General features: G+C 44.7%; 48 protein-coding genes and 2 tRNA genes (1 of these 50 running past the window's edge). 15 read left to right on the forward strand and 35 right to left on the reverse strand.

The genetic code is table 11. From position 1 onward, the window contains the following. Positions 1-100: 100 nt before the first annotated feature. The 4 genes from istA to Q7J41_RS14575 form a co-directional block, all read right to left on the reverse strand. Complete coding sequence (gene istA / locus Q7J41_RS14560) at positions 101-946, reverse strand: IS21 family transposase (RefSeq protein ID WP_370651021.1); 846 nt, start codon at positions 944-946, stop codon at positions 101-103. Positions 947-1406: 460 nt separating this feature from the next. Next, positions 1407-5537, reverse strand: coding sequence for a hypothetical protein (locus Q7J41_RS14565; RefSeq protein ID WP_304889164.1), 4131 nt, complete (start codon positions 5535-5537; stop codon positions 1407-1409). A 790-nt stretch (positions 5538-6327) separates the two neighbouring features. Then, positions 6328-7452 (reverse strand): hypothetical protein, encoded by a 1125-nt coding sequence (locus Q7J41_RS14570; protein ID WP_304889165.1) that lies wholly within the window; start codon positions 7450-7452, stop codon positions 6328-6330. Continuing rightward, on the reverse strand, positions 7452-8042 hold the full coding sequence (locus Q7J41_RS14575; protein WP_304889166.1) for an RNA polymerase sigma factor: 591 nt from the start codon (positions 8040-8042) through the stop codon (positions 7452-7454). The genes Q7J41_RS14570 and Q7J41_RS14575 overlap by 1 nt, the downstream gene beginning before the upstream one ends. Before the next feature lie 752 nt (positions 8043-8794). On the opposite strand from Q7J41_RS14575, the gene Q7J41_RS14580 reads away from it, so the two are divergent. From Q7J41_RS14580 to Q7J41_RS14605, 6 genes are all read left to right on the forward strand, one after another. Further along, positions 8795-9850, forward strand: a complete 1056-nt coding sequence (locus Q7J41_RS14580; RefSeq protein WP_304889167.1) for a PocR ligand-binding domain-containing protein — start codon at positions 8795-8797, stop codon at positions 9848-9850. Positions 9851-10219: 369 nt separating this feature from the next. Next, positions 10220-10618 (forward strand): holin family protein, encoded by a 399-nt coding sequence (locus Q7J41_RS14585; protein ID WP_304889168.1) that lies wholly within the window; start codon positions 10220-10222, stop codon positions 10616-10618. A gap of 181 nt (positions 10619-10799) precedes the next feature. Further along, the gene (locus tag Q7J41_RS14590; protein WP_304889169.1) at positions 10800-11156 is read left to right on the forward strand and encodes a D-Ala-D-Ala carboxypeptidase family metallohydrolase; all 357 of its coding nucleotides are present in this window, start codon (positions 10800-10802) and stop codon (positions 11154-11156) included. 202 nt (positions 11157-11358) lie between these two features. Next, positions 11359-11583, forward strand: coding sequence for a DUF1659 domain-containing protein (locus Q7J41_RS14595; protein ID WP_304889170.1), 225 nt, complete (start codon positions 11359-11361; stop codon positions 11581-11583). Between the two features lie 38 nt (positions 11584-11621). Beyond that, positions 11622-11846, forward strand: a complete 225-nt coding sequence (locus Q7J41_RS14600; protein WP_304889171.1) for a DUF2922 domain-containing protein — start codon at positions 11622-11624, stop codon at positions 11844-11846. Positions 11847-12095: 249 nt separating this feature from the next. After that, a complete protein-coding gene (locus Q7J41_RS14605; RefSeq protein ID WP_304889172.1) occupies positions 12096-12674 on the forward strand; it encodes a sigma-70 family RNA polymerase sigma factor in 579 nt (192 codons plus the stop codon). Between the two features lie 148 nt (positions 12675-12822). Here Q7J41_RS14605 and whiA read toward each other — a convergent pair whose 3' ends face one another. From whiA to Q7J41_RS14705, 20 genes are all read right to left on the reverse strand, one after another. Continuing rightward, complete coding sequence (gene whiA, locus Q7J41_RS14610; RefSeq protein ID WP_304889173.1) at positions 12823-13839, reverse strand: DNA-binding protein WhiA; 1017 nt, start codon at positions 13837-13839, stop codon at positions 12823-12825. Between the two features lie 101 nt (positions 13840-13940). Further along, the gene (yvcK, locus tag Q7J41_RS14615; RefSeq protein ID WP_304889174.1) at positions 13941-14951 is read right to left on the reverse strand and encodes a gluconeogenesis factor YvcK family protein; all 1011 of its coding nucleotides are present in this window, start codon (positions 14949-14951) and stop codon (positions 13941-13943) included. A gap of 181 nt (positions 14952-15132) precedes the next feature. Further along, positions 15133-16005, reverse strand: a complete 873-nt coding sequence (gene rapZ / locus Q7J41_RS14620; protein WP_304889175.1) for an RNase adapter RapZ — start codon at positions 16003-16005, stop codon at positions 15133-15135. 109 nt (positions 16006-16114) lie between these two features. Then, on the reverse strand, positions 16115-16846 hold the full coding sequence (locus Q7J41_RS14625; RefSeq protein WP_304889176.1) for a PHP domain-containing protein: 732 nt from the start codon (positions 16844-16846) through the stop codon (positions 16115-16117). Between the two features lie 6 nt (positions 16847-16852). Further along, complete coding sequence (gene murB / locus Q7J41_RS14630) at positions 16853-17758, reverse strand: UDP-N-acetylmuramate dehydrogenase (protein WP_304889177.1); 906 nt, start codon at positions 17756-17758, stop codon at positions 16853-16855. Between the two features lie 208 nt (positions 17759-17966). Further along, on the reverse strand, positions 17967-18716 hold the full coding sequence (locus Q7J41_RS14635; protein WP_304889178.1) for a ComF family protein: 750 nt from the start codon (positions 18714-18716) through the stop codon (positions 17967-17969). Between the two features lie 221 nt (positions 18717-18937). Beyond that, positions 18938-21151, reverse strand: a complete 2214-nt coding sequence (locus Q7J41_RS14640) for an ATP-dependent RecD-like DNA helicase (protein WP_304889179.1) — start codon at positions 21149-21151, stop codon at positions 18938-18940. Between the two features lie 104 nt (positions 21152-21255). Beyond that, complete coding sequence (locus Q7J41_RS14645; protein ID WP_304889180.1) at positions 21256-23007, reverse strand: NADH-dependent [FeFe] hydrogenase, group A6; 1752 nt, start codon at positions 23005-23007, stop codon at positions 21256-21258. Positions 23008-23027: 20 nt separating this feature from the next. Beyond that, positions 23028-24827 (reverse strand): NADH-quinone oxidoreductase subunit NuoF, encoded by a 1800-nt coding sequence (nuoF, locus tag Q7J41_RS14650; protein ID WP_304889181.1) that lies wholly within the window; start codon positions 24825-24827, stop codon positions 23028-23030. A gap of 19 nt (positions 24828-24846) precedes the next feature. After that, positions 24847-25245 carry a ferredoxin gene (locus Q7J41_RS14655; RefSeq protein WP_304889182.1) on the reverse strand — a complete coding sequence of 133 codons (399 nt, stop codon included), beginning with the start codon at positions 25243-25245 and terminating at the stop codon, positions 24847-24849. Next, positions 25208-25795 carry an ATP-binding protein gene (locus tag Q7J41_RS14660; protein WP_304889183.1) on the reverse strand — a complete coding sequence of 196 codons (588 nt, stop codon included), beginning with the start codon at positions 25793-25795 and terminating at the stop codon, positions 25208-25210. Before Q7J41_RS14660 ends, Q7J41_RS14655 begins: the two co-directional genes overlap by 38 nt. Positions 25796-25804: 9 nt before the next feature. Next, positions 25805-26275 carry an NAD(P)H-dependent oxidoreductase subunit E gene (locus Q7J41_RS14665; protein WP_304889184.1) on the reverse strand — a complete coding sequence of 157 codons (471 nt, stop codon included), beginning with the start codon at positions 26273-26275 and terminating at the stop codon, positions 25805-25807. Positions 26276-26662: 387 nt separating this feature from the next. Beyond that, positions 26663-27391 carry a PHP domain-containing protein gene (locus tag Q7J41_RS14670; RefSeq protein WP_304889185.1) on the reverse strand — a complete coding sequence of 243 codons (729 nt, stop codon included), beginning with the start codon at positions 27389-27391 and terminating at the stop codon, positions 26663-26665. A gap of 1 nt (position 27392) precedes the next feature. Beyond that, positions 27393-27725: an AraC family transcriptional regulator gene (locus Q7J41_RS14675; protein WP_304889186.1), complete on the reverse strand. Its 333-nt coding sequence runs from the start codon at positions 27723-27725 to the stop codon at positions 27393-27395. A 114-nt stretch (positions 27726-27839) separates the two neighbouring features. Continuing rightward, a complete protein-coding gene (locus Q7J41_RS14680; RefSeq protein ID WP_304889187.1) occupies positions 27840-29183 on the reverse strand; it encodes a [Fe-Fe] hydrogenase large subunit C-terminal domain-containing protein in 1344 nt (447 codons plus the stop codon). Between the two features lie 19 nt (positions 29184-29202). After that, positions 29203-29619, reverse strand: a complete 417-nt coding sequence (locus tag Q7J41_RS14685) for an ATP-binding protein (protein ID WP_304889188.1) — start codon at positions 29617-29619, stop codon at positions 29203-29205. Next, a complete protein-coding gene (locus tag Q7J41_RS14690) occupies positions 29616-29966 on the reverse strand; it encodes a hypothetical protein (RefSeq protein ID WP_304889189.1) in 351 nt (116 codons plus the stop codon). The genes Q7J41_RS14685 and Q7J41_RS14690 overlap by 4 nt, the downstream gene beginning before the upstream one ends. Before the next feature lie 101 nt (positions 29967-30067). Further along, the gene (locus tag Q7J41_RS14695; protein ID WP_304889190.1) at positions 30068-32377 is read right to left on the reverse strand and encodes an ATP-binding protein; all 2310 of its coding nucleotides are present in this window, start codon (positions 32375-32377) and stop codon (positions 30068-30070) included. Next, the gene (locus Q7J41_RS14700) at positions 32374-33492 is read right to left on the reverse strand and encodes a DNA repair exonuclease (protein WP_304889191.1); all 1119 of its coding nucleotides are present in this window, start codon (positions 33490-33492) and stop codon (positions 32374-32376) included. The genes Q7J41_RS14695 and Q7J41_RS14700 overlap by 4 nt, the downstream gene beginning before the upstream one ends. Positions 33493-33702: 210 nt before the next feature. After that, entirely contained in the window at positions 33703-34872 is a 1170-nt protein-coding gene (locus Q7J41_RS14705) for an SAM-dependent methyltransferase (RefSeq protein WP_304889192.1), read from the reverse strand. Positions 34873-35128: 256 nt separating this feature from the next. Here Q7J41_RS14705 and Q7J41_RS14710 point away from each other — a divergent pair, with 256 nt between their 5' ends. Further along, a complete protein-coding gene (locus tag Q7J41_RS14710) occupies positions 35129-35887 on the forward strand; it encodes a ZIP family metal transporter (protein ID WP_304889193.1) in 759 nt (252 codons plus the stop codon). A gap of 184 nt (positions 35888-36071) precedes the next feature. Here the strand turns inward: Q7J41_RS14710 and Q7J41_RS14715 are convergent, their stop codons facing one another. From Q7J41_RS14715 to Q7J41_RS14735, 5 genes are all read right to left on the reverse strand, one after another. Further along, complete coding sequence (locus Q7J41_RS14715) at positions 36072-36233, reverse strand: hypothetical protein (RefSeq protein ID WP_304889194.1); 162 nt, start codon at positions 36231-36233, stop codon at positions 36072-36074. A 223-nt stretch (positions 36234-36456) separates the two neighbouring features. After that, entirely contained in the window at positions 36457-36687 is a 231-nt protein-coding gene (locus tag Q7J41_RS14720; RefSeq protein WP_304889195.1) for a type II toxin-antitoxin system MqsA family antitoxin, read from the reverse strand. Beyond that, positions 36684-37001: a DUF4258 domain-containing protein gene (locus tag Q7J41_RS14725; protein ID WP_304889196.1), complete on the reverse strand. Its 318-nt coding sequence runs from the start codon at positions 36999-37001 to the stop codon at positions 36684-36686. Before Q7J41_RS14725 ends, Q7J41_RS14720 begins: the two co-directional genes overlap by 4 nt. Before the next feature lie 307 nt (positions 37002-37308). After that, a tRNA-Lys gene (locus tag Q7J41_RS14730) sits at positions 37309-37385 on the reverse strand. A gap of 5 nt (positions 37386-37390) precedes the next feature. Continuing rightward, positions 37391-37477, reverse strand: a tRNA-Leu gene (locus Q7J41_RS14735). Positions 37478-37826: 349 nt separating this feature from the next. Between Q7J41_RS14735 and Q7J41_RS14740 the strand changes: the two genes are divergently transcribed. Continuing rightward, the gene (locus tag Q7J41_RS14740) at positions 37827-38075 is read left to right on the forward strand and encodes a hypothetical protein (RefSeq protein WP_070370029.1); all 249 of its coding nucleotides are present in this window, start codon (positions 37827-37829) and stop codon (positions 38073-38075) included. 82 nt (positions 38076-38157) lie between these two features. Here the strand turns inward: Q7J41_RS14740 and Q7J41_RS14745 are convergent, their stop codons facing one another. Both Q7J41_RS14745 and Q7J41_RS14750 read right to left on the reverse strand, forming a co-directional pair. Beyond that, positions 38158-38685 carry a shikimate kinase gene (locus Q7J41_RS14745; protein WP_304889197.1) on the reverse strand — a complete coding sequence of 176 codons (528 nt, stop codon included), beginning with the start codon at positions 38683-38685 and terminating at the stop codon, positions 38158-38160. Further along, positions 38675-39544, reverse strand: a complete 870-nt coding sequence (locus Q7J41_RS14750; protein ID WP_304889198.1) for a shikimate dehydrogenase — start codon at positions 39542-39544, stop codon at positions 38675-38677. The genes Q7J41_RS14745 and Q7J41_RS14750 overlap by 11 nt, the downstream gene beginning before the upstream one ends. A 187-nt stretch (positions 39545-39731) precedes the next feature. Between Q7J41_RS14750 and uraA the strand changes: the two genes are divergently transcribed. From uraA to panD, 7 genes are all read left to right on the forward strand, one after another. Next, positions 39732-41072: a uracil permease gene (uraA, locus tag Q7J41_RS14755; RefSeq protein WP_304889199.1), complete on the forward strand. Its 1341-nt coding sequence runs from the start codon at positions 39732-39734 to the stop codon at positions 41070-41072. Between the two features lie 326 nt (positions 41073-41398). Further along, on the forward strand, positions 41399-42160 hold the full coding sequence (locus tag Q7J41_RS14760; protein ID WP_304889200.1) for an NYN domain-containing protein: 762 nt from the start codon (positions 41399-41401) through the stop codon (positions 42158-42160). A gap of 4 nt (positions 42161-42164) precedes the next feature. Next, the gene (locus Q7J41_RS14765) at positions 42165-43088 is read left to right on the forward strand and encodes a CorA family divalent cation transporter (RefSeq protein ID WP_304889201.1); all 924 of its coding nucleotides are present in this window, start codon (positions 42165-42167) and stop codon (positions 43086-43088) included. 396 nt (positions 43089-43484) lie between these two features. After that, a complete protein-coding gene (locus Q7J41_RS14770) occupies positions 43485-44342 on the forward strand; it encodes a Rossmann-like and DUF2520 domain-containing protein (RefSeq protein ID WP_304889202.1) in 858 nt (285 codons plus the stop codon). Between the two features lie 20 nt (positions 44343-44362). Beyond that, the gene (gene panB / locus Q7J41_RS14775; RefSeq protein WP_304889203.1) at positions 44363-45199 is read left to right on the forward strand and encodes a 3-methyl-2-oxobutanoate hydroxymethyltransferase; all 837 of its coding nucleotides are present in this window, start codon (positions 44363-44365) and stop codon (positions 45197-45199) included. Between the two features lie 4 nt (positions 45200-45203). Further along, complete coding sequence (gene panC / locus Q7J41_RS14780) at positions 45204-46052, forward strand: pantoate--beta-alanine ligase (RefSeq protein WP_304889204.1); 849 nt, start codon at positions 45204-45206, stop codon at positions 46050-46052. Positions 46053-46055: 3 nt separating this feature from the next. Further along, positions 46056-46439: an aspartate 1-decarboxylase gene (gene panD, locus Q7J41_RS14785; RefSeq protein ID WP_304889205.1), complete on the forward strand. Its 384-nt coding sequence runs from the start codon at positions 46056-46058 to the stop codon at positions 46437-46439. Positions 46440-46535: 96 nt separating this feature from the next. Here panD and Q7J41_RS14790 read toward each other — a convergent pair whose 3' ends face one another. From Q7J41_RS14790 to Q7J41_RS14805, 4 genes are all read right to left on the reverse strand, one after another. After that, positions 46536-53072 carry a GH36-type glycosyl hydrolase domain-containing protein gene (locus tag Q7J41_RS14790; RefSeq protein ID WP_304889206.1) on the reverse strand — a complete coding sequence of 2179 codons (6537 nt, stop codon included), beginning with the start codon at positions 53070-53072 and terminating at the stop codon, positions 46536-46538. A gap of 17 nt (positions 53073-53089) precedes the next feature. Continuing rightward, the gene (locus Q7J41_RS14795; protein WP_304889207.1) at positions 53090-55336 is read right to left on the reverse strand and encodes a hypothetical protein; all 2247 of its coding nucleotides are present in this window, start codon (positions 55334-55336) and stop codon (positions 53090-53092) included. Between the two features lie 497 nt (positions 55337-55833). After that, complete coding sequence (gene lpdA, locus Q7J41_RS14800) at positions 55834-57240, reverse strand: dihydrolipoyl dehydrogenase (RefSeq protein WP_304889208.1); 1407 nt, start codon at positions 57238-57240, stop codon at positions 55834-55836. Between the two features lie 10 nt (positions 57241-57250). Next, a protein-coding gene (locus Q7J41_RS14805; RefSeq protein WP_304889209.1) for a dihydrolipoamide acetyltransferase family protein crosses the window boundary here: on the reverse strand, positions 57251-57671 show its 3' end. Its footprint extends 896 nt past the window's final position; 421 of the gene's 1317 nt are visible here — the last part of the coding sequence; the start codon falls outside the window, past its right edge; the stop codon is at positions 57251-57253.

Raw genomic sequence — 57671 nt, forward strand, 5'->3', positions numbered from 1 at the left:
AACCCACACCTGAATGTTGATTTCGAGAGGCCTGCTCTCATCTCTTATAAAGCATGAATTCAGATTTTCTACTTCCCCCCGTTCCACTTTCCTGAATCCTTCAGGACACACTGAATCGCTTACAGAATTTTTCGTTGCGGATGGCCGCTGTAATCCAGTTGGTTACAACATTGACAGAACCTTCGACACCTGGTTTGTCTTTGGGTGCCCTCACTCTTGTCGGTAACACGGCTGTATCATAGTATTCAGCCATTTCATGATAGGTTTTATTGATCTTTGGGGTATACCAGTCGTCGGTTCTATCAACCCCGGTCTTGAGGTTATCAGGTATCAGCATCCGTGTACTGCCACCAAAGTGTTGATACATATGGATATGAGCGGCAATCCAGCTTTCCAGATCCATTTTAAGAAAGGCTTCCACATAGGCATAGAGACTGTAATTCAGAACCCCGACAAATATATGGCAGGGGATCAGTTCCCCAGTATCGGTATCGATGATGTAAGCTGGCTTTCCGGCCCAGTCCACTTCGATCTGTTCGCCGGGCTTGCGAGGAATGTGCATGGTTGCACGTTTCTTGTCGCTGTACTTCTGATAATGGTGACAGAATTGCGTGTACATCAATGGAATATCTTTATTTTGCCGACAACCTTCACAATATTCATTCCAGAGAAGCTTTAACGTTACCCCACTGCGCAGCATTTCCTTATCAATGTAATCATAGTCCGGAAATTTGCGGTCCGATTTTGGGACGGATTTATCAGGAAATAATAATTTTTCCAGATCAGCATCCGTTGTTTCGGCCGCTAACGGCCAGATGATGTTGCAGGCTTTCGCCCGATCAACAACATCCCGAACTGTTTTTCTGGCACAACCGCAGCTACTGGCAATACCAGTCTGGCTGATGCCAAGGTTGAACAGCCTCAGAATTTCACGATATTTGGTCATGAGAATGACCTCCTAAAATGGATTTACATCAGTTAAATGATGCATATATCCCTTATACCCTGATTGGAACCTGACCGGAACGGTTGAAACGAAAACCCGGAAGCGTTGGCACGAAACACCGAAACGACTGGAACGAATATCCGGTTCGGTTGGAAAATTCGAAATACTCATAAAGCATGAATTCAGATTTTCTTCTTTCCTCCTTTCACTTCCTGAATCCTTCTGGACACACTTGGACGCTTACAACAGACAAAAGCTGGAAACCGGACAACCAGCAAAATCTTTTCCAGACAGATTCCTCCAGATTTTCCCGCCACTTCAAAAAACTAAGAAAGACGACCCGAGTCCCGAAGAACCCGAATCGTCTCTATTCTCTGTTTCTAAACCTTCCAGCTCAATAAGTTAAGTTGAATAAGTTAAGGTGACAGGCACCTTGAGTCTCTCCTTGAGTCTCTATTAGTTAGTTAGTTGTCCATAAAGTTCCAGCTGTAGCATATGTGTATACTTTAGCTGCATAAGCATTTCCTGCTGCATCTGTTAATTTGGTTGCGTCTGCATTATGTGTAATTGTGTTAGTATCTAATGCATTTGCAAGTGTAAATGTTACAGTTTGTGCTGTACTATCATACATAGCACTAGTTATTGCTAGAGTACCGCCAGCTGCTGTGAATGATGTTGCTACATCATCACCAGTAGCTAATGCTACACCTGCAATGTATAATGGTTCATCAAATGCTGCAACTACTGTGGTTACATTATTATCTGCACCAGTTAATGCTGGTAATGTAGCTGTTGGTGCTGTTACATCAACTACTAAAGAGAATGCTGTTGATGCTGCACTTACATTACCTGCAGGATCAGTTGCTGTTACTGTTAAAGAATGTGTTGCTTCTGTTAAAGCACTTGTTGTAATTGTAATTGTTGTACCGACTGCTGTGCCTGTACCGACTACAGTAGACCCATCAAGAACTGTAATCAGATCACCTGCTACGACATTTCCGATAACTACGTCTGGTGTTGTGTCATTAGTTACACCTGGTGAACTAGTATCACCTGCTACAGATGTAATTGTTGGAGTAGCAGGAACTGTTGTATCAGCTGTAACTGTATCAGTTGTTAATGTATTAATTTGTGCTGCTGTGTAAGTTGTTGTATTACCAGCGGTATCAGTCAGTACATACAAACCAGTTGCTAATGTAATAGCTCCGTTATCACCACTTGCTACTGTTAAACCAATAGTCTTAGTACTAGCCGCAGTTGTTACAGCGGCATCTGTTACCGTACCAGTTGCATTTGCTGATGTTGCAGCAATCTGTACTGCCACAGTTACATTTTCGCTAAAAGTTAATGTGTATGTTGCAGTTTCTCCAACTTTTGCTAAAGTAGTATCAGCAGAATTGTTAGATACTAATGCAGTGCCAGTAATTGTTGGTGCTGTGATATCAGTTCCTGAAACTGTGAAGTTTACTGTTGCTGTCACACCACCTACATATGTATATGTAGCTGTGAATTTATCACCAGCAGTTGCATTGGCAATAGTTGTAGTTGTAGTACCACTACCAGTAACTGCAAATGTAGAACCGGTTACTTTTGTCAAGTTTGATATAATAATTGTTGGGTTTGAAACAATTGCCACACCATATTGATCTACTACTTTTGTAGCATCAAATACTGCTGTCAATTGTGCAGTTGCGATGCTACCATTTTGAACAAATGCAGCTCCATCAACAACCTTAGTTGTGTCGAATCCTGCAGAAGCTACTTTTGGTGTTGCATGTGATACTTTTAAAGTAGTATTCAGAACTGCAGCAGCTGCTCCAGTTGTACCATCGTAAACCTGAATAACTACAGGTAATTCAAGAACTTTAGAATACGCAGTATCTGATGTGCTTGTCTGGAAGTCTGTAGCTGCATAACCAGTACTAGCTCCAGTTGTATCAGAAATCACATTACTTGTAACGGTTACTTTTCCTGTGATAGTTGTGGTATATTGTGATGCTGGCAGTAGTACTTTTGTACCATCCGCTTCTACACCATATACTTTGAGTGTCTTATCATATTTTGTATCTGTTGTAACACTTGCATCACCATCGTTATACATCGTACCGATATCAGCTACTTCATAGCTTGCATATTCAGATTGAATACCCAATGCAAAAGTAATTGATTTCGAGCTACCTGTAATTGGTGCTGGAGTTGCGGTATTTGATAATGAGAATACTAAATTCTCTGTTGCTTCTAAGCCAGTACCTGATAGTGCTGTTACAGTGAACTTATCAGTTGATACTGAAATTGTATGTCTTGCAGCATCTGAAGAATTAGATGTGCTTGCAATAGTAAATGGTGTTGTTGCAACAATCGAGCTATCCAAAATAATAGCTGAATTTGCTGTCGTGTTCATCCATGTATTAACTTGTGCATCTGTTAGAGTTCGACCATATTGATCTTGAACCACTAAGTCTTTTGCATAAATGTCTTGTGATGAACCTTGTGCGATTGTTGTTTGAACAACAGGAACGGTTGTTGTATCAACTCCTGCAATTGTTGTAGGAACAGCGGTTTCTTTCACATTTACCATCAAGCTTGAGAAATTACCACCATCTGTGACAATAGATGTTAAGTATACTGGTAAATCAGCATTTGTTTCTGCACCAGTGGATGGAGCAGTAAATACTAATCTAGCTGTGCCATCTGCTTTTTGCTGTAATGCCAAGTTTGATGAGAAAGTAACTTTAGTGTTTAAATCTGAATATTTTGTTACAGCAGTTCCAAATTGGTCAACAGCTGCAAAAGGTATTTCAGCTGTTTCACCTTCTGAAATAACAGTTGTTGGAGATGACATTGTAAATGTCTTAACTGCTGCTTTTGCTTCAGATGTAATATCATATGTTACTGATTTTCCGGTGAGGTTAGAAATAGATTGAATGGTAGCAGTACCACCCTTATCTGCATTCGTTCCTCTTACAATTTTAACAGCCTCATATACTACACCATTAATTGTTACATCAGTATCAGTACCTGTTGTAGTTGATGGTGATGCAATAAATAAAGGATTAGTAGAAAGCATTGTTAACTGAGTAACAGTTGGATTGTCAATTTTGTTGCCATATTGATCGGTTACTTCATATAACAGAATATAACGGCTATCAACAAACCCGGCTGGAAGTGTATCAATTAATTTTGCTGTTGTTTTATCATAGATCCCTTTAAATACGGTTGTATCTGCTTTAGATTCTAAACCAACAACTACACTATCATTCACTACAGTACCTGTCGCAGCATGTACGCCTGTTAAATAAACAGTAGCACCTGGAATGAATTGAGCAGTAGTGGAATAATTACCTATGGTCAATTTACCATCAGCAGTTGTTGTTGGAACGGTATCAATTACTGCTCCACCAGTGGATGGTGTCCAAGTAAGTGTCTGTCCAACCATTTTTTCGCCATACTGATTAAGTACTTGGTAATTTGCAAAAATCGTGCAATTAGCAGAATAAGAACCACTTACTGCAGGATTTAATGGTGCTGTTTCAGTGGTAACAACGATCGAAGAAACTTTTTCATCGGCAGCTGTTACAGTTGCTGTTGAAGTATTACCATCAGCTACTAAAGTAATCGTATAATCACCTTTAGTTAAATTACTTGTGGTATCAATCACAGCTGACATCTTATCCTCAGCATAAACAACACCATCAAGGTTTACATTAACAGATGCTTTTTTGACGGTTAATGTATCTGTTGCTGTGTCTACTGCCTGAGTAAATGTAACAGTAATTTTATCTTTTCCTGTTGCTACAGCAGTATCAATTCCAGTAACCATTACCAATGCATCAATCGCATCGTTAATAGCTGCTGTTGCTGCATCAACTTCTGCTTGTGTATTAGCATCAGTTACAACATTATCAGTTAAAGCTGTTTGAAGAGCTGTCCATGATGCTGCTGTATAATCAGCTTCGGTTAAAGCTGCTGCTGCTGCTACTGCTGCGTTGTAAGCAGTTAAGTCAGATTTTTCTGTTACGATTTTAACTTCTAGAGCTTCTAATCGTAAGGAAGAACCAGTAGTACCAAGTTCTTGTCCATCTTCAAACCATGCGGTATCACCGATTTTTTGGATATGGCCTTTGTACATTACTTTGTAACCTTGTACGGCGTTGCCGGCATCGTCTACTAAATTAATTTCAATAGCTTCGATACGTTGGGCTTGACCTTCAGTTCCGGCAAAATTACCGTTTAGAACTGGAGCCATCCAGCCGACGTTTTGAACGTGAACTCGATATTGGATATTTACATTAGCTGGTTTGTTGGTTAATTGAATCCAGAAACCTTCTAATCGTAGGCTTTGGCCTATTGTACCCAATTGATTTGGGCCTTGAATCCATGTACCATCTGTTGGATAGTTACCAACATTTTGGATGTGTCCCCGATATTCAACCCCCGCTGCGTCTGTTGCAGTAGTTGTTGCGTTTCCAGATAATAATCCTACAAACGAATCCCAAGCTGATGGTTGTTCATTAGCTGCGAATACGCTTGACGAGAATACCATGGAGAGCATCATCAATACTGATAAAATGCTTACTGTAATCTTCTTCATACTTTGTTTCCTCCGTTGTTAAATTTTGTTTTTTTTATCCGGAAGTTCCAGCAATAACTGTTACATTAGTCGCCTAGAAATTCCAGAGCTTAATCATGCTCCATATTTAATTGTCTAAATTTACGGTTCGAACTGTCCCTCTTTCCTCCTTCCTAATTTTTAGCTACACAAACCGTTTTCTTTTTTTGAAAAATCCGGTTTGCCAATACAGTTAAACGGTAAACCTAGAAAGAGCGTTCTTGTATGATTCTACACCTTCTTATGATGTTTTGCAATAAATATCGTTGTTTTTTTGAATAAAAAACGTGGTTTTTACATTTCAAAACCGAAACAATGATGGGTTCAGCTCACACATTTGACACATTATTATCTTTTGTATCGACAATATATTAACTGCTTTCATTTTTGACCAAACAAACTGCACTTGATGCGATAAAATCGCTCTCATTATCATTTCTTCGATGGTAGCGATCAGCTCCTTTCGGAATGTAACTTCGAATCGACATTTTTTTCTCTACGACTGGTTAACGCCCGGGGCGGGAGTTTTATTGCATCGGATTTCAGTTTTTTTATTTTTTTTAGCGGGTGCGCAATTTTCGCACAAGGGGACAGTTCTTTTGTGTCCTTTTATTAAAAATATTTGGTTGACACAAGAAGAACCGTCCCCTTTTGCTTTTGTTCTTCTATTTAAACTATTTAGTTGACACAAGAAAAACCGTCCCCTTTTGCTTTTGTTCTTCTATTTAAACTATTTGGTTGACACAAGAAAAACCGTCCCCTTATGCTTTTCCTATTTGCTGTCGATGGGTTCTTCGGGGATTACTTCGGCGGGTTGTTCTTCCGGCTCGGTTGGGGGTTTTTCGCTTAAGGGTTTTTTCTCTTCGTCAACCGCTTCGGTTTCTTTTTCCGGTGGGGTGACAACTGGTTCGGTTGGGGTAGGGGGATCGACAATGGTAACTGCCGGGGTTTCCGGGGTTAAAATCACGACCGGATCACTTGGTGGTGTTTCTTTATTGGCACTGTTTGTGTTGTCACTCGGTGCGCTGGTGGACTCTGGTGGTTTCACCTCGGTGATTTCTTCGGTGGGGGTGGTTGGTGTGCCAAGATCTTTGGTCTCTTTTTCAGGCACATCGACCTTAATGACGTTGGTGAGATCGACTGATTTTTCTTTGGATACTGCCAGCAAATCGGTCAGGGACATTGCGGCCAGGGTTTCCATACTCAGCGAACTGTCGGCGACAATCAATTCTTTCATGACATTGAGTTTGCCGGTGGAAACACTATACTGCTCGGCCTCGGTAACCGCCTGGTTATCAGGAGTGACGGTCTGTCTGACTACCGTGGCGGAGATGTTCTCGGCGGTGGCACTGTCTTTTATCACCTGGTTGAGGGTTGCTGCCAGATCATCGGCTTTGGCGCTGCTCTGATTTTCTACTGACACCATCACAACGCTTTTATTCTCGTCCAGATAACCGTTTTTGATCATGGCGGTGATAATCACCCCGACTGAAGCTTCGAGGTTGGTCTGACCCAGGTTCTCCTCATCAAGCAACGTCTGCACATCCTGATCAAAGGCTTTAACCGAAAGAATCTGTTTGTGCTTGTTGGTAACAATTTCGACACTCTGGTTGGCGTCCAGGGCAATGATGCTCTCGGGCGCTTTAAACTCCGCAAACCAGGTAGTCACGCAGACCAGCATCACCAGAGCGCCGGCAACAGCCATCGAGAGCGGCTTAAAGTAACGCTGCCCCTTCCCCTGCTTTATCGCCGGGGTTTGCTGTTGCCGGGTGACATAGTCATGCTCGGTCATTTTGGTGACGGGCATGGCAGCCAGCTTTTCAAAGTCCAGACCAGGAGCCTGGCTGATGCTTCGGCAAAGCGACGCTTCTATATTCAATTTTTTATGATAGCTCATTATAACACCTCCTGTTCGATGAGATATTTTTTCAATTTTTTCAGTCCCCGATGATACTTGGACAGAACGGTGGATAGGTTCATCTCCAGATTTTTGGCGATTTCGCGGTGGGTAAACCCGGAAATCGCATGTAAAAGAATGATTTCGGTTTCTTCGCTGCTGAGTATTTTCAGTGCGGTCTGGAGAACCAACTGGTCTTCCTGATCACTGATGTAGGAAAAGTTCAGGTCATTTTCGATATCGGCGATTTCAATACTGTCGTTTTTCTGTCTGTTCCTAATTTTGCTGATCGACAGATTCCGGGCGATGGTAAAGACCCAGGCCATTGGTTTGCCCATCGGCTGGTAAAGATGGGCGGCCGCCCTGATCTTTAGATAGGTATCCTGGACGACATCTAGCGTATCATCATGATTCTTTAAGGTCGATAAAACAAACGCATAGACGGATCGTTCCGTCAGGCGATAAAATTCCTCAAATGCGGCCATATCATTTTCGGCAATCCGGATGAATATGGCTTCATCGATATTTAGTTTTTGTTTTTCAGCACTACCGACGTTGTTCAGTACCACCATCGAAAGGAATAGATTCATCAGCGAACCCCCAACATTATATTAACGTTTTGTTAAGACGTTTTATTGCATTGATTTTGACGTTTTTTATTTTTTTGCACAGCGTGGTGGCACAAGGGGACAGTTCTTTTGTGTCCTCATGTAAAAAAATTGGTTGACACAAGAAAATCCGTCCCCTCGTGCTCTCATGTAAAAAAAAAATTGGTTGACACAAGAAAAACCGTCCCCTTTCGCCCGTGACATAGGGACATTTCATCTTTCATCCCGATGGGCTGACAGACGTAACGTCCCCAAGTCATCCCCTATTATCAGCCATAAATAAGAAAAAGACAAGATGTGGCATGTTGTGTGCCAGATATTTTTTTCGTTTTTTTGTTTCGCAAATGCTTACAGGCGTGAAAAGGAGACATCTCCGGTGTCATCCATGATGGGAATGACACCTCGTAACGTCTCCCTTTTATATCTGCTTGTGAAGTCTATTTTATTGTCTCTTTGCTGTAGATACCCATATCGTTTTTTATATACCTTATTATAACATAAAAGGCGTGGTTTATTTTTTTTTAAGGTTTTTTAAAGTTACCAAGTCATACTCTCCCCCTGGCGGGCGAATTTTTATCTCCGGGAAGCCAAGGTTTGTAGGTGACTTTTTTTAATTGACGTGATAGAATGTAACTATTATGGGAATATAATTTTTATCAGGTTTTTTTATGTACACGATATCAGTAACTACTAAAATGATGTCTTAGGATAATTTTTTATGAAGGAGAATTTAAATGGAAAAGAAATTAAACTACACTGTCGATGAGCTCATTGATTTACATGTCTTACAGCAGTTTCAGGATAGTTTTGCCAAGGCTTTGGGGATGGCCAGCGTTTCGGTGGATAATGTCAAAGGGACTATCACCGAGCCTAGTAATTTTACGGACTTTTGTATGAAATACACGCGCGGTTCTGCTGAGGGCAACAAACGCTGCATCGCCTGTGATATCGAAGGCGGCAAGAAATCGGGCAACACTGGTAAACCGGCAGTGTATTCCTGTCATGCCGGGCTGGTCGATTTTGCGGCGCCGATCATCGTCAATGGGCAGCAGATTGGGGCGATTCTTGGCGGTCAGGTACTTGATGCGCCACCGGATGAGGATAAGTTTCGAAGAATTGCCCGGGAAATCGGTGTCGATGAAGAAGAGTATATTGCCGCCCTGCGTAAAATAACCATTGTTCCACGCGAAAAAATCAATGCGGCCGCTGATATGCTTTATGTTTTTGCCAACTCGATTTCAAAAATGGGTCATCACAACCGCTTGCTGGTTGATGAAACCGAAAACTTCCAGAATATTTCTGAAAATATGTTTGAAAATATCCGCGCTGTTACCGATGTCGTCAATAATTTCTCGGTGCAGATTGAAGCGTTAATCAAGGCTTCTGATGAGTTACTGGAGTCTTCGACCATTTCCAAGAACAAGGTTAAAGAAACGGATTCGATTCTTAAGTTTATCCGCGATGTGGCCACCCAGACCAATCTGCTGGGACTCAACGCCGCCATTGAAGCCACCCGGGCCGGAGAATTTGGCCGCGGCTTTAACGTCGTTGCCGACGAGGTTCGTAAACTGGCAGTAATGAGTGTAGATTCGGCTAAGAAGATTGAGAGCATCCTGGACAGCATTGTCGTGAGTATGAACTCGGTGGAATCGCAGGCCGCCAAATCTTACAAGATCATTGGCGAACATCAAGCGGCGATGGGCGATATCACAGAAAAGTTGACGCTGCTCAATGAAATATCCGATAAGTTGAAGGTTGAGATTAGTAATCTTAAAAATAGTCTATACTAGAATTTGCAAGGCGGGGGAACCCGGCTTGAGGTTGTCGATAAACTGCCGTACCGACCAATTGTTAATCTGTTGTTCGCTGCGGAATCGGACAGGCTCTGCCGTGTCCGCTCCGATGCGTACAACATGATGTAACAATTGTCGGTACTGGGTTATCTTTTTGACAGTTTAGGTGGGTTACCCCGCCTTTTTTTTATGCAAAAAAGCGCACAGGGGGACAGTTCTTTTGTGCACCTTTATTAGATTTTTTGGTAAGCACAAGAAGAACCGTCCCCCTTTGATAAGTTCACGCTCTATCTTTAGGCATCTTTTTTGTTTCTTTTCCATTTTAATGGTGTAACACAATTTTGAAAAAGGAGGTTGAGTGATGAGATGCAGATGATTTTAGATAGTTTGCCTAAGGTTTTTGCGGTGCTGGGATCGCTGGTGGGTTTTCTGTTGGGTGGCTTTGACGGGTATTTGTATACCCTGGTGGGCTTTATCCTGATTGATTATCTCACCGGTCTGAGCCTGGCGGTGGCACGGCGGCAGCTATCGAGTGAAATTGGCTTTGTCGGAATTATGAAAAAAATGCTGATTCTGGTGATGGTGGCCATGGGTCACCTGTTGGATGAAAATCTGCTGGGCGGTGGTGCCACGATGCGCACCGCCGTGATTTTCTTTTATGCCGCCAATGAAGGGATCAGTATTACCGAAAATCTTGGGTGCCTGGGATTTCCGATGCCGGCTAAGTTGAAACAGGTCTTGGCGCAGTTAAAAGAGGATGAATGAGGGTGTATGACACAGGGACATTTCGAACATGACGTGGGGGACGTTTCGTTAGCCATATTGAGTTGCAGCGATGCCCGGGGGATGACGTGGGGACACTTCCCTGTCATCCCAATGTGCTAACGGGTATAACGTCCCCGATTTATCCCCTACCCTGTGTCTATTCCCACAATAAAAGGAGGAAATGATGTGTAGAAATGATGAACAGCTTACGGCGCATTTTAATCGGCAAGAGTTTATTTGCTGTTGTGAGGGACGTTACTGTGATGGGTTCCCGGCGGAAATGAACCGCGAACTGGTGGGTCGGATGGAAGCTGTCCGGATGGTGCTGGGATCGCCAATTATTGTGACGTCCGGGGTTCGCTGTCCGATCCGAAATGAGGAAGTTGGGGGGATTCCCGACTCCCGGCACCTGGTTGGCGATGCGGCCGATTGTTATGCCCCGGGGATTGCGGTTTATGACCTGGCCGATGCCGCCATTGCGGCCGGGCTGGGGGTGATTGTTTATGAGGACGAGGGGTTTTGTCATTTGGAGCTTTAGGAATCGCACAAGGGGACGGTTCTTTTGTGTCCATTTTTGGAGAATAATTAGGTTAACACAAGAAAAACCGTCCCCTTTTGCTTACAGCGATGCTCGCATGACAATGGGACATTTTGCTTTTCATGCTCTACCTAATTTTTTATGGCACCTTTTTCCGGGATGTTCCATTTATTAGTATAATCGATGAAAGGAGGTACACAAAATGCCAGTAACAACAGATTTTATTAGTAATAAGCTGCAGGTTCGTTCGAACTATGGGATGGTGGATGGTAAGGAAGTGACTAAGTCTAAGACTTATGCAAATCTTAAAGCAACTGCCGGCAACGATGATATTTATGCTGTGGCTGAAGCACTTGCGGGTTTGCAGGCTCCAACCATGGAAGAAGTATTCAAAATTGAAACCACCCTATTGATTCCCGGTGTCTAGCACACCGCCAAAATATTAAAGAAAGGAGGTAAAAAAATATGGCAGAAATTAAGGCAGCCATGGTCTTTCAACGGGCTGATGGTAAAAACGCAACGATTTCGGTGTCGGATGCTGATCCGGCGGTGACTCAGGCTGAACTGAACACGGCAATGGATAATATCCTGGCCCGGAATGTGTTTGCTCCCGATAACAGTGGACTGGTGAAAAAGGTCAGCGGAAAGCTGATTAGCACCACCACCCAGGATTTTGTGATGACGGTGTAGATGGTGAGGCGGGGGGTAACCCCCGCTTTTTTTTATGCGCAAGGTGGACTTATTCACGCACAGGGGGACAGTTCTTTTGTGCACTTTTATCATATTTTTTTGGTAAGCACATGAAGAACCGTCCCCCTTTGCTCTCACCTGCGCTTACTCTGTTTGAACGTTTGTTCGTAAAATGGTTGATAATTGGATTTGATTGTTGTATAATGAGCATGCGAACTGATGTTCTATTTTATTGAAAGAGGTGACAATATGGAAAATAATGAAATGATTCTTTTGGTTCGGGGTGCCCGGCAGCGGGATCCCCGGTGTCAATTGGCTTTGATTGAAAGCTTCAGGCCTTTGATGCTTTCGATGATTCGCCGTTATGTATATGAAACGGATGCCGTTGATGACTACTTGAGCGAAGCAGCGATTGTCCTGCTCAATGCCGTGGCAGGTTTTAATGAAAATCTCGGGGTTCCCTTTTCCGGCTATTTGAAAAAGGAATTATTTTATTATTTTGTCAATGTCGCCAAGGTTCATCAGAACGTCGCCTCGCTGAACTCAGCAACTGGCGATGGTGACGCTTTTTCACTGCTCGATACTCTGGCGGATGCCGCAGATATTGAAGGTGATTACGTCCGGGCTGAAGACTTGTCGGCTTTGCAGATGTATCTGCCCCAGCTGCGGGAACGACAGCGCTGGATTATTGCCGAACATTATGTCAAGAACCGCAGTTTCCGGGAGATTGCTGACAGTATTGGGGTCAGCTCCAACAGCCTGGTCAAACTGCATCGCCGGGCGATTGCTGACTTGCGCACGTATTTTGGATTGGATCTGGTGAATTAAAAAAAGAGCCAGACAGACGAATTGCATCGGCTGTCTGGCTCTTTTTTGTGCGCACCGCACGAGGGGACGGTTCTTTTGTGTCCTCTTATTGAAACAAATTTGGATGACACAAGAAAAACCGTCCCCTAGTGCTCACGTTTTTCATGCCCTACCGTTGTTTGAGGTCGGCGGCGATCTGGTTGAGTTTTTTGAGGCGGTGATAGACGCCGGACTTTCCGACCGGGGGATCCAGGCGTTCGCCCAGCTCTTTAATGCTAGCATCAGGATAGTTAAGTCGCAATTCGGCAATGTCATAGAGATTTCGGGGCAGATTCTTTAAGCCCAGCTGCTCTTTAATCAGCATAATATCGGCGACCTGATCGTAAGAGGCAACAATGGTTTTGTTGAGATTGGCCGTTTCGCAATTAACCTGACGGTTGACGTCGTTGCGCATTTCTTTGACAATCCGGATGTTTTCCATTTCCAGCAGTCCGCGATGGGCACCAATGACGCTGAGAAAATCGGCGACGCTGCTCCCTTCTTTGAGGTAGAGCACCCAATGGGCTTTTCGGTGAATCAGATTTGATTTGATGTCAAAATCATCGAGAATCGTTTTGATGCTTTGCAGATAAGCACATTGTTCAGAACCTGTCGCCGGACTGCGTTCAATTTTTTTTTCGATTTTTTTATTTGCTAAAGGGGTCTTCTTTCCGACCAATTCTAAATGGTAGGTTTTTTCGGGATTGGATACGGATCCACATCCCAAAAAGGCACCGCGAATATAGGCTTTTGTCTGATTGGCCTGTTTTATGAATTGATCCGGCACCTGGTTGGCAAAAAAAGCCTGACCATTGGTATTATAAGTCAGGATTTGACAGTCTTCCAAGATTATTTTTGCCGTCCACGGTTCTTCAACCACCACCCGGTAGGCCCGGTGTTCTTTGAATTTTCTGGTTTTTTCTATTTTTATTTTTGGTTTAATATTGTACAGCGTTTTCAAGAGCTGATAGCATCTGGCCGCCACCGCGGGGTTTTCGGTTTTGATGCTGATCGCCATGGCACCTTTTTCATCGACGGAGATGGTCGCCACGGATCCGATCATCCCGGACAGTTCGGCCCGCTGACAGGCTTTGGAACCGAAGGGAAGCTTGGAAAGATCTTTTTTTAAAATAGCTGAAAATGTCATGGCGGCTCCTTTCTTTTCAGGTGTCGCACAAGGGGACAGTTCTTTTGTGCACTTTTGTTGAAATATTCAGGAAAGCACAAGAAAAACCGTCCCCTTGTGCTTTATTTCATATAGGTTTCGAAGATGCGGCGCGCCAGGAGATCGGCGTCGTGACGGACAAAACCGTTTTCCATGACGACATAGTCGTCCAGGATGTACTCATATTGTTCGATGGGGCTTTTTGTTTCAACCACGGTGGACTCGCATTTTTGATATTTTTCTTCGATACTTTTAGGCAGATTGCCGATATTGGCCACCACATAATCGAAGATTCGGCCTTCTGCCTGATCGAGGTGGCCTTCAATCGCCCGGATATGATCCTCCTGGGAATAGCCGTCGGTTTCTCCAGGTTGCGTCATGATGTTGCAGATGTAGAAACGACTGGCGCGACTGTCAAAAATAGCTCTGGCCACATCCTTCACCAACAGGTTGGGAATCACACTGGTATAGAGGCTACCGGGGCCGAGAACAATCATATCGGCATTTTTGATCGCTTCGATGGTTTCCGGCAGCGGTTTGGTGTCATCCTGTTTTAAAAATATCTGGGTGATCGGGCTTTTTTGTGCCAAAGCCGCCAGGGGAATGGATGATTCGCCTTCAATGATTTCGCCATTTTTCAGGGTTGCCATCAGCACCATCGGGGACAGGGTGACGGGCAGCACTTCCCCTTTAATTTGGAGTACGTCAGAAGTCCGTCGGACAGCGTCATAAAAATCATGGCTGATGCCGTTCATGGCCGCCAGAAAGAGATTCCCAAAGCTCTGGCCTGCCATGGGGCCGCCGGGAAAACGATAATTAAAGAGCTCCTGCATAACATTCTCGTCGTCAGCCAGAGCTAGTATACAGCTTCTGATATCGCCTGGGGGGAGGATGCCCAGTTCTTCTCGCAGTTTGCCAGAGCCGCCGCCGTCATCACCGACGGTGACGATGGCGGTGAGATTATCGGTATATTTTTTTAAACCCCGAAGGATGACCGATAAACCGGTGCCGCCGCCAATGGCAACGACCTTTGGGTTTCTCACTTTTACGATATCTTTCAAAGTAAACTCCCTTATATATTCTTTCATATCCATGGAATCACATCCTTTATCTATGTTCTTTGGTTTATTAAGTGCCGTCGCACATGGGGACGGCGCACATGGGGACGGTTCTTTTGTGCTCTTTTATTGAAATATTTTAGAAAGCACAAGAAAAACCGTCCCCTTGTGCTTTGTTCTATGCCCTACAAGAAAAACCGTCCCCTTGTGCTCTACCTTAGTGGTCGAGGCGGTTTTTTTTGATGTCCCGGTGTTTGAGGGCGGTTTCATAGCCTTTTTCTTTGAGGGCTTTGTTTAAAAGACAGGCATAGGTGACCGAGCGATGCTGGCCACCGGTGCAGCCGATGGCAATTTCAATGGTATTTTTGGACACCTTGGCAAATTGGGGAATCACAAATTCCACCAAATCCAGCAGTTTGTCATAAAAGATCCGGGCTTCCTGAAAGGACATCACGTAGTCTCTGACCGGCTGATCTTCGCCGGTTAAATTTCTCAGTTCCTGTTTATAAAAGGGATTGGGCAGAAAACGGACGTCAAAAACAAAATCGGCGCCCATCGGGCTGGCATATTTAAAACCAAAGGAATATATTTTTACTTTTGGTTTGCTATGATCCCGGTCGACTTTAAGTATTTTTTCCAACTGTTGTTTAAGTTCTCTGACTTTTATTTCGGAGGTGTCGATCACTTCATCGGCTATTTCTCTGTAGTGTTCCAGGCTTTTTCGTTCCTGCTGGATCGCTTCGAGCAGATTGCCGGAGGAATGCGTCAACGGATGATCTCGTCGGGTCTCCTGATACCGGGATACTAGCACCTCGTCGCGGGCATCTAAAAAGATCAGTTTGATATCATCCTTGGCGGCCTTGTATTCGGTCAGGGGCGTATCTTTGCCATCCAGAAACACATCGCCGCGGACATCGGTTACCAGGGCTATTTTTTCTATTTCAGTAGCGGATTGCTGACAGAGATTGATGAACGTCACAATCAGTTGCGGCGGGATGTTATCGACGCAAAAATAACCCAGATCTTCGAGGATTTGGATCGCCTGGGATTTTCCTGCTCCGGACATGCCGGTGATGATGATGATTTTCATGGGGATCTCCTTTGCTTCTATGCGATGGGACGCACAAGGGGACGGTTCTTTTGTGCTCTTTTATTGAAATACCTTAGAAAGCACAAGAAAAACCGTCCCCCTGTGCTCCTTATTCTGTTATGTTGACGATGCGGGTGATGGGGATGCCGGCGGCTTTGATGGTTTCCGGGGCGTTGCCCATATCGCCGAGGGCAGCAATGCTGTGGGCGTCGCTATTGATGGCGAAATCGACTGGATATTTCATGGCGATTTTAATTTCTTCGGCGTTTAAATGATCGTGTCTGGGGTTGATTTCCAGAATCACGCCGTGTTCGGCGGCGGCTTTGGCTACTGCTTCGATATTAATGGGCATTTTATCCCCGGGATGGGTGATCAGTTTGATGTCATGTTGCTCCATCATTTTAATGTAGGTACGGGTATTCATATCGACCACCGCTTTTCTCAGAAATGGCAGCACCCGAGCGGCATAATTGGGAATCGCAAAGACAAATAAATCTTTAATGCTGGCAGGAAAATAGCCGTAGTGATAGCCGGCTGAAATCCAGTCGCAATATTTCTTTTCTTCGGCGCCGATATCGATATTGCCCTCGGCTCCGGTAATGTTGGATTCGACGGAGAGATAGATTGCAATATCGTCGTATTTTTGATTAAGGGCATCAATTTCGGCCCGCATTTTCGCAAAATTCTTTTTTCGGACCCCAAACATCGGATGGCTCCGGCCATGATCGGAAATGATAATGGCTTCCAGACCGATTTCGCGGGCCTGGTCCACCATTTCCGCAATGGTATTTTTGCCATGGCTATAGATTGTATGGGTATGCATATCATGTGTTATTTTCATGGTTGATTAGTCGTTTCCGATGACAATGACTTCGGTTTTGAGGTCGACGTCAAATTTTTCTTTCACGGCTGACTGGATGGCAGCGATGAGATTTAATATGTCAGCAGCGGTGGCGCCGCCTTTATTGATGACAAAGCCGCTGTGTTTTTCGGATACCTGGGCGCCGCCGATGGAATAGCCTTTAAAGCCAGCATCTTGAACCAGTTTTCCGGCGTAATAGCCCACTGGTCGGCGGAAGGTGCTACCGGCGCTGGGGTATTCCAGCGGTTGTTTGGTCTGTCTTTGGGTATTCAGATCCAGCATTTTTGCGGCGATTACCTGGTAATCGCCGTTTTTAAGAACCAGTTCGACACTGACCAGCACCCAATGGTGTTGTTGCAGGATACTGGATCGGTAACCAAAATTGCACAAATCGGCGGGAATTGTTTTCAGACTGCCGTCTTCGGTGATCACCGTGATGCTTTTAATGACCCCCTTCATTTCGCCATCGTAAGCGCCAGCATTCATGGTGACGGCTCCACCGAGGCTGCCGGGAATGCCGGAAGCAAATTCCAGGCCAGTGAGTTTTTCTTCTAGCGCCACGTTGGCCAGATCTTTCAGGCTGATCCCCGGTTCGGCAATCAGGGTTTCTCCCACTGTTTTAACCTGATTGAGGGCTTTAGTATTGATGATGATGCCGCTATAACCGTTATCCCGGACGATCAGATTGCTGCCGTTACCCATAATATAGAGGGATTTTTCTGATTGTTTGCAGATTTCCAGTACCGCCTGCAGTTCTTCCCGGGTCTGGGGCATTAAAAAAAGGTCTGCCGGCCCCCCTACCTTAAAGGATGTATGGTTTTTCATCGGTTCATTTTCTTTTATATTTTCTATCGCCATGACGGCTTGCAGTTTTTTGATGGTATTATTCATATGATTATTCCTAACTTTTTTACAGTGTGTCGCACAGGAGGACGGTTCTTTTGTGCACTTTTTATCGAATAATTAGGAAAGCACAAGAAAAACCGTCCCCCAGTGCTTATCCCAATTTTTTTACTTAGATTAGGTTCATCATACCATTATTTATTAAGATTCGCCACAAAAAAAGACCCCTGACGGGTCTTTTTAAGAATCTTTAATCCTATTCTGCGACGGCGCAGAGGGTGGCGATGCAGACCTGGGCGGCTCCGGCTTCCAGGAGGGTGGCGCTGGTTTCGGCCAGAGTGGCACCAGTGGTGAGGACGTCATCAACCAACAGGATGGTTTTATTTTGGATGGCCTCGATGGTTTCAACATTAAAAGCACCGGTGAGATTGCGCAGTCGTTCTTCCCGTCCCTGGCCGATCTGATGGGGGGTGTTGCGGCTACGGATGAGGATTTGCGTGGCCAATTCCGGCACTTTGGACATTTTCTGACATAGACCGTCATGAATACCCCGGGCAATCTTTTCGCTCTGGTTATAGCCCCGTTCTGACTGGCGGTTGCGATGCAGGGGGACAGGGATGATCAAATCCACGTCGTTGATCCACTGGCACTTTGCGATCGCCTCCCCCATTTGGGTACCAACCCAGATGCCCAGGTGGGGGCGATCTTTGAATTTGATGGCATGAACCAGTTTTTTGCCAGAGTTTTGATAATTAAGATGGGCATAACCACCGGCAAAGGGCAGCTTGAGTTTGGCGCAGGGGGTACACACATCACGATTGGCGGTAAAAACAGGTCGTCCGCACTGGACACAGGTGGGTGTGTTGATGATTGGAAGATCATCTTCGCAGTGATGGCATAAAAACCGGTCAGTTACAAAAAGCACCTTACCGCAGATGGGGCAGGTGCCGTTTTTAAGGAAGAGATTGTTCTCGAGGAAAGTCAGGAAGGTTTGTTTCAGGTTCATGGTTACCTCACTTTATGGCGATTGCTTCGCAAAAAACCGTTTCGCACAAGAGGACAGTTCTTTTGTGCACTATTTATTGAAATAATGAGGAAAGCACAAGAAAAACCGTCCCCTAGTGCTCAACTTTTCGTCCTTACTGAATTGCCCGGGCATGACATGGGGACATTTCGCCTATCATCCCGACGGGCTGACAGGTGTAACATCCCCATGTCACGCCCTGCTTATAGCATTGGGTGGTTGATGTAGGCGATGATGCGGTTGCGCAGGGCGGTTTGACGGTTTTGGGATTCGGTGGACTTGATCATTTGGCGGAAGACGTACTGGTTGCCCATCAGGATCAGGAGTCTTTTTGCCCGGGTGACGGCGGTATACAGCAGTTTCCGGTTGAGAAAGAGCGGTGGGCCGCCGACGATCGGCATGACGACCACGGGAAACTCACTGCCCTGGCTTTTGTGGACGGTCATGGCATAGGCGTGGGTGATTTCGTCCATCTGGTCAAAGTCGTAAGTCACCCGCTTGCCGTCGTTAAAGAGAATCGCAAAAGATTTATCGCGGCTGCTGATCTTTTCGAGGATGCCGATATCACCGTTGTAGATTCCTTCGCCCTGTTCTAGCGACAGGGTATCATCCCACTTGATCCGGTAATTGTTTTTGATCTGCATGACCTTGTCGCCCTCCCGGTAAATGACCATCCCAAATTCCCGCTGAGCATGGTCTTCCCGGGGCGGATTGAGGACAGCCTGGAGTTCCCGGTTGAGGTTGATGACTCCGACCTTGCCGTTTTTCATCGGGGAGATCACCTGGATGTCATGGATACTGTCAAACCCTTTTGCGATCGGCAGTCGATTGGTAACCAGTTCCAGGATATCTCGCAGCAGCTTGTCACCGTCGTTTTTATTGAGGAATAAAAAATCCGAGTCGTTGTTGATATCCGGGATCCGACCGTGGTTGATTTCATAAGCATTGACGGAAATCATACTTTCTTCTGATTGGCGGTAGATCCGATCGAGACTGAGCACCTTAATGGCACCGCTTTCGATGATGTCTTTTAAGACATTTCCCGGGCCGACGGAGGGTAGCTGGTCGGCATCCCCCACCATAATCAGCCGGGTGCCGGGCTGGAGAGCCATCAGCAGACTGTCCATCAGCAGGATATCAATCATCGAGGATTCATCGACGATGATGGCGTCAACATCCAGGGGGTTGGTTTCGTCCTTGCTGAAGCTGGGAAAGTCATCGTCCTGGCTGTATTCATATTCCAGCAGACGATGGATGGTTTTGGCTTCATTGCCGGTGGTTTCGGTGATGCGCTTGGCCGCCCGGCCGGTGGGAGCTGCCAGGACGGTTTTCAGACCGAGATCTGTAAAAATTCGAACGATGCCGTTGATAATCGTGGTTTTACCGGTTCCCGGTCCGCCGGTGATGATAATAACCCCATTGTCCATTGCCGCTGCGATGGCTTCACGCTGTTTATTATCCAGGGTGATTGCAACATCCCGTTCGTAGTCTTTGACCTTGGCGTCGATGTTGATGTCGGCAATTTTATAGGTCATCTGGCTGATTCTGGCCATCGCCAGGGCGGCATTATCTTCAGCTTCGTAGAGATTTCGGGGATAGTATACCCGCTGGTCGGCCACGTCTTCGCAGATGATCCGTCCCATTAAAACCAGTTCGCCCAATTGGGCGGTGATCTCGTCCTCGGCTACCCCTAAAATCCGCGAGCTGGTCTGGATCAGCTCGGCTTCGGTCATATAGGTATTGCCGCGATTATAGCATTCTCCCAGTGAATAGTTGATCCCGGCCAGAATCCGACCGGGACTGTTCTCTTCAAAGCCCAGGTGGTTGGCAATCTGGTCGGCGATTTTAAAACCGATGCCGCGGATATCGTCAATCATCTGATATGGGTTATTAAGCAACACCGAAATCGTGTCGAATTTATAGGTCTTGTAGAGCTTCATTGCCCAGTTGGCAGAGATACCATAGTCCTGGATCTGGATCATGATCTGCCGGACTTCCCGCTGTTCGTGATAGACTTCTTTGATGCCATCGAGGGTTTTCTTGCCGATGCCTTTGATTTCGGATAAGCGCTCGGGATTATTATCCAGGATATCCAGGGTTTCTTCACCAAAACGGGCAACGATGGCTTTGGCAGTTTTTTCACCGATACCGGGCAGAATACCGGATGACAGATAGCGGATAATGCCCTCGCTGGAGGTGGGGATTTCCATGGCATAGGTTTCCATAGTGAACTGATCGCCGTAGTTTTTATGTTCGGTCCAGTAGCCGCTGAGTTTTAAGTATTCCCCGTGATTCAGTTCGTCGAAATTGCCAACCACGGTGACCAGATCGCCGTCGATATCAAAATGAGCGACGGTGTAGCCGTTGCTTGTGTTTCTAAAGACGATGTGCTCCACCGTTCCCTTAATGCTTTCCATGTTTTGCTCCTGTTATTGTAGAATTATGCCTTATTATAACACAAAAAAAGACCCATTATTGGGTCTTTTTTGTTTATACTATTATCTCTTATTAAACTTAGCGATTAAACCAATTTTGGTTTTTTGCTGTAAGTTGTGTGTAATAAGTGATGCGATTTATGACCATTCGGTTCTCCCAAATATTCATCATAAATACGGATAACCGCTGGACTTTGGTGTGATTTACGATATTTTGTGATTTTTGCATCTGACACATAAAGAGCTTTAGCTCTTTCAGCGCGGATATCAACATCCATTTTGTCTTTTGCCGACACAATGGATTGGCCACCACCGTTAACACAGCCGCCTGGGCATCCCATTAATTCAATGAAATGGGTATCAGCTAATTCGCCAGCTTTTAATTGTTTCATAACTTTATCAATGTTGCTTCCGCCACTGGCAACTACTAATTTAACTGCCAGATCAGGGGTTACATCAACAGTTGCTGTTTTGATTCCTTGAACACCACGAACCATTTCGTAGTCAATTTCCTGAATATCTTTTTTGTTTAAGATATCAGCTAGTGTTCTTACTGCAGCTTCCATTACACCACCGGTAGCACCAAAAATAACGGCTGCTCCAGTGTATTCACCATAGTAATCGTCAAAATCTTCTTTAGGAAGTTTATCAAACATAATTCTGGCTTCTTTAATCATCCGAGCTAATTCACGAGTTGTGATGGAAATATCAACATCAGGAATTCCATCGACTTTTAATTCTTCTCGTTTAAGTTCGTATTTTTTTGCTGTACATGGCATAACTGAAACAACTACCATGTCTTTAGGATCAATGCCATTTGTTTCGGCATAATGGCTTTTTAGTAATGCACCAGTAATCTGCTGTGGTGATTTACAGCTTGACAAATGAGGTAAAAATTCTGGGTAGTAGGTTTCGATGTATGTAATCCAACCTGGTGAACATGATGTGATCATTGGTAGAACACCGCCGTTGGTAACACGACCAAGAAGCTCTGTTCCTTCTTCCATAATGGTAACATCGGCACCGAAGCCGGTATCAAATACTTTATCAAATCCAAGTCGTCTCAGGGCTGCCGCCATTTGATCGGTAACAGGAGTTCCCATTGGGTATCCAAATTCTTCGCCCAGTGATGCTCGAACTGCAGGTGCTGTTTCGACGATAACAGTTTTTGTTGGATCGGCAATTGCATCCCAAACTTCCTGAATGCTTGATTTTTCTTTTAAAGCCCCAACAGGACAGTTGACGATACATTGTCCGCATCGGATGCATCCAACATCTGCTAAAGATTTTCCAAAGACAGGCTGAACCTGAGATGTAAAGCCTCGGCCAACAGTTCCCAGAACAGAAACATTTTGGACATTTCCACAAACAGAAACACACCGTTTACAAAGAATACATTTGCTTTCATCTCTGACAATTGAGTCTGATTTATCATCAACTAATTTTCCTGATTTTTCGCCTTCGAAGGGAACTTCGGAAACACCCAAATCAGTTGCTAATGTTTGTAATTCACAGTTTTCACTACGAACACAGGTTGTACATTCGCGATTATGGTTTGAGAGGATCAGTTCAAGATTCACACGTCTTGCTCTTCTGGCTGATGGAGAGTTTGTCAGTACTTCGATGCCATTGGCAACTGGGTAAACACAAGCTGCCTGTAAGGCTCTAGCTCCGGCAATCTCAACAACACACATCCGACAGGCACCAATCTCGTTAACATCTTTGAGGTAACAGAGGGTGGGAATATCGATGTTGTTCATTCTGGCAGCTTCTAAAATGGTTGTTCCTTCTGGAACAGTCATTTCCTGACCGTTTATTTTAAATGTTACTTCTTTCATTATTCTAATGACCTCCTAAATTAACCCTTGGAAATGGAGCCAAATGGACAGGCTTCAATACAGGCACCACATTTAATACATTTTTCGGCATCAAGAATGTATGGTTTTTTCTTTTCACCAGTAATTGCGTCTGCAGGACATTTTTTAGCACAGATTCCGCAACCTTTACAGGTATCGGGATCGATTGTGAAGTCTAACAGATGTTTACATACGCCGGCTGGACATTTTTTATCATTGATATGTGCTTCATATTCATCTCTGAAATAACGAATGGTTGAAAGAACAGGGTTAGGAGCTGTTTGTCCCAATCCACAAAGAGCTGAAGCTTTGATACCGACTGCCAGTTCTTCTAATCGTTCGATATCGCCTTCAATCCCTTTACCGTCACAGATTCGTTCCAGAATTTCTAACATTCTTTTGGTTCCAATACGGCAAGGAGGACACTTACCACAGGATTCGTCCTGGGTAAAGTCAAGGAAGAAACGGGCAACGTCAACCATACAGTTGTCTTCATCCATGACGATGAGTCCACCAGAACCCATCATTGAGCCGATGGCAATCAGGTTGTCATAATCAATTTTTGTATCTAATAAAGAAGCAGGGATACATCCGCCTGATGGTCCACCGGTTTGAGCTGCTTTGAAAGCTTTACCGTTGGGAATACCACCACCGATTTCAAATACGATTTCTCTCAGGGTTGTGCCCATTGGGATTTCTAATAGACCGGTGTTATTGATTTTTCCACCCAGTGCGAATACTTTTGTTCCTTTAGATTTTTCGGTTCCTACTGCTGCAAACCATTCGGCGCCTTTTAAGATAATGGCAGGAATATTTGCATAGGTTTCTACGTTATTTAAAACGGTTGGTTTTCCAAATAAACCTTTGTTGGCTGGGAATGGCGGACGTGGACGCGGTTCACCACGTTTACCTTCGATAGAGTTCATTAATGCTGTTTCTTCACCACATACGAAAGCTCCAGCACCTAAACGAATTTCAAGGTCAAAGGAGAAATCAGTATCAAAGATGTTTTCGCCTAATAAACCATATTCTTTTGCCTGGTCAATCGCAATTTGGAGACGGTTAACAGCGATTGGGTACTCAGCCCGAACATATACATAACCTTTAGAAGCGCCAACTGCAAAACCAGCAATCGCCATCGCTTCGATTAAGGCATGGGGATCGCCTTCTAAGACCGATCGATCCATGAATGCGCCGGGGTCACCCTCATCAGCGTTACAGGCGACGTATTTGATACCATCTTCTGATACTGCATCATGGGCAAACTGCCATTTAAGACCAGTTGGGAAACCTCCGCCCCCACGACCACGAAGACCGGAAGCTTTAACTTCATTAATAACGTCAACTGGGGTCATGGTTAACAGTACTTTTTCAAGTGCCATGTAACCATCAAAGCCAATGTATTCATCAATGTTTTCGGGATTAATAACGCCACAATTTGCTAATGCAATACGTTTTTGTTTTTTGAAGAATCCTAATTCATTAATTGACAGTGGGTGATGTCCATCACCTTTTTCGGTGTAAATCAGTCGATCTAATGGACGACCTTTGACAAGGTGTTCTTCGACCATTTCGGGGATATCTGCTGCTTCAACGCGGCTGTAGAATGTACCTTCTGGGTAAATAATAACAACTGGTCCCAGTTCACACAAACCAAAACAACCGGTTGCAACAACTTCAACTTCATCAAGTATATCGTGTTTTACGAGTTCTTTTTTTAATTCTTTTACTAATATCATGGATCCTGAGGACGTACATCCTGTACCACCACAAATCAGTATCTGCGAACGTTTATATGCCATCTGCTCTTCTCCTCCTCAATTAACCCTTAACCGTTGGATCAATGACTTTACCATCAACCACAGTCATGGTATATTCACTGACCACTTTGCCTTGAGCCAAGTGTTCATCTACAACTCGTGCAACCTTTTCGGCTGTCATGTGTACATAGGTTACTTTTTCATTGTTGGCATCGTAAACTTCTACAATTGGTTCCAATCGACATGATCCGATACATCCAGTTTGAGCAACAGTAACGTCGACTAAACCTTTTGCATCCACTTCTTCCATCAATTTAACCATTACTGGTCGGGCGCCGGCAGCGATACCACATGTTGCCATTCCTACTACAACACGGTAACCATTTTTGCCGTGTCGTAAATTGATTTCGTTTAATTTTTTATCACGAATCGCTTTTAGTTCTGCTAAGGACTTTGCCATAAATTTTTTCCTCCATAATTTCTTCAAGACCCTCCGAAACGAATTCCCGAATCCAATTAAGAATTTCCGGTTCGTTTAAAGATTCAACTTCCAGGGTCTCTTTAATTTCTCGTGTATTAAAAACAAATAATCGGTTATTACAGTCGTGTTGGTAGTTAAGATCTGTCTCTCCAAAAGACATTACCATGGTGAGGATCGTATCGGCCATATTCCCCAGGGGGGCACGATCGATATGATCTCGCATGAAGTTTCCAACCACCTTTGTTCCGACACCGGGAGTTGAGCTTATCTCAAAATATCCGCCGCATGCTTCCGCTGCTGCTTTGAATAGCGATAAACCCAGACCAACTTTACGGGTTGTTCGGGTCGTCACAAATGGATCGGTGATATTATGAAGCCTATCGGCCGGTATTCCGCACCCGTCATCTTCGATAATGATGGTGAGTTCATTGTTTGCCAAGGATTCAACAATCACTAATTTAACAAGCTTTGCCTGTGCTCTGATGGAATTCTGAGTAATATCTAATATATGAAGGGACAATTCTTTCATAACTGTTGACTAGTATTTTTCTAGGATTCCTGGAATTTCATCTACGGTCAAACGCCCAAATACTTCTTCGTTAATCATCATTACTGGAGCTAAACCACAAGCGCCAACACATCGTGTTGCATCAACTGACCATTTTCCATCTTCAGTTGTATCGCCAAGCTGTGTTCCCAGAAAGCTGTTAACTTTGTCAATAATTGGTTGGGCGCCTCTAACATAACAAGCGGTTCCCAAACAGATCCCAATTTTGAATTTTCCTTTTGGTTTAAGTGTAAATTGTGAATAAAATGTTGCCACACCGTAGACTTCAGTTAAGGGAATCCCTAACTCGTCTGCAATGGTTCCTTGTAGTTCAAGAGGTAAATAGCCGTACTTAAGCTGTGTTTCCTGCAGAATCTGCATTAAACAACCTGGTACTTCTCTGTGCTCAGCGACTATTGCCTTTACTACGTCCAAATTTTCAACTGGTATTAATTCAGCCAATTTTCAAACCTCCTAATTAAATCATGCAAACCTTTACGCTTTTGATTGCATATTTTCTAACGAAGTCATTATAACATATAACGTTACATTTCGTTATATTTATAACAGATAAATTTTTTACTCTATTTACCCCGAATTTTAATGAAAACCTTTAACTTTGTCGATTTTAGAGGTAAAATTTCTACTCATTTATTTTTTTTGGAAATTAAGTGTAATAATTTTACGCAAAAAAAGTAGGTATTTAGAAAAATACCTATAAAGTTCACGGCTAACTACCGTACCGACCAATTGTTAATCTGTTGTTCGCTGCGGGTTCGGACAGGCTTCGCCGTGTTCGCCCCGATGCGTACAACATGATGTAACAATTGTCGGTACTACTTATTCAATTTAACCCAGATAATGAATCAGCGTTTGCCGCCTCATATCCGGGAGTTCCAGAAAAAATTCTCGCTCGGCCATGTCTTCTAACTGATGGGCGTCGGAGCCATGGATAAACTGATAGTCTTTAAAGAAGCGGAAGTTTTTTTTGACGTTTTCGAAGGTCTCTTTTTTTGAAACTTCACAGGTTTTTACATCCAATTCCAGGGGGATAAAACCCAGCGATGAAATGAGACTATAAGATTTTCGGTCGATATGGGCAGGAACCAGAATCCCGCCGAGATCGGTGACGATTTTAAAGAGTTGATCAACGCCGATGTCGGTGGCTGAAATCAGGAGCTTATCGACTTCGCCGATGATCTGATCATTTTCATCCATAATCGTCTGAGGCCCGAATAATGCTTTTTCATTCATCACATCGGGCAGATGCTGATAAATGATCTGATCCAGTTCCATAGCGGCTTCCAGGGTTGGCAGATAAGCCAGAATGTGGGCTTCTTCTTTGGTAGTCACTTCGATCCCAGGGAGAATACAAAGACCTTTTTCCGTTTCTTTGGCCATTTCTTTGGCTACTGCCATAACTGCGGGTAAATTTTTGGCGGTATTATGATCGGTTACGGCAATAAAATCCAGTTCTTTGATGAGAGCCATATTCACAATGTTATTGGGGGTCATCTCTTCTTCACCACAAGGAGATAAGAGGGAGTGAATATGCAGATCTATGGCTACTTTATCCATTTTAGATGCCGGCGTTTCCTAAAATTTTACAGACTTCATAGGCGTTAAGACCGGTCGTGATAATCGGGATATCTTCGATGATGGCCCGTTCCAGGGTGCTTTCTTCCACTTCGGCACCTTCGGGAATAATGACACAGGTCATTTCCAGGAGCGTTGCCACGGCGATGATATTAACATGGGTCTGGATGGTCGCCCAGGCGCAGCCATTGCCAGCATTGGCCATAACCCAGCTTAATAAGTCGCCGACGTAGCCACTTTGAATCACCCCTTCGATTCCAACCTGGGGATTGAGACACTTGAATTCCTTGTTTTCTAATAATTCACTAACCTTCATTCCTATTCTCCTTTGGTTTGTTATCATTAATCAGTTGTTGCGGGCGAGAGTCTGACCCCGTGGTCATCACTGATCGCCCCTACGAACAGAAAATATAGAGATATTTCTTATTTTTTATTCTCTTTTGATCAGGGGTTTTTCGGTAGGGTGTTCCACTTGCAAGAGTTCATTGGTTAAGACGGAGAGGTCTCTAACCCGGTCTTTTAAGATGAAAACACAATCGATTTCTTTGGCTTTTCCAGCGACAATATCTTCGGCCAGCGCCCGACAACCAGGCGAGCCGCAGGAACCACAGTCCAGACCGGGAAGTTTATCTTCCAGTATTTCAATTTGCCGCATCTTTTCAATCGCTTTATTAATATCCTGATCCAGGGGTTCGGGACTCCTGGGTAGAATCCGCTCTTTGATGTGCATCATCCCGGAATTATAAATACTTTTGACGTATTCATCTGGCATGTGCACAATCGAGGTCTGTTTCATTGTTTTGGTTCGATCCTGGATGTACATTTTGGCCACATAATTATTTTCGACGGTCAGACAGCCACCGACGCAGCCACCGATACAGGCCAGCCCTTCGAAAAACTCGATCGTATCAAGTTTGCCACATTCGATTTCTTCCAGAACGTTGATGACATTTTGAATGCCATCAACATGGAGTACGTTTTTGTTTTTCAGGTAGTCACTTTCTCCGCCGGACAAGGCCCAGGTACAGGATTCGGGGGTGGTATTATGAATCCCTTCCTGGATCGGACAGGTGCTGATCTGACTGGAAATATCGCTGTAAATGTCTTTGATGGCAATGGCGCCATCAATCTGGTCGTACTTGTCATACTCGCTGGAAGACGGGTTATTAACCATGGTGGCTTTTGCTGCGCAGGGGGTGATGAAAAAAACCCCGACATCGCCGTTTTTATAGTTCCCCTCTTCTCGGATCCGTTTTCTGACCAGTCTGGCCGTCATCGCCATCGGCGATTTTAAGCGGCAGATATTATCGGTAAGCTCGGGAAAGCGCACCTGAATCAGCTTGACCACCGCTGGACAGGCTGATGAAATCAGCGGGCGTGGATAACGTTTGGCGTGATACTCGTATTTTAGCGCCTGGCCAACAACCTCGGCGCCATAGGCCACTTCCACGACCTCATCAAAGCCCAGGGCTTTGACTGCCGAGAGAATCTGATCGATGGAATACTTAGGTTTGAACTGGCCAATAATGGCCGGAGCCACCATCGCAACGGTATATTTAAAGTTATCCTTTTTTGACAGCGGATCTGTTTTTGCCAGCTTGGCGTGATGCGGACAGATCCGAATACACTCGCCGCAGTCAATGCATTTGGACTCATTGATAATCGCCTTCCCACCACGAACCCGGATGGCTCCGGTGGGACAGCTTCTGAGACAGGTGGTACAGCCCAGACATTTTTCCTCATCAAGGTATACAGAATGAAGTAAATTTTCCATATGTCCCCCTTCTTCCTGTTTATACTAAAAATTTCATGACAATTTTTGTACCCTCTCCAACTTTTGATGAGATTTGAAAATTGTCAGCGTTGTTCTTCATATTAGGCAAGCCCATTCCGGCACCAAAACCCATTTGCCGGACTTCATCACCGGCGGTCGACCAGCCGGCGGTCATCGCCAGATCGATATTGGCAATCCCCGGCCCGGAGTCTTCAATGGTCAGAACCAGTTCTTCTTCGCCCACTTCCAGTAGGATTTTTCCGCCCGATGAATGGATGGCTAAATTCATTTCACCTTCATAACCAGCAATTGACACCTTCCGGATCACCTTATTGGAAACCCCTAATTGCTGGAGCGTTCGTTTGATTTTTCTTGAGGCTTCACCGGCGGTGTCAAAATCGCCACGTTTAACATCAAAGATGAGTTCGTAACTCATCTAAGGTGAGCTCCTTTAAGACCATTTTTATAGAGAATGCCGCAGCATTCAAATAAAATGTACTTGGTCGACATAACCAGAAGATTGCGTTCTTTGGCCATGTCGATCATTTCCTGACTTGGCATTTTATTTCTGACAAAGATAACACTGTTCATATTTGCCATATCGGCAGTGTTCAGCACTTGTTTGTTGACCAGACCGGTGAGCAGAATGGCATCTTCTTTGGCAAAACACAGGACATCACTCATGAGATCACAGCCAAACCCAGACTGAACATCTTCTTCAAGATGGCTCTCTCCGGATAAAACAACCGCTTCGAGAAGGTCTCTAACTCGTTTTAATTTCATCGAACACGCTCCTTATTTATACTTGCTACTATTATTGTAAAGGATTTCTTGCCCTATTAGCAAGGTCTTTGGTCATTATTTTTAAATTATTTACGCAGTTTTTATAGACTTATTTTATGATAAGGGGCTCCCGAGGCTTTTAACAGGTTTTCTTCATCACCGTCACAAGTAAAAAGGATGACCTGACGTTTGCTGCTGAGTTCCGAGAGCAGTTTAAGCGCCTGGGTTTTTCGCTGCTTATCATACCGCGCAAAGGGTTCGTCCAAAATAAAGGGCATCTCCTGACTGATGCATTCTCCGATTCCAAAACGGAAGGCAAAATGAACCTGATCCATGGTACCGGCACTTAATTGTTCGGCATCTTTAAAATCACCGCCACTGGGATCCACCACCTTAAGTTTCATGGCTTCATCAATTTTTACCCCTTTATAATGCTGCGTGATGGTCTCCAGAATTTTTCCGATATTTTTGTTCAGCTCCGGTGCTGACTCCAGATGGCTGTCGATCTGAATGCCTTCCAGCACTTCCAGGGCGGCATTACAGGCTTTGATTTCGGTATCAAAGGCCTGAATCTGAGCATCCAGCGATTTTATGGTCTCCTGAATTTCCACCGGCAGACCGATACCATCGGTGAGGGCACTGTTTTCCCCTTCCAGCCGGGCGATTTCTTTTCCCAGCATTAACAGCTCTTCGGATTTTGGTGAGGCTTTCTGCCAAACTGACTGTCCATCATCTGTTTTTCCGCCATTGACGGTTTCCAGAAGATTCTCCAACAGCCGCAGGTTCCCGTTGAAACGGATTTTCAGTTCTTCCAGCTGCTGGCCTTTTTCGCACCGTTCTTCATAATCGGCGATGTTTTTGACATCATATCCGGCCAGTTTTTTCTCGAGCTCGCGCATAATTCCGCGGCGCTGTTCGAACAGCACTTCATACCCGGCCTGATGACGGGAATGCTGAACAATAACTAATTCGCATTCGTTTTGCATCTGTTCCAGTTCTTTCTGATTTCTGACGGCTTTTTTGTAGAAGCTATCAAAACTGGGACCATCCTTTACGTTATACTTGGCCAGGATCTCTTCCTGAATTGGGATTAATTGTTTTTCTCTTAAAATTCTCCGCTTTTTAAGGGTTGCCGAGATGCCGAAGCTCAAACCGACGACACCCACAATGGCCAGGGTCACGCCGACCGTTAATGACAGGTTCTCAATTCCCTGACTGCTACCCATCAGACCCATATTGGCCAGTCCGACCAGTCCCATCCCCAGCAACGTTACCAGCGTCGCAATGATATTAATGATAATATTAGATTTCGTATCGACTGCTGCCACTTCAGTTTGATCTTTTTTGAAGTTTTCGTAATCTTCGGCAATATTTTCTAACACATGTCCCGCCAGTGAACTGCGTTTGGAGTCTTCTTTCTGGCGGATGGCTTTTAAATGTTCCGTGGCGTCGGCCATTTCCTTTTCGATGTAGTCCATCTGATCGCTGAGCCGTCCGATCTGATTCGAAGTCGCTTTTAAGCCTTCCAGGTTCTTGTAGTTATAGCCTTCAAAGATCTGGTCTTCTCTGATTATTTTTGACAGGCGATTGTTTTCTTTTTCCAGTTTGTTTATTTTTTCATAGGATTGTAGCAATTCTTTTTTTCGCTTGACGACGGATTCCTGACTCAGATAGTCATTTTCAGTTTCGATGCGTTTCATTTTCTTTTGATTTTGGGTGATCTTTTCCTGGTTTTCGGCCACCTTAGCATAGGCCGCCTCGGCTTCTTTTAACAGTTCCTGGAGTTCATCCCGCTCTCGGATGGCCGTGCCGATTCTCGACTTGCTCTGACCGGAACGACCGATATTGTTCTTTTTTTCTTCCAGTCGTCTGGCAATACCCTTGAAATTAATCTCGATGCCGCTGGAATTCTGCATTTCGATATAGGAATCGCGGACTTCATCCTGGCTGCCGGACTCGTTATCAAAGGCGGTCTGGCGCATATTGACGGTGTTATTGTAAATAACCGAGGTCATCCCCTGGTTTCCCAGGGGCAGATGCTGACGAACGACCCCATCATATTTGAATTGATCGTTGATTATTTTCCCGGTGGTGTTATCGTAAATGAACAACGAATCTTTGGCTCTTAGAAAATTCCGTTCCAGCCGGATTTCCCGGCCGTCGATCTCATAAACCAACGAACCACTGTAGTCAAATTGACTCCACGGCATATATTTTTCGTATTCTTCACTGTAGGTTTTCTTTTTTCGATAGGGTTTGTAAAACCCGAAAAACATCCCTTGAATAAAGGTCTGAACCGTTGTTTTACCAGCTTCATTTCGGCCGTAAATCAGATTAAGACCCGGTTTCAGTTCAATCGTCTGGTCTTTAAATTTTCCAAAAGCTTTGATTGTTAAGGTTTTAATGATCATTTTAAAACCCCCTCGCTGATCATTGCTTCGATGCTGTAAATGATCGCTTTCTTCCGGACTTCCGGTTCTGCTATTTTTTCCAGTTCGCTCAGAATCTGACCGATGGGATTGTTTTGATTCTCGCGAATCAGCAGTTCCAGATCGATATCCGGTTCCAGTTTAGCCATGTCTGTCTCGATATAATAAAAAGATTCCTCCAGATCATCGTTGATCCAATCCATTTGAATTTCCGGATTAATATAGCCGGTAAAACGAATGCGATAGTAATTCTGCTGGCGGTTTGTTTCGGTATCGCAGCTGATCGCTTTTTTGATGATATCATGATACGCATCTTCCGGAGTAATCTGAATTTCGATGGTTTCATATTTTCTTGACTCGATCGGATTAAACCCACTGCTGGTCATAAAGGTCTGGTTTTCATAATCGATTTTGACCTGCGAAATTAAAAATCCCCGTTCGCCCGTTTCGCCAAAATTAAGGGGCACCGGTGATCCGCAATAAGCGGCACCCCCGGGGGTCAGTCCGGGTTTGTGGATGTGTCCCAGGGCAATAAAATCAAACCCTTTCTTTTCGATCAATCTTAAATCAATGGGCAGATAGAGACTTTGATTCGTCACTTCGCCGTGAACCATTAAGATGTTATAGCGGGTGTCGTCCAGCTTGATGCTGTTAAAGGAGCGCTCCGGAAAAGCCCGGTACTCGTTTTTTACCCAGGACATGCCAAAAATTTCGGTATTGAGTTCTTTGATATAAACGGATCGGAACACATCTTCTTTAAAGATGTAGACATTGCTGGACCACTCAACTTTTTTGTAGGGCGAGCTGTCGCCATGATAATCGTGGTTTCCGGTAATGATGACCACCCAGGTTTTATCGAGACTGGCCAATCCTTCGGCCGCTCTTTTAATATCCATGGTGAGTACATTGACGCTATCAAACAAATCTCCGGCAATGAGCAAAAGCGGAACTTCTTCTTCTTTGACGTATGCGATCATCTCATCAAAGGCTTTCCATAATTCTTTTCTTTTATTTTTGCCGTAATAGTTTCCTTGCTGCAAAAAGGTAAAGGGGCGACCTAAATGAAAATCACCTGTATGTATAAAGGTTGTCAGCATCCACTTTGCCTCCTGATCTATAAATTTTTTCTTAATTATCTGGTTTTTTGATCATTATCGTACCGAACCGGTTAATAAGTGGTTGTTTGCTCCGAAGCGAACAACAAGATGTAACACTTGTCGGTACTGCGTTAGTTTATAATAATTGTAAGATTTCTTTCTGTCTTCTAACTGATTTTTTATTATATCATCTTTTGACCGATGTTACATTTAATTTTTATTAGAATTGATGAGTTTATCTGTTTCAAGGAGCTGAAAGAGGGTAGGCTTTAAGGAAAATGCCTGCATCGTGGTTTTTACTTCGGCTAGCGCCTGGGCTTTTCTTTTTTCTGTTGATGGGGTCTTTTTGGCACGGATCAGGATGTTTTTGGGGGTGTGGGCAAGATCGACGAATTCCAGGAGCTGAACCTTATAGCCACAGGCTTCAAGGAGACCGCTGCGGATGGCGTCGGTGATCAGGGCGGCGGTTCGTTCTTTGATGATGCCATATTTTGTCAGCAAACTCAGTTCTGCGGTTTCCATCTGGGCGTTTAGCTCGTGCTGACAGCAGGGCACCGAAAAAATCAGCTTGGCATTCCATTTAATGGCATTGTACAGGGCAAAATCGGTGGCGGTATCACAAGCATGAAGGGTGATGATCATATCTACCGGAAAGCTGGTTTGATAGGCATCGATATTCCCCAATTCAAAAGTCAGATTATCGTAGCCGTATTTTTGGGCACTGGCATTGCATTGGTCAATGACATCGCTTTTTAAATCCAGTCCTACCATCCGAACCTTGATGTTTTTTATTTCAGTCAGGTAATAATATAGAATAAAGGTTAGATAAGACTTGCCGCAACCAAAGTCGATGACATTAAGCTCGGCTTCGGGGGCAAGATTTTTTATTTCGTCGTCGATGATTTCCACAAAGCGGTTGATCTGGCGGAATTTATCATACATCGTCTTCACCACCTTGCCTTCTTTGGTGAAGATTCCCATATCCACCAGTGGGGCGATAACGACGCCTTCCTGGAGGATGTAGTTTTTTTTGCGGTTGTGGGTGTTAGCTTTTGCGGGGGCTTCCTTGACCGCTTTTCTAGTCATTGAAGGCTTCCCTTTTTTGCTGATCTGAATGATATATTCGAATTGATCATCCCAGGCGTTATATTGCAAAAAATCATGTTTCAGTGATTGGTTGAGGAATTCGCTTAGCTGCCCGGTAGACAGATTCTCATTAAACACCTGGGTGGCGGTAAATTTTTCCAGATGGTAGGCTTCTTTTATGTGACTGATGACTATTTTTTTGTAGTCGCTTGTTTTTGATCTTGGTTTACTTAGGATGATTTTGTATATTTTTTGATTAAAACAGGCTTCAACTGTTGTTATTAAATCGTTCATTTGTGCACCTCGTGGTTTTTTATATGAATTATGAATATGGTAACATTCATTGGGATAAAATAAAAGGATTAGGTTTTTTTGATCGGATCTCCGTTTATTTTACTTGTTTCAGGAACCCTCATATGCTTCATTGACTTCTTCATTGACAACTCTGATTAATCGGTGTTAAACTCAATTAAACGACAACTGTTTACTGCAATTCTTTATCATCTTTTCCCTGATTCGCAAATAACAGTCAATAAGGAGGTTCTTTCCGATGGCTATGGCAGCGTTCTATGGCTTAGTAAGCGGCTCCACCCTCTTCATTGGGGCGCTTATTGGTATTTATCTCAACATTCCAACCCGTTTGCTGGGCGCAATTTTAGCCTTCAGCTCCGGGGTCATGATTTCTTCATTAACCTTCGATCTGATGGAAAACGCTTTTTTATCTGGGGGTTTTGCCTCGGTTTCGATTGGTTTCCTGAGCGGAACCCTGCTTTTTGTGCTGGGCGACTATTTAATCGATCGTGCCGATGCTTATTTTCGCCGTGACTCAGAACAAGCGCCTGACCCGCTCCGTCAAACCGGAACCCTCCGCCGCGACTCTGGTTCCACCGTCCTGCTTGGTTTTGTTTTAGACGGAATTCCGGAATCCCTGGCTATCGGAATTGGTTTAGCGGCTGAAGAAAGTATTGGTCTTTCAATGATGATTGCGGTTTTACTGAGCAATCTACCTGAAGGTATTTCTGGCACTATTGATATGAAAAACTCCGGCCGCTCTAATTTTTATATCCTATCGATCTGGGGCGTCACTATTTTCGCCGCAATACTTGCGGCAGCTGCCGGCTATGGGCTTTTAGGCGGAGCCTCGCCGCATGTCATCGCCATCAATCTGTCCATCGCCGCCGGGGCTATTTTAGCGATGCTATCAAATAAGGAGCTGCCAGAAGCGTTTGAAATAAGCGGACGTTTCACTGCGATTGTGACGGCGCTGGGTTTCTTTATCACTTTTTGTATTATCCATTTAGCTGATTAGTTAATAATCCACTACTAAAAAAGCGAATTACCTAACAATTATTTTAAATCAATTGGTATCACTACCTCGTTTGTATGTTCCTATTAGATCCAGGGTTAGGGTTTATAGCCGTTGCAAATGCAACGGCTATGATTTTTTTAATCTGTCCTACGACGAAAAAAAAACACCTTTCGGTGTTTTCTTTTTACTCGCTTTTTTTATCATCTGTATGAATATTCTTATTTTTGTAGTAAATACAGCCGGTTTCTTTATAGGGATTTTTTAATACATCCATGTCTGGACATTGTCCACAGATATTAAAACCACAGTTTAAATAAGAACACGCATTTTTCTCTGTTGATTCCATTTGCTCTGCTCCTCAAGTTTTTGACACCTTAGGGTGTCTTTAGATTTTTAGTTAATAATTTTAACTGCGTGTAATTATATCAGTTAAACAACCAATACTCAAGAGCCCACTACGCCTTAATTATTGCCAATGGTTAATTAAACCATCGATTAAGTAAACCACTCTTTCTGGAAATAGATTGAATCTGTTCGGCTATTGTGAGCACCTGGATGGTATTTCTTATTTATGCGATTTTGTCATACTCCATAATTGTCAATTCGCTTGCCAGAGCTTCAGCCTTATCCATCAGAACATCCAGCTTTTCAGCAACAGAAGTTGAAAATAAAATTTCTCCACATTGTTCACATTTGTGGCAAGGGACTTTTTTGATGATGATGATGCAGTTCTTCAGATCTGCAAAGTAAGTCGTGGTAGAAGCTTCCATATTTCCGTTTTTACAGCTTAAACACTTCATTTCAAGCACTCCTTTCTTGTTATCATATCCGATTCCCATTTATCTTTATCTGGATAATAGGCAGTTACAATTTTTGCGGATTCCCGGTTACTGGCAATTACAACATGGAGGGGAATGCCAGGCGAAATATAACCAAGTATTAAACAACTTGGTGTCGGATAATCATCTGGATAGTCTTCGACTATTTTACCAGTCATTACTGCAATTCGTATATGCTTTGGGCGTATATCGCGCTGCTTACACCGCTCAATCACATGTTGGGTTAAAAATACAACATCTTTTTCGTAGAACGCTTTTAAATCTTCTATTTTCATTTATATCTCCTACCTTACCTCACTTTGGATGAAAATAGCTTTGCCGAACACAAGCATTTCATTTTTATATAAAATTGGCTCTCTATATATGATAAGTTTATTATACGTCAAATTGAAATAATGTAAATCTTAAAATTTCATAACTTTGATATGCGATAGGTTTTGCAACCAATATATTGACTGAAAACTCATTTTTATAGTTACTAACGTACACTTAACCACCATAATGCACCATAAATAACTTGAATTTTAAAAATTGAGCAATAAAAAAACAGAGTCGCTAAACGGCTCTGTTATGCGCTATTGTTGGTGCTCCCTCAGAGACTCGAACTCTGGACACCCTGATTAAGAGTCAGGTGCTCTAGCCAACTGAGCTAAGGGAGCAATAGTGGTGCCGAAGGCGGGACTCGAACCCGCACGTGATCACTCACAACGGATTTTGAGTCCGTCACGTCTGCCAATTCCATCACTTCGGCGTAAAAAATAGTTTGTTAATTGTGGAAATTGTACTCCTAATACAATAGAGATAACTAAGCGATTCACTCCAAATCAAAGATTTGGGTTCTCTGCTTATGCCAATTCCATCACTTCGGCGTAAATTCCATTAGCGCCTCACAGGACACTGTCATAAATAATAACACAGCTTAAAAAGAATTTCAATCATTTTTTTTAATTTTAAATTATTTTCTAAAATTTAAAACACGACAAAATATTATCTTGTTTTTTTGAATTTATGGGGTACTATATGTTAATAACGGATTGGTTATTAACAAAGAATCTAATAGCCCTTCCGATAATCTTATTTCCAGAAAGCAAGGTGAAGTGATGAGCATGTTTGAAAACCATAAAACAATCGCCTATAAGGAATTCAGAGAATTCGTAAATGAGTCAGTTCTTGAGTTGATTAAAAAAACAAAAGATAAAAAATGTAATGGCTGTATTGATTTTGTTTTTGATGAAGAAACCTCCACGGGGCATTGTGAGGCACTGGAAACCACCTGGCCTGTTAAAAACCCCGATGCGGTCCAACGACTGACCGATTGCTATATTTGCGATCTGAAAGCCATGAAATAATAAATTGTAGCACCGATCCTCTGATCGGTGTATTTTTTTGTCCGGATTCCCCACTTTTTTTTGTTTTTTTATTATTTTGGGCTTATTTAAAACTGAAGGCTTCTCTAATTTTCTGACAGCACGCTTCGGCGGTCCAGGTTTCCGTGGAAATTTTAAAATCACAGATATCGTAATACTCCTGTCGTTCAGCTAATATTTGTCTGATCCGTTGTAGCGGATCTTCACACTTGAGCAAGGGCCTGGTATCATCATCTTTGACTCGTCCATAGATGGTTTCCGGCTGGGCTGACAAACTGACCACAAAAGCTTTCTCTGCCAATAATTTTCGATTCCTTTTAAATAGAATAATCCCACCGCCGGTAGATAGGACAATCTTTTCCATGGTCAACGCCTTTTTTAAGGCTTCATGTTCGGCATCCCGGAAGACGTCTTCCCCCAGTTGGGTAAAAATGTCCGCTACCTTCATACCCAGGTCGGCTTCGACCATAGCATCGGTGTCAATAAAATCATATTCCAGTTCCCGGGCCAGCAGCGGACCGATCGTGGATTTTCCGGTTGCCATAAAACCAATCAAGGCTATGCATTTTGTTTTATTTTTTTCACTTTTCATTTGTGTTCATTCCTTCCTCCAGTAATTTTTTCCCAACCGCCGGATCTGGAAAAATCCCGCTCCATAATTCAAAGGCCAGCAGTCCCTGATACAAGAGCATGTCCAAACCATTTTGGGTTTGGGCACCAATTTCGTTGGCATCTTTCATCATTTGCGTCACCGCCGGACTGTAGATCATATCATAAACCAACAACTCTTTTTTCATCAATTCTTTGGGCAGTGGTGATCCTGCGGTATCAGCCATCCCCAGGCTGGTTCCATTGACTACCACCATTGCCTCAGCCACAGCTTTTTTCAAAGCATCGGGTGTCATACCGCTGGCCTGCGCTTTCCCTGGCCAGCTTTCGTTAATCTGGTTTGCCAGTTCTTCAGCTTTTTCGGCGGTGCGATTGGCAATAATAACTTTTTTGATTCCCCAATCAGCCAAAGCCATCGCCACCGATTTAACCGCGCCGCCGCACCCTAATATCAGAATGGTTAATGCCTCTTTGGGGATTTTTGCAATTTTCGATTCAATTGATTTAATAAAGCCAAACCCGTCGGTATTATAGCCGACCATTTCGCCATCATGACAAACCACCGTATTAACCGCCCCAATTTTTTCGGCCAGGGGATCCACCCGATCAAGGTATTTCATGATCTCTATTTTATGGGGTTTGGTGATGTTGAATCCGCCAAAATTCATCAGTCTGAATCCCTCAACCAGTTTTTCCAAATCCTCAGATTTAACTGCAATCGGCAGGTAAAGAGCATCCACACCGATTTCTTTAAATAAGCCATTGTGTAATTGGGGGGATAAGCTTTGAGCTATGGGGTCGCCGATGACGGCATATATCTTCGTATCAACTGAAATTCTCATTCGCACACTCCTTAAAATTTTATCGCTTTATCTGCATTGTAACACAGGTTTGATAGCTGGTAAATATTCACCAACAGCCTTCTTCTTATTTTTTTATTATTATGCATTTATATTGTATAAAGTCTTTGCGCCTCATCATTCCTGTGTTATAATTTCAAAGGAAAATGAAAAGAACGGAGGAATTTTTTTGGACAGTCGAAGAATTATACAAGTGGAGGAAAAGGTGCCATTGAAGAAGCTGGTGCCGTTAAGCTTACAGCATATGTTTGCGATGTTTGGCGCATCTGTTTTAGTGCCCTTCCTCTTTGGAATCAACCCGGCCATCGTACTCTTTATGAATGGTGTGGGGACGCTATTATTTATGTTCATCACCAAAGGCAAGGCTCCGGCTTATCTGGGTTCCAGTTTTGCCTTTTTGGCTCCGGCCGGCATTGTTATAGCCACCTGGGGCTATTCTTATGCGCTCGGCGGTTTTGTGGTCGTTGGTTTATGCGGCTGTATCCTGGCCGGGATTATTTATAAGTTCGGGATTGAATGGATCAACGTGGTGCTCCCTCCTGCGGCCATGGGCCCGGTAGTGGCGCTAATCGGTCTGGAGTTGGCCGGCACGGCTGCCAGCACCGCTGGTATTATCAGCAGCACCAGCTATGTCCTTGACGATGCTTCCGGGCTATATGAACAGGTGGTCACCGCCATCGTTCCTGAAAATGTCATTGTTTTTCTGGTTACCCTGGCCTTTGCGGTTTTTGGATCGGTTATGTTCCGGAAATTTCTGGCCGTTATTCCCATTCTGATCGCCATTGTGGCTGGCTACATCACTGCCCTGATTACCGGTGTGGTGGGTCCGGCGACCTTTGCCGCCGTGGCTGAGGCGCCCTGGTTTTCATTGCCGAACTTCCAGTTCCCGCAATTTAATTTAGAAGCGATTATTATCATTTTGCCGGTGCTCCTGGTTATTGCTTCTGAACATATTGGTCACCAGATTGTCACCAGTAAGGTTGTCGGACGGGATCTTTTAAAAGATCCGGGTTTACACCGCTCTTTGTTTGCGGATAATTTTTCCACCATGTTATCGGGTTTTATCGGTTCCGTACCAACCACCACCTATGGTGAAAATATTGGTGTAATGGCTGTGACCAAAGTCTATAGTGTTCAGGTTATTGCCGGAGCTGCGATTATCTCGATTATTTGTTCCTTTGTTGGTAAATTATCGATGCTGATCTCCACCATTCCCGGACCGGTCATCGGTGGAATTTCCTTCCTTTTATATGGGATGATCGGTGCCGCTGGTATCCGTATTCTAGTTGATGCCCAGGTCGATTATGGCAAATCCCGTAATCTGGCTCTGACTTCAGTGGTATTTGTGGTCGGATTATCCGGCATCGCCGTTACCTTTGGCAGTATTCAGCTCAAAGGCATGGTTCTGGCCGCCGTGGTCGGGATGATTTTAAGCCTGATCTTCTTTATCCTGGATAAACTGAAGCTGACCAATGACCGGGAAGAAGAACATCTTTACGACCAACCCTAAATATTTGTTTTAACTGCTTCGTAGGGGCGGCTTACCCGCCCCTACGAAGCTCACAAAAAAAAGAATAACATAACCTAGTACCGACAATTGTTACATCATGTTGTTTGCATCGGGGCGGACACGGCAAAGCCTGTCCGATCCCGCAGCAAACAACAGATTAACAATTGGTCGGTACGGTAGTATACCGCCAACCTGAAATAGCTGATCGATTATGATCAGTTTTTTTTATGGTAGCTGTTGGTTGTAAAAAAGTGCGATTTCTATTATACTGAGACTAACAAACTGATCGAAAACAACTAATCGCTATAGAAATAGAAGGGTGACCGATGAAAAATGATATGAAAATTGCCGTCTTAATCGATGCCGATAATGTCTCAGACAAATATATTAAGTATATTTTTGATGAAATCTCCAACCTTGGCATGCCGACATTTAAGCGCATCTACGGTGACTGGACCAAACCCCAGCTGGGATCCTGGAAAACTGTATTACTTAACTATTCCATTACTCCGATTCAGCAATACAGTTACACCACCGGAAAAAATGCCACCGATGCCGCACTGATTATCGATGCTATGGATATTCTTTATTCCAATAACGTGGACGGATTTTGTATTGTCTCCAGTGACAGCGACTTCACCCGGCTGGCGACCCGACTCCGGGAAGCCGGGATGTATGTAGTAGGCATGGGCGAAAAGAAAACCCCCACCCCTTTTATCTCGGCCTGTGAAAAGTTCAAATATCTGGAAGTTCTGGCCAGCGATCCGGAAGCTGCGGCAGAGCAATCTGAAAACGTTCAAAACGGAAAACAGGGCACTCAAAAAGAAGGCATGGCCAGCAAAAAAGAACTGATTCAATCACTTAAAACCATTATCACTGAAAGTTCTGATGAAGATGGTTGGGCGAACCTGGGCGAGGTCGGTTCCCGGCTCAATAATCGCTATCCGGATTTTGATACCCGGAATTATGGTCACTCAAAACTGCGGCCGCTGATTTTATCCTTGAATCAATTTGAAATTGAAGCTCGCCGAACCAGCAAAAATCAGAATTCGCATTATGTTGTCCGCAATAAAGCCAAGCAAAGGTAGTCAGATGCAGATTTATCGTCTTGAAAATGACGCCTTCACAACGGATTCCCTTGAACAGATTGATCCAAACAACAATCAAATCCATCTTTGTCTCCTTGACTTCCCAGCGCTGGCGACAGTCAGTGGCAAACTGGGAATCAGCGACCGACTGGTTGACGAATGTCTGAACAGCCGCTCATCAAAATTTGACAGCTATGATGGCTTTGATTTTATAACGATCATTCTTCCCGAAGCGATCTGTCAGGATCTCAAACCGCAGCGGATCGGTATCTATTTCCGGGCCGATTTACTGGTTTTTGTGTCGGATCGCAGCGATTTTATCAACGGTATTGTTATCAACACCCAGACCGAAGGTATCAAGGTTCACAGTCTGGGAAAGTTTTTCCATTTGTTTTTTGATAAACTCACCATTGATGACCGGGAGGTGCTGGCTTCGATTGAAGAGGAAATAACCGATTTGGAAGAAGAATTTATTGTCTCGGTTAAAAACGATCTGGTCGATTATCTGATCACCTTCCGCAAGCGTCTGCTGAGTCTTAAGCAATATTATGAACAGCTTTTTGAAATTTCCGAGGCCATCGAAGAAAATGAAAATAACCTGATCGATAAAAAAGAACTGCGCTATTTTAAAATTCTCACCAATCGGATCAACCGCCTCTTTACCAATGTGCTGAACCTCCGGGATTATGGCACCCAGGTTCGGGAAGCCTACCAGGCCCAACTGGACATAAATCTAAATAATGTCATGAAAATTTTCACTGTCGTTACTTCCATTTTTCTGCCGTTGACTCTGATTGTTGGCTGGTACGGGATGAACATCATGATGCCAGAGTTTCATTGGGTATACGGTTATCCGTTTGTGATTGTTTTATGTATCGTAGTTGCTGCCGGAACGCTGATCTATTTCAAAAAAAACAAGTGGTTTTAAAATCACTTGTTTTTTTAAAATTAAAACCTCAAAATAAACGCTTGCATTATAATTCGGCATGTTGTATCATACCCACATGGTGGCATCGTTAAGAGCTGCACATGATTAACGCACAAAAACTTTTATAAGAATATAAAAATCTGCTCTAATCCCTGGTGATAGAGACTGAATAAAACCTTACTGTTTTGCATTTTTATAATGTCATGATAGGTCTTTTTGCAGTTGTTTATTTTCAGTGCAGAGGACCTTTTTTCTTTGCGCAAATTTAAACTACTGCCATCCAGTTTTGTCGAACAGAGTACCGACAACCAGATTTTCAACAGCCACAGGTTTGCGTGCCATGTGTTTCGCTGCTCTTTGCGGTCATAACCAAATACTACTAACAGGTGTAAATGCATGAAAATCGGATTTATTGGCGCCGGCAAAGTCGGCACCGCCATGGGCATTTTTTTCAAACAAAATAGTCTGACCCTATCAGGTTACCTAAGCCGTAGTGAAACCTCTTCTCAAGGCGCTGCTGACGCAACTGACGCCACAATTTTTAGCGACCTTCCCAGCCTTGTTACCGCAAGTGAAGTGATTTTTATCACCACCGGGGATGATCAGATTTCTGCGGTTATCAATCAACTCGTCCAAACCTCCTGCTTAACCGAGCAACATACTCTTGTCCATACCAGCGGCGCTCTGTCCACCGATCTTTTTGATCCGCTTTTAACTTCAGGGTGTGGTTTGTGTTCGCTTCACCCGATCATGAGTTTTTCTGATCCCTTCACTGCCGCTCAAAACTTAAAGCAAACGGTTTTTACCCTCGAAGGCAATGAAAAGGGGCTGGCCGAGGTACAAAGAATCCTTCAGATCACCGGCAATCCCTATTCCGTGATCGACAAGGGTGATAAGGTGCTTTACCACGCCGCTGCCTGTATCCTCTCCAATTATCTGGTGACTCTGATTGATTCGGGTTTTGAGCTACTTAAAAGCACCGGAATTGCCACAGATGAAATCGTCCGGGCATTTATGCCGCTGATCTCCGCCACCCTGAGTAACATCGAAAGATCAGGAACGGTAAACGCCCTCACCGGCCCCCTGGTTCGGGGAGATGAAAACACCATCAGTAAACACATCGAAGCCTTAAAAACCCAAGCCCCGGAATTCCTGGCACTCTACCAGACCATGGGCTTAGCCACCATTGAGATGATCAAAGACAAACGGATTGATGCAGAAACCTATGATCATTTAAAAAATCAACTAAAATAAAAAAATAAAGGAAGAAACGAATGAAAAGTAAATTTACTGTCAGTTCTTTTTTACAAGCCAAAGCAAACAAGGAAAAAATCACCATGCTAACGGCGTATGATTATTCAATGGCCAAAATCGTCAACGATGCCGGCATCGATGCGATTCTGGTGGGCGATTCTCTGGGGATGGTTGTCCAGGGCTATGAATCCACCCTGGAAGTGACTATGGACGATATGGTTTACCATTGTAAAGCCGTCGCCCGGGGCGCCGAAAACGCCCTGATCGTCGGCGACATGCCCTTTTTATCCTATCATATTTCGGTGGCAGACGCTGTTCGCAATGCCGGCCGGTTGATTCAGGAAGGTAAGGCCCATGCTGTCAAGCTTGAAGGCGGCGTGGATCAGGTTGCCAATGTCAAAGCCATTGTCAAGGCTCAGATTCCCGTCATGGGGCATATCGGTCTGACGCCCCAGTCGGTTAACCTGTTCGGTGGATTTAAGGTTCAGGGTAAAGACACTGCTCAGGCCCAGAAAGTCATTGATGATGCCCTGGCGCTGGAAGCGGCGGGAGTCTTTGCTATTGTCCTGGAAGGGATTCCTGAAAAACTGGCAACTCTGATTACGCAAAAATTATCCGTACCCACCATCGGTATCGGTGCCGGTCGCTACTGCGACGGTCAGGTGCTGGTCATTCATGATCTGCTGGGCATGTACTCTGGTCAATCGCCCAAGTTTTCCAAGCGTTATGCGGCGCTGAATGAGACCATTAAGGATTCTGTCACGGCCTATGTCTCCGAGGTAAAGACTGCGCAGTTCCCGGAAGAAAAGCATACCTTCACCATTGATGATGCGGTTATTGCCGAATTGCAGCAATAAGACCATGAAGATTGCCAAAACCATAGCGGAACTAAAGAGCTGTCTTGAAGACTTTGGTCGGGATAAAACCATTGGCTTTGTCCCGACTATGGGCTATCTCCACGATGGTCATCTTGCATTAATTAATGAAGCACAAAGTCAAAATGATGTGACCGTCGTGAGTATCTTTGTTAATCCCACCCAATTTGCCCCGGGTGAGGATCTGGACGCCTACCCCCGGGATTTTGACCGGGATTCACAACTTGCCGAAGCTGCTGGAACCGATCTGCTGTTCTTTCCTGATCCGGCCGAAATCTACCCGACGGGTGCCTCAACCTTTGTGGAAGTGGAAGGCGACATCACCAAAAAACTCTGCGGCCAGTCCCGACCCACTCATTTTAAAGGCGTGACCACAGTGATCAACCTGTTGTTCAATCTGATCCAGCCAACTAGAGCCTATTTTGGCCAGAAAGATGCCCAACAGGTGGCGGTGATTAAAAAAATGATCCGGGATTTGCATATGTCTGTTGAGATTATAGTCTGCCCGATTGTCCGGGAAGCCGATGGTTTGGCCCTGAGTTCCCGGAATGTGTTTCTGAATCTAGCGGCCCGAGACCAGGCTCTGGTTCTCAGCCAGTCGCTGGCTTCCGCCAAAGCCCTTTATGGATCTGGTGAACGCTCGGTCAAAATCATAAAAGCTGCGATTATTAACCAGATTACCACCATGCCACTGGCTGCTATTGATTACGTTGATATCCTTGATTTTGAAACCCTGGCAGACATCGAAACCATCACCTCGCCGGCTCTGGCGGCGGTAGCGGTTCGCTTCGGGAACACCCGGCTGATTGATAATATCATTTTGATTAAGAGGTAAATTATGTATATCACCCTATTTAAGTCAAAGCTCCATCGGGCAACCGTCACCGAGGCTGACCTCAATTATGTGGGCAGCATCACCATCGATGAGGAGCTGCTGGAACAGGCGGATATTCTTCCCGGTGAAAAGGTTCAGGTAGTGGATGTGAATAACGGCCAGCGTTTTGAAACCTATACGATTGTGGGAAAACGAGGCAGCGGCGTGATCTGTGTCAATGGCGCTGCGGCGCGACTGGTTCACAAAGGCGATAAGGTGATCATCATCACCTATGCCATGATCGATCGGAAAGAGGCGCTGGATTTTAAGCCCCGGGTGCTGATACTCGATGATGACAATCATGTGATCGCTCTTAAGGATCATGAGGTTCATGGTCAGAGTCATTAATTCTTTAACATTAATAATTTAATAAATAATATCAACAACAAAGCCAGGTATGAAAAATCATACCTGGCTTTGAGTTTGTACTGTAACGCCTGTGGTTTACAATCCCATCAATACTTCAACCTGATGATTTACTTTATCATTGACCAGGTTGATAATATTTCTGGTTGAGATGATCCCATCCACCGAAATGGTTTTGACACCTTTATTGACACCGTCGGGATTTTTTACTTTTATTTGATAGTCTGTTTCCAGATAGCGATAGCTGATCTGATATTCTTTCATTCTTCCGGGAATACATGGGTCCATGACAATGGTCTCGCCGTTTTTCTGAAAGCCTAGAATATATTCCAGACCAGCCCGGTACATCCAACCGGCGGCACCGGTATACCAGGTCCAGCCACCTCTGCCGGTATGCGGATAAGTGGAATAGACATCGGCCGCAAACACATAGGGCTCGACCTTGTAACGGGTATAGTCGCGCATGTTGGTGGTGTGGTTAATCGGGTTAATCAGCTCAAACAGATCCCAGGCTTTATCGCCATCACCCAGTTTGGCAAAAGCAATGATCGCCCAGGCTGCGGCATGGGTGTATTGTCCGCCATTTTCCCGGACTCCCGGAATATAACCCTTGATGTATCCCGGTTCCAGCTCGGACTTGTCAAAAGGTGGCGTCAGTAGCTTAATCAGACCATCTTCACGGCTGACCAGATAGTCTTCCAGTGAATTCATGGCCGTAAGCGAACGCTCGCTTTCCCCAGCGCCGGAAATAACTGACCAACTTTGGGCAATGGAGTCGATTTTACACTCGCTGTTCCCAGCCGACCCCAAGACATCGCCGTTGTCGAAATAAGCCCGACGATACCAGCTACCATCCCAGGCCGTTTTTTCGATGGCCGCCATGATCTCGGCTTTGACGCTTTGATATTTTATGGCTCGTTCCAGGTCGCCCTTTTCTTTGCAAATGGGAATAAACAGGTCCAGATTGGCAATCAGGAACCAGCCTAACCAGACGCTTTCGCCCCGCCCCTTATTACCGACGGTGTTCATTCCATCATTCCAGTCCCCGGAACCCATCAGCGGCAGTCCATGTTTTCCGAATTTCAGGGAAACTTCAAAGGCTCGCAGACAATGGTCATACAAGGAAGCGGAGGTTTCGATTTTCCAGGGGCTACCGCATTTTTCATCTTCAAATTCGCCTAATTCCGGTTCTTCGATAAAGTTAACCGCTTCTTCCAGAATTTGGCGGTCACCGGTAATGCGGATATATTCGGCGGTGACATAGGGCAGCCATAATCGATCATCGGAAAAATGGGTTCGGGTTCCCAAACCCATTGGTTCATGCCACCAATGCTGAACATCGCCCTGAATATACTGGTGACCGGCATGGAGCAGAATTTGTGCTCGAGCTATTTCCGGCCATATGTTGGTAATTGATAAGGCATCCTGGAGCTGATCTCTAAACCCAAATGCTCCACCGGCTTGATAGAATCCTGATCTTCCCCATAGTCGACAGGAAATAACCTGGTACTGAAGCCATCCATTAACCATCAGATTGATGGAATCCGTTGGGGTATCCACCTGGATCACTCCCAGCTTGCTTTTCCAGAAACTGATGACTTCAGATAATGCTTCCTGGACATTTCGTAGCTCACGATACTTCTGGCTCAGCATCGTTACCTCATCTTGATTATTTGCTGCGCCCAACAGGAAGGCAATATCCTTCCGCTCATTGGGTCCCAGGGTAACCTTCACCTGAATCGCTCCGCAGGGATCAATCCCAGCGCCTATAGCCCCATCAAGACTTATATCGGCCAGGCTTTCCGGACAGGTCATATCGCCATTACCGAAAAAGGCTTTGCGGTCACTGGTAACCGACCGCTGTGGAATTGATGCATCGATGAATAATATTTCTCCGGGAAACCCTTCGTTATAAGGGTTTCTCATTAACAATGCACCACCTTCATCCTGTTCACTATTAATATGCATGGCCGTTGCCTGATCACTGACCCCCAATACCGGGCGGATGTAACAGGTCAGGGTGAGATGACGTTCCTGATTCGATTCATTTTTTAAATTAATCAGACTTATTTTTACCGGGTCTGTTGTCGGTACAAACTGAATCATCCGTTGTTTGATGCCGTGACTGGCATGTTCAAAATTGGTATAGCCAAAACCGTGCTTGATGGTATAATCTTCCGCTTCCCGAATTGGTAACGGAGTGATTGTCCAGATTTCTCCGGTATCCTGATCACCGAGATAAATCACTTCTCCTGACGGATCGGAAACCACATCATTTGACCAGGGGGTGAGCTTGTTTTCCCGGCTGTTTTGATACCAACTATACCCGGAGCCTGATTCTGAAACCATAAAACCGAAGCTGGGGTTGGCAATTACATTCACCCAGGGTGCTGGGGTATTCTCACCGTTTTTCAGATGAATGACATACTCGCTGCCATCTTCTTTAAATCCGCCAATGCCATTATTGTACAGGCGTTCCGGCTCATCGCTTGGTGATACGGGGTAATTGACGGGCTTGTTGATCACTACTATTTTTGCCGGAAGCAATTTGCTGGTTGCGGTTTCACGAACACATTCAATCTGTTCCCGCATCGTTCCCATGCCGCCTTGTAAAATCACCCGGGCAACGGCATAGAGCAGTGGAATGTCGGCCGCTGCTATTTTATTTTTTTCCAGAATAAAGACATCCTCACTCGTTTTTAAAATGTCATGGGTTTGTTTGGATAATACCATATCAGAAATCAGATTATACAGGGGCAAGGAATAGGCGTATTCCTCTTCGCTTAAGATCACCAGATCCACGTTTAAACCCATCAGCCGCCAGTATTCGTGGGCTTTTAAAACCTCAACCAATAGCTTGACCTGGTCGATTTTACTTAAATCCACCAGCACAATGGGGTTGTCGCCGGAAATTCCATATTTCCACAAGGCCGACTGACCCTGGGTATTTTTGCGGATTATTTCCTGACTCATCATCTTTATGGGGCTGATAAAAACAAGATGTGAGATCATATCCTGATATAGTTCAGTTTCGTCAGCATCCAGATTGAGATATCGGGTTTCCACCTGACTTCTAGTTAAGGCCAGTTTGAACGCACCTTCCACAGCACTCGGGTTATCATATTTATCGATCAGATCCAGAATCGATTCCTTGCTTTCGCAGAAAGCGGTGACAAAGGAAAATTGGGCAGTTTTACCGGCCTCGATGGTCACCTGAATCCGCATACTCATGACCGGATCCAGCACCGGTCCGCTGCTGCCTGACAGCGGCTTTTCCTGGTTTATGACGAGCGGATTTTTGGGGTTGTTACCCCGACCGATTAACTGCATCCGATCGGTTTCGTACTGAATCTCGCCCTGAACATTACCTTTAGTCACAACAGCGTTGGCCAGCCACAAACTTTTATCGCTGTCTGAGCGGGGTCGCCGGTTGGCAATCAGGCATTTCCTCTGATGATTAATTTCTGTTTCAACAAAAAGATTGCCAAAGGCCGGATGAGCAATATCCCCAGCCAGGGCTGCCATGACCACTTCAAAATAACTGGTCAATTCCAGGGTACAGGATTTTTTGCTATTGTTCTTCAGGGTGATTCGTCTGATTTCGACGTTGTCCCCGGATGCCACAACCACCTCAGTTTTCGTCTCAATGTCGCCATCGGTGCGCTTGAATGTGGCTTTGTCGGCGGTGAAAACCACCTCATATTGATCCGGTTTTTTATTCAGCGGCGCATAGGCCGCCGACCAGACAACTTTGCTCGCACTGTTTTTCACATAGAAAAACATGCCGTATTGATCCAGGGTGCTGTCTTCGCGCCAGCGGGTTACGGCGGCCATTTTACTTTGGCTGTAGCCTGTTCCCCGCTCGGTAATCATCACCGAATAATTACCATTGGAAAGGATATGCGCTTTGGGCAGAACGGTATTGGGTTTTGTATAACGTCGCACAGCGCTTTTCTCTTTGGTGATCTTGCCCTTGTAAGGTACCAGCTTTTCCTTGGTTCCCTTAGTAAAGATCAGATCGGAAGAAACTTTTTCCTGAAGCAGCAATCGGGCCGCATGGATTTCCGGGTCGGTATGAAAACGAGTTTGCATGATATTCTGATTGACACAGTTATTCAATGCCATTAAACTCATACCCTGATGATGAGCCATAAAACTTTTTACAACCGCTCGCTTTGTCTCAAAGCCCAGTCGTTCCGGGGTATAATCGGCAGCTTCATAAAAACCGTAGGGTCCTTCCAGACCGTCGGCCTTAAGCCGTTTAATATTCTTAATCGCCGCTTCGGGATCAACCATCAGTGCCAGGAAGGTGGCGTAGGGTGCGGTCACCGCATCTTCGATTAAGCCCCGTTTAAGTCCCAACCAGGGCACCCCAATGGCCTTGTATTTGTAATCGTGGTGTTTATCCATCGCGTTATAGCCGGACTCGGATGTACCCCAGGGCATCTCCCGCTGATTTCCGTATTTCTTCTGACTCTTGATAACAAAGGAATAGGTTTCGTCCAGCAACGTATTTTGATAGCTTTTCATAATCAAAAGCGGCATTAAATATTCGAACATCGTGCCGGTCCAGGAAATCAGGCCTTTGTAACGATCCACGGTAGTCAGTGCCCGACCCAGTTTAAACCAGTGGGAAGCCGGGATCTTACCTTTAGCAATGCAGATATAGCTGGTTTGACGGGCTTCTGAGGCCAGCAGGTCATAGAAGGAATTGGTGAGCTTGTTGTCTTCCAGATTAAAACCGATACTGAATAGTTCCTTTTTCTTGTCATACAGAGGCAGAAATTCCATGGCCACGATGAGGGACTCAATCCGTTTAAGCAGTCGGGTGTATTGGTCGACAAAATTCTGACTCGCTGCAGCGGCCGTGTTCAGAGCTCCGCTGGTTTCAGCCAGCCAGGCTAATTCCTCACGATAATCGTCCTGATCCCATTTTTTGACAGTCTCTGCCAGTCGTTCGGCAATAGCGGCGGTTTCCTGATGAGCCTGCGGTAAATCAATCAAATTATCATTACTGATTAAACGTTTTTTGAGATTTTTAAGATCCTCAAACACGTCATCATCAGCCGCTTCTTTTCTGGCTGCGGCCATATCAGTCAAGCGATCCGGCATTTTTTTAAACAAGCGAATTCCTGGCAGGAAGCTTGTCATTTCGGCTTTGAACCGGGTAACCATTGCGGCTATTTTTGTTTTCCAGACCCCTTCATCGATATCCGCCATTGCGTCTTCCCGCATCAGCGTTTCCAGGGTCTGATTCCAAGCCATTAAATCTGCCGCTTTTTTGTAAACGGCGGCATCGACTGGAAGAATTATGCCATAAGCAGCGTAGTCGGTTTTCCCGACACAATTGAGGGTATCCCCGATGCCACTTGAAAACCGGGGATCAATCAGGGGACTGTGGAGGTAATCCTTAAGTCCTTGTTTCAGAGTGACCAGGTAACAGAGAAAATTTCCGCTGTCCACCGTTGAAATATAGGCCGGACGCAGGGGTTTTAAGGTCAGGGTATCGTACCAGTTAAGCAGATGACCCTGCCATTTTTCCAGGTCTTCAATGGTTCCAACCGTTTTGTCGATGAGCTCTATCATCTGCCCGGTGCCGATATAACCAAAGTCTCTGGCCGAGAGTGGTGCCAGCAGACCCAACCCGATATTGGTAGGCGATGTCCGCTGCGCCAGACCTCTAGGTGGGTCGGCCTGATAATTATCGGGAATTAGATAATGGCTTTTGGCATTGGCAAAATCCTCAAAATAGCGCCAGGTTTTGCGGCTGATCCGACCCAGTTCAAAGGATTCACTTTGCGATAGTTCGAGCACCTTTTCCGGCTGATCCCTACTGATAAACCAGGCAATAAAAGGACTACTGATCCACAGCGCAAAGAAAAACAGACTGAGTATCAGTGTTTCCGGTTTTAAAAACAGGGCCAGGCAAACAACCAGAGGCGCCTGGATCAGCGCCGCCTTCATGGTGAAAAGATAAGCGCCTAGCGAATTTTTCTGGAATTTTTCGGTATCATCAGCAGTCACCCATTCCAGCAGATTTTTTCGGGTAATGAAAACCCGGGTCAGGGTCACAAGGATAGCATGACTCATCAGCCAGGCCTGGTAGGGCAAAAAGATCAACACCAGCAAAAACTGCATCAGCACTGCTTTGAGGCCGAACATCACCGGCATATAGCGCTTGATGCGGTCGTTGCCAAACCGCGCCGAAACAAGATAACCGATGATCCCCATCAGCAGCGGAAACATCTGCGGCAGCAGGAAAAAACCCAGCCAGAACAAAATACTTCCTGGCAGAATTGAAAAACTCAAAAAGACAAGTAGCATCAGTGCTGGCGGCACCAGACTTCTTCTTAAATTATCAATCATCTTCCATTTGGACAGGCGGGACAAGGGGTTGAATATTTTATCGTGACGGCGGTCGAAAATTTTTCGAAATAGAATCGGTACCAATTGCCAGTCGCCACGGACCCAGCGGTGAAGTCGGGCCGAAAAAGAATTATATTTTGACGGGTAGGAATCCACCAGCTTAAGATCAGTGACCAGGCCGGTTCGCACATAAGAGCCTTCCAGCAGATCATGACTGAGAATGGTGTTGTCCGGGATGGCATCCCGCATGATGCTCTGGAAGACCGCTAAATCATAAATGCCTTTGCCGACAAAATCCCTTCGCCAAAAAGATCCTGATAAACGTCAGAAATAGCGGTGGCATAAGGATCAATTCCTTCCTGACCGGTGAAAATCCGGGAAAAAAAGGATTTGTTAGAACTTTCGTTTTCCACTTCGATTCGTGGTTGCATCAAACCATAGCCTTCAACCACCACCCCGCGTTCACTGTCGACAACCGGTCGGTTAAGCGGATGAGCCATGGTCGCAATCATTTTTTTAGCCATCCCCATCGGTAAAATGGTATCGCTATCCAGAGTGATCACATATTTGATATGGTCAAAGGGTGGTTTTTTAGCCGAAGCATAGACAAAGCTGGTATCGGTGGCGCCCATAATCAGGTCGTTGAATTCCATCAAAGCGCCTCTTTTTCGTTCCCATCCAAACCACTTGTCATTCTTTTCATTATATTGACTGTCCCGGTGGAAAAAATAAAACTTATCACTGCCGGCGCCTGCGGCATATTTCTGATTAAGATCGCTGATGCCGGCGAGAGCAGTTTCGATAATCCCAGGGTCATCTTTCATAGCTGATTTGTCGGCATCGCTGAATGCTCCGACCAGGGCAAAGTAAAGATGTTCTTCGCGGTTGGAAAGATAATGACTTTCCAGACCTGCCAGCAATTCCGTTACCCGCTGCTTGTCAGAAAGTAGGGTTGGCACCGCAACAATGGTACTCATACTTTCGGGAATCCCCTCTCTTAATTGAAGTCTTGGGAAAAAAGCCGGTTTCAGGGCATGACAAACAATCCAGTTTACCGCATCCACGGCAATTTCTGATGCCGGGATCAGCACGGCCAAGATGGCTAAAACAGAAAACAGCACCAGATGTGAGGATGCCGTAAAATTGGAGTAACGGACTGCGACAAATAAAAAAAGCAGGGTGATCAGTCCCATGGAACCCAAATACAGGACGCCAGGATTTTTTATACCCATGCTTTCTGCTTTTGGTCTAAAGCTGTTAATCTTTTTTTCTTTGTTTTCCAGGCTTTTAAGACCCTTACCAATCAGATAATAGCCGACATGCCAGGTTTTCTGGACAGCGGCATCCGTCAACTGGGATTCATCCCGACCGGTATAGGCTGCTGCGGCAAACTGAATCGCCTCTTTGGCCAGATAAATTTCTGATACCCCAAACCCCAAGGCCAGTTCTTCCACTCTGGTTCGGTAATGACTCCGGGTGGCAATATCCATCAGGGGATAGGTTCCATCGGGATCCTGTTTTAAAATCTGTTCGACCATACTCACCGATTCAAAGAGTTCGGACCAATCCAGAGCTGAGAAAAAATGAATACTGGTAATGGTATTTCCCATCGAAATGGTATTGACGGATTGAGACCCATGTTCTTTCTGGGTGATTTCCTCGGTGGTGGCGCCCAGTTTATTTAAGTTTTCATCCATGGTCCTTAGCACTTCCACATAACTCCGACCGGAACGTCGGAGCCGATAGAACAAATGCTCAACAAAGGAGGGGTTGGCTTCGTCCAGGGTTTGCAGACTGTCTTCAAATAGTTTGATGGTTTTTTTACTATCGTAGCCTTCGTTTTCCAGCCATTTATCAAAGATCTTATCAGCCTTATGCCACTGACCCTGGGTTTTTTTTATTTCTTCACAGAGAACCCGAATATTTTCAATCAAGGCAAGGGTGATCATCATTGGTAAAGCGACAATTTCCCGGTCAAAAAGAACGGCATGAGATTGGTAGGCCTTTAAATAGTCGGTCAATATTTTTTCATTGATTTGGCCGTCGGTATGAGCGACAAGCTCTACCGCCACCGCAAATATCCGGATTTGTCCCTTGAGGGGGCCGGACTTGAGAATCGGCAAGCGGTTGTAATCGGATTTTTTTAAGTCCCGACGCATTCCTTTGACCTGTTTTTCAATAATATAGAAGTTATCCAGTAGCCACTCTGAAGCTGGTGGTACCGCAGCTTTTTTCTGGAGATCTTCATTGAGATCCTGATAGACATTCAAAATGAATTTATAGTTTTCATTCATCCTGACAATTGGCGATTTGATCGCTCTTTTCTTGATCGATACGGCATGCTCGATGGCAATTCTTTTGGCATGTCCTTCCAGTTCTTCGCTTGAGAGGGATGCATCGCGCATATTAAGTCGGGGTGATTTCCCGGCTTTCATCAAAAAAATCCACAATATAAGCAGGGTACAGCCAATCAGCACTGTGCCCTCGATTACTAATCTTAAATAAGCGTCCATTGATTCACAAATCCTTTCGTGATTTAGGCCTATAATAAAGCATGAAGCCAGACCGTGTCACTAAACTACCGTACCGACCAATTGTTAATCTGTTGTTCGCCGCGCCATGCGAAATCCGCTACGCTCCTTTCGCTTTGGTCGCGGGCAGTCGCCAACTACAAGCAAACTTGTGATTGGCTCGTTGCCTTCGCGCAGAATCGGACAGGCGATGCCGTGTCCGCTCCGATGCGTACAACATGATGTAACAATTGTCGGTACTACGTTATTCGTTTAAAACAATCTCACTAAGCTAATTTATATAATAGGAAAAAATCTTTACACTTAAGTATATACCTCTTATATCGCTTATTAACCTTAATGTTATAAAGAAACGACAAAATATGTTGAAACAAAAGTAAATTAATGAGATTTTTTTCATATTTGACTTTTGTTTAAAAAAATAAGAAGCTGATCGCACTCGTTTTCGAGCGGGATCAACCTCTTTTTTCTGTTGGCACTTATCTCATTAAATGGATCGCTTCGCCGTTGACAGCGTGGGCGGCTTCCATCAAGGATTCGCCGACGGTAGGGTGGGCATGGATGGTAGACATCAGTTCTGCCACCGTTGCCTCCAGGCGAATAGCCAAGGCTCCTTCAACAATCAGATCGGTGGCTCGGGGACCGGCCATGTGCAGCCCCAGGATTTCTCCGGTGGCGGCATCGGTAACGTATTTGACCACACCGGTGGTTTCACCCATGATCATCGCTTTACCATTGACAGCCATGGGAAAATTCCCGACTTTCACTTCATAGCCCTGATCCCTGGCCTGGGCCTCGGTCAACCCGACGCTGGCCAGTTCCGGTTTGGTATAGACACAATAGGGAATGGTTCTAAAATCAATTTGCGACCGCTTCCCCATGATCGTTTCAACCGCAACTATTCCTTCGGCCGACGCTACGTGGGCAAGCATTACCCCGCCGTTACAATCACCGACCGCATAGATATTTCGCTTGTTGGTCTGCATTCTTTGATTGACTTTGATCGCTCCTCTTTCCGTTTCAATGCCAGCTTTATCAAGTTCCAGGGTATCCAGCTCTGGTTTTCGGCCAACTGAAAGCAGCACTTTTTGAGCGGCAATGACTTTTTCTCCAGCTTCGGAGCTTGTCATAACCGCTAAACTAGCGGATCCTTCCTGGATTGATTCGACCTTTGTTCTGGTAAAAATTTCAATCCCCTCTTTAAGCAGTTTTGCTTTCAGGGGTTTAACAATATCCTGATCCATATTAGCCACAATTTCCGGCAACATTTCAATGATGGTGACCTTGCAACCAAAGGCATTGTAGACGCTGGCAAATTCACAACCAATGACACCACCACCAATGATGCACATGCTATCGGGAACAGTTTCCAAGGACAGGGCTTCGTTACTGGTGATCACATCCGGATGATTAGACCCAGGGATCGGTGGAATCACCGGTTTTGAACCAGTGGCAATAATGGCAAAATCAAAGTCGATGACGGTTGCTTCGTTACTCGAATCGTCCTGATTTTCAGCAATGACTTTAACTTGATGGTCATTAACAAAAACAGCAGTTCCCATTATTTTAGTAACGGTGTTATTCTTCAATAAGCCATTAACCCCGCCAACCAATTTTTTGACAATTTTCGTTTTTCTGGCCTGTAGTGTTGTCCAGTCAGCTTTATAGCCAGAAATCGTGATTCCCATTTCTTTGGCGTCGTTTTCCAGGGCATCCATCAGTTCAGTGGTATGCAGCAGCACCTTTGTCGGAATACAACCGACATTGAGACAGGTTCCGCCCAAGTACTTGTTTTCAATCAACGTTACTTCAGCGCCTAACTGAGCTGCCCGGATAGCTGCCACATATCCGCCCGGACCTCCTCCTAAAATTACAATCTTCATCATTCCGCCTCCATTACAGCAGCAATAATCCGGGTTTTTCAATGAGCTCTTTGAGTCTGGCGACAAACTGCGCTGCCACTGAGCCATCAACTACCCGGTGATCAGCCGTCAAGCTCAGGTTCATCATCGGTTTAATAACCACCTGTCCAGCCACCACCATGGGGGTATCCATTATGGTATTGATCCCCAGTATGGCAACCTCAGGCTGATTGATAATCGGCGTGAAGGATTCCATGCCAAACATCCCGATGTTGGTGATGGTAAAGGTGCCCCCGGTAATTTCATCGGTTTCCAATTCATTATTTCGGGCTTTTTCGGCCAGTACCTTGATTTCGCTGGAAATCGCCCCCAGATCTTTTTTATTGGCAAATTTAACCACCGGAACAATCAGTCCATCGGGCAGCGCCACCGCCACACCAATATTTACATAATTC

Source organism: Acetobacterium sp. (assembly GCF_030652775.1).
In the GTDB taxonomy this organism is placed as follows: domain Bacteria; phylum Bacillota; class Clostridia; order Eubacteriales; family Eubacteriaceae; genus Acetobacterium.

Excerpts from the sequence above, each read along its gene's own strand:
- istA (WP_370651021.1), bottom strand. The coding sequence starts at position 946 with ATGACCAAATATCGTGAAATTCTGAGGCTGTTCAACCTTGGCATCAGC.
- Q7J41_RS14565 (WP_304889164.1), bottom strand. The coding sequence starts at position 5,537 with ATGAAGAAGATTACAGTAAGCATTTTATCAGTATTGATGATGCTCTCC.
- Q7J41_RS14570 (WP_304889165.1), bottom strand. The coding sequence starts at position 7,452 with ATGAGCTATCATAAAAAATTGAATATAGAAGCGTCGCTTTGCCGAAGC.
- Q7J41_RS14575 (WP_304889166.1), bottom strand. The coding sequence starts at position 8,042 with ATGAATCTATTCCTTTCGATGGTGGTACTGAACAACGTCGGTAGTGCT.
- Q7J41_RS14580 (WP_304889167.1), top strand. The coding sequence starts at position 8,795 with ATGGAAAAGAAATTAAACTACACTGTCGATGAGCTCATTGATTTACAT.
- Q7J41_RS14585 (WP_304889168.1), top strand. The coding sequence starts at position 10,220 with ATGCAGATGATTTTAGATAGTTTGCCTAAGGTTTTTGCGGTGCTGGGA.
- Q7J41_RS14590 (WP_304889169.1), top strand. The coding sequence starts at position 10,800 with ATGATGTGTAGAAATGATGAACAGCTTACGGCGCATTTTAATCGGCAA.
- Q7J41_RS14595 (WP_304889170.1), top strand. The coding sequence starts at position 11,359 with ATGCCAGTAACAACAGATTTTATTAGTAATAAGCTGCAGGTTCGTTCG.
- Q7J41_RS14600 (WP_304889171.1), top strand. The coding sequence starts at position 11,622 with ATGGCAGAAATTAAGGCAGCCATGGTCTTTCAACGGGCTGATGGTAAA.
- Q7J41_RS14605 (WP_304889172.1), top strand. The coding sequence starts at position 12,096 with ATGGAAAATAATGAAATGATTCTTTTGGTTCGGGGTGCCCGGCAGCGG.
- whiA (WP_304889173.1), bottom strand. The coding sequence starts at position 13,839 with ATGACATTTTCAGCTATTTTAAAAAAAGATCTTTCCAAGCTTCCCTTC.
- yvcK (WP_304889174.1), bottom strand. The coding sequence starts at position 14,951 with ATGGATATGAAAGAATATATAAGGGAGTTTACTTTGAAAGATATCGTA.
- rapZ (WP_304889175.1), bottom strand. The coding sequence starts at position 16,005 with ATGAAAATCATCATCATCACCGGCATGTCCGGAGCAGGAAAATCCCAG.
- Q7J41_RS14625 (WP_304889176.1), bottom strand. The coding sequence starts at position 16,846 with ATGAAAATAACACATGATATGCATACCCATACAATCTATAGCCATGGC.
- murB (WP_304889177.1), bottom strand. The coding sequence starts at position 17,758 with ATGAATAATACCATCAAAAAACTGCAAGCCGTCATGGCGATAGAAAAT.
- Q7J41_RS14635 (WP_304889178.1), bottom strand. The coding sequence starts at position 18,716 with ATGAACCTGAAACAAACCTTCCTGACTTTCCTCGAGAACAATCTCTTC.
- Q7J41_RS14640 (WP_304889179.1), bottom strand. The coding sequence starts at position 21,151 with ATGGAAAGCATTAAGGGAACGGTGGAGCACATCGTCTTTAGAAACACA.
- Q7J41_RS14645 (WP_304889180.1), bottom strand. The coding sequence starts at position 23,007 with ATGAAAGAAGTAACATTTAAAATAAACGGTCAGGAAATGACTGTTCCA.
- nuoF (WP_304889181.1), bottom strand. The coding sequence starts at position 24,827 with ATGGCATATAAACGTTCGCAGATACTGATTTGTGGTGGTACAGGATGT.
- Q7J41_RS14655 (WP_304889182.1), bottom strand. The coding sequence starts at position 25,245 with ATGGCAAAGTCCTTAGCAGAACTAAAAGCGATTCGTGATAAAAAATTA.
- Q7J41_RS14660 (WP_304889183.1), bottom strand. The coding sequence starts at position 25,795 with ATGAAAGAATTGTCCCTTCATATATTAGATATTACTCAGAATTCCATC.
- Q7J41_RS14670 (WP_304889185.1), bottom strand. The coding sequence starts at position 27,391 with ATGGATAAAGTAGCCATAGATCTGCATATTCACTCCCTCTTATCTCCT.
- Q7J41_RS14675 (WP_304889186.1), bottom strand. The coding sequence starts at position 27,725 with ATGAAGGTTAGTGAATTATTAGAAAACAAGGAATTCAAGTGTCTCAAT.
- Q7J41_RS14680 (WP_304889187.1), bottom strand. The coding sequence starts at position 29,183 with ATGGAAAATTTACTTCATTCTGTATACCTTGATGAGGAAAAATGTCTG.
- Q7J41_RS14685 (WP_304889188.1), bottom strand. The coding sequence starts at position 29,619 with ATGAGTTACGAACTCATCTTTGATGTTAAACGTGGCGATTTTGACACC.
- Q7J41_RS14690 (WP_304889189.1), bottom strand. The coding sequence starts at position 29,966 with ATGAAATTAAAACGAGTTAGAGACCTTCTCGAAGCGGTTGTTTTATCC.
- Q7J41_RS14695 (WP_304889190.1), bottom strand. The coding sequence starts at position 32,377 with ATGATCATTAAAACCTTAACAATCAAAGCTTTTGGAAAATTTAAAGAC.
- Q7J41_RS14700 (WP_304889191.1), bottom strand. The coding sequence starts at position 33,492 with ATGCTGACAACCTTTATACATACAGGTGATTTTCATTTAGGTCGCCCC.
- Q7J41_RS14705 (WP_304889192.1), bottom strand. The coding sequence starts at position 34,872 with ATGAACGATTTAATAACAACAGTTGAAGCCTGTTTTAATCAAAAAATA.
- Q7J41_RS14710 (WP_304889193.1), top strand. The coding sequence starts at position 35,129 with ATGGCTATGGCAGCGTTCTATGGCTTAGTAAGCGGCTCCACCCTCTTC.
- Q7J41_RS14715 (WP_304889194.1), bottom strand. The coding sequence starts at position 36,233 with ATGGAATCAACAGAGAAAAATGCGTGTTCTTATTTAAACTGTGGTTTT.
- Q7J41_RS14720 (WP_304889195.1), bottom strand. The coding sequence starts at position 36,687 with ATGAAGTGTTTAAGCTGTAAAAACGGAAATATGGAAGCTTCTACCACG.
- Q7J41_RS14725 (WP_304889196.1), bottom strand. The coding sequence starts at position 37,001 with ATGAAAATAGAAGATTTAAAAGCGTTCTACGAAAAAGATGTTGTATTT.
- Q7J41_RS14740 (WP_070370029.1), top strand. The coding sequence starts at position 37,827 with ATGAGCATGTTTGAAAACCATAAAACAATCGCCTATAAGGAATTCAGA.
- Q7J41_RS14745 (WP_304889197.1), bottom strand. The coding sequence starts at position 38,685 with ATGAAAAGTGAAAAAAATAAAACAAAATGCATAGCCTTGATTGGTTTT.
- Q7J41_RS14750 (WP_304889198.1), bottom strand. The coding sequence starts at position 39,544 with ATGAGAATTTCAGTTGATACGAAGATATATGCCGTCATCGGCGACCCC.
- Q7J41_RS14760 (WP_304889200.1), top strand. The coding sequence starts at position 41,399 with ATGAAAAATGATATGAAAATTGCCGTCTTAATCGATGCCGATAATGTC.
- Q7J41_RS14765 (WP_304889201.1), top strand. The coding sequence starts at position 42,165 with ATGCAGATTTATCGTCTTGAAAATGACGCCTTCACAACGGATTCCCTT.
- Q7J41_RS14770 (WP_304889202.1), top strand. The coding sequence starts at position 43,485 with ATGAAAATCGGATTTATTGGCGCCGGCAAAGTCGGCACCGCCATGGGC.
- panB (WP_304889203.1), top strand. The coding sequence starts at position 44,363 with ATGAAAAGTAAATTTACTGTCAGTTCTTTTTTACAAGCCAAAGCAAAC.
- panC (WP_304889204.1), top strand. The coding sequence starts at position 45,204 with ATGAAGATTGCCAAAACCATAGCGGAACTAAAGAGCTGTCTTGAAGAC.
- panD (WP_304889205.1), top strand. The coding sequence starts at position 46,056 with ATGTATATCACCCTATTTAAGTCAAAGCTCCATCGGGCAACCGTCACC.
- Q7J41_RS14790 (WP_304889206.1), bottom strand. The coding sequence starts at position 53,072 with ATGCGGGATGCCATCCCGGACAACACCATTCTCAGTCATGATCTGCTG.
- Q7J41_RS14795 (WP_304889207.1), bottom strand. The coding sequence starts at position 55,336 with ATGGACGCTTATTTAAGATTAGTAATCGAGGGCACAGTGCTGATTGGC.
- lpdA (WP_304889208.1), bottom strand. The coding sequence starts at position 57,240 with ATGATGAAGATTGTAATTTTAGGAGGAGGTCCGGGCGGATATGTGGCA.